At 35.8% G+C, this 57,671-nt stretch carries 55 protein-coding genes, 1 tRNA gene and 4 pseudogenes (2 of these 60 only partly in view); 12 read left to right on the top strand and 48 right to left on the bottom strand.

Annotation, left to right across the window (positions count from 1 at the left end):
* The 3 genes from ftsZ to HCD_RS07055 all read left to right on the top strand — a co-directional run.
* A protein-coding gene (gene ftsZ, locus HCD_RS07045; protein WP_014659883.1) for a cell division protein FtsZ crosses the window boundary here: on the top strand, positions 1–520 show its 3' end. 638 nt of this gene lie to the left of the window's left edge; only the last 520 of its 1,158 coding nucleotides appear in the window; its start codon lies off the left edge, out of view; it ends in the stop codon at positions 518–520.
* A 538-nt stretch (positions 521–1,058) separates the two neighbouring features.
* Positions 1,059–1,277 (top strand): hypothetical protein, encoded by a 219-nt coding sequence (locus HCD_RS09175; RefSeq protein WP_144005863.1) that lies wholly within the window; start codon positions 1,059–1,061, stop codon positions 1,275–1,277.
* Positions 1,278–1,464: 187 nt separating this feature from the next.
* A complete protein-coding gene (locus HCD_RS07055; protein ID WP_014659884.1) occupies positions 1,465–1,695 on the top strand; it encodes a hypothetical protein in 231 nt (76 codons plus the stop codon).
* Here the strand turns inward: HCD_RS07055 and HCD_RS07065 are convergent.
* The 8 genes and pseudogenes from HCD_RS07065 to HCD_RS07100 all read right to left on the bottom strand — a co-directional run bounded on the left by HCD_RS07065 (position 1,673) and on the right by HCD_RS07100 (position 8,375).
* Positions 1,673–2,213: pseudogene (locus HCD_RS07065) on the bottom strand (Fic family protein). The gene HCD_RS07055 and the pseudogene HCD_RS07065 overlap by 23 nt on opposite strands.
* A 42-nt stretch (positions 2,214–2,255) precedes the next feature.
* Complete coding sequence (locus HCD_RS07070; RefSeq protein WP_014659886.1) at positions 2,256–2,723, bottom strand: hypothetical protein; 468 nt, start codon at positions 2,721–2,723, stop codon at positions 2,256–2,258.
* 54 nt (positions 2,724–2,777) lie between these two features.
* A pseudogene (locus tag HCD_RS07075) lies at positions 2,778–3,888 on the bottom strand (DNA topoisomerase).
* A 30-nt stretch (positions 3,889–3,918) separates the two neighbouring features.
* Positions 3,919–5,604 (bottom strand): bifunctional chorismate-binding protein/class IV aminotransferase, encoded by a 1,686-nt coding sequence (locus tag HCD_RS07080; RefSeq protein ID WP_014659887.1) that lies wholly within the window; start codon positions 5,602–5,604, stop codon positions 3,919–3,921.
* A complete protein-coding gene (locus tag HCD_RS07085; protein WP_014659888.1) occupies positions 5,605–6,477 on the bottom strand; it encodes a DUF2156 domain-containing protein in 873 nt (290 codons plus the stop codon). It abuts the gene before it with no gap.
* Between the two features lie 13 nt (positions 6,478–6,490).
* Positions 6,491–6,778, bottom strand: coding sequence for a chorismate mutase (locus HCD_RS07090; RefSeq protein WP_014659889.1), 288 nt, complete (start codon positions 6,776–6,778; stop codon positions 6,491–6,493).
* Positions 6,775–7,992 carry a diaminopimelate decarboxylase gene (gene lysA / locus HCD_RS07095; RefSeq protein ID WP_014659890.1) on the bottom strand — a complete coding sequence of 406 codons (1,218 nt, stop codon included), beginning with the start codon at positions 7,990–7,992 and terminating at the stop codon, positions 6,775–6,777. Before lysA ends, HCD_RS07090 begins: the two co-directional genes overlap by 4 nt.
* 167 nt (positions 7,993–8,159) lie before the next feature.
* The gene (locus HCD_RS07100; protein ID WP_014659891.1) at positions 8,160–8,375 is read right to left on the bottom strand and encodes a hypothetical protein; all 216 of its coding nucleotides are present in this window, start codon (positions 8,373–8,375) and stop codon (positions 8,160–8,162) included.
* 297 nt (positions 8,376–8,672) lie between these two features.
* On the opposite strand from HCD_RS07100, the pseudogene HCD_RS09795 reads away from it, so the two are divergent.
* Together HCD_RS09795 and HCD_RS09360 are read left to right on the top strand one after the other, a co-directional pair.
* Positions 8,673–8,795: pseudogene (locus HCD_RS09795) on the top strand (helicase); the annotation flags it as partial.
* Between the two features lie 185 nt (positions 8,796–8,980).
* On the top strand, positions 8,981–9,151 hold the full coding sequence (locus HCD_RS09360; protein WP_158308561.1) for a hypothetical protein: 171 nt from the start codon (positions 8,981–8,983) through the stop codon (positions 9,149–9,151).
* A 207-nt stretch (positions 9,152–9,358) separates the two neighbouring features.
* Here HCD_RS09360 and HCD_RS07110 read toward each other — a convergent pair whose 3' ends face one another.
* Genes HCD_RS07110 through dsbK form a run of 4 tightly spaced genes read right to left on the bottom strand, consistent with a single transcriptional unit; the run spans position 9,359 to position 12,492 of the window.
* Positions 9,359–9,880, bottom strand: a complete 522-nt coding sequence (locus HCD_RS07110; protein WP_014659893.1) for a PepSY-associated TM helix domain-containing protein — start codon at positions 9,878–9,880, stop codon at positions 9,359–9,361.
* Positions 9,877–11,049 (bottom strand): glutathionylspermidine synthase family protein, encoded by a 1,173-nt coding sequence (locus HCD_RS07115; RefSeq protein ID WP_014659894.1) that lies wholly within the window; start codon positions 11,047–11,049, stop codon positions 9,877–9,879. The genes HCD_RS07110 and HCD_RS07115 overlap by 4 nt, the downstream gene beginning before the upstream one ends.
* Positions 11,050–11,062: 13 nt before the next feature.
* The gene (locus HCD_RS07120) at positions 11,063–11,701 is read right to left on the bottom strand and encodes a UPF0323 family lipoprotein (protein WP_014659895.1); all 639 of its coding nucleotides are present in this window, start codon (positions 11,699–11,701) and stop codon (positions 11,063–11,065) included.
* Positions 11,698–12,492 (bottom strand): protein disulfide-isomerase DsbK, encoded by a 795-nt coding sequence (gene dsbK / locus HCD_RS07125; RefSeq protein ID WP_014659896.1) that lies wholly within the window; start codon positions 12,490–12,492, stop codon positions 11,698–11,700. The genes HCD_RS07120 and dsbK overlap by 4 nt, the downstream gene beginning before the upstream one ends.
* Before the next feature lie 104 nt (positions 12,493–12,596).
* Here dsbK and kdsB point away from each other — a divergent pair, with 104 nt between their 5' ends.
* Together kdsB and HCD_RS07135 are read left to right on the top strand one after the other, a co-directional pair.
* Positions 12,597–13,316, top strand: coding sequence for a 3-deoxy-manno-octulosonate cytidylyltransferase (gene kdsB, locus HCD_RS07130; RefSeq protein WP_014659897.1), 720 nt, complete (start codon positions 12,597–12,599; stop codon positions 13,314–13,316).
* Between the two features lie 107 nt (positions 13,317–13,423).
* Positions 13,424–13,498 (top strand) — tRNA-Asn (locus HCD_RS07135).
* A 201-nt stretch (positions 13,499–13,699) separates the two neighbouring features.
* Here the strand turns inward: HCD_RS07135 and HCD_RS07140 are convergent.
* The gene (locus HCD_RS07140) at positions 13,700–14,839 is read right to left on the bottom strand and encodes a SulP family inorganic anion transporter (RefSeq protein WP_014659898.1); all 1,140 of its coding nucleotides are present in this window, start codon (positions 14,837–14,839) and stop codon (positions 13,700–13,702) included.
* A 297-nt stretch (positions 14,840–15,136) separates the two neighbouring features.
* Here HCD_RS07140 and sabA point away from each other — a divergent pair, with 297 nt between their 5' ends.
* Entirely contained in the window at positions 15,137–17,176 is a 2,040-nt protein-coding gene (gene sabA / locus HCD_RS09750; protein WP_158308571.1) for a Hop family adhesin SabA/HopD, read from the top strand.
* A gap of 232 nt (positions 17,177–17,408) precedes the next feature.
* Complete coding sequence (locus HCD_RS09365; protein WP_050854968.1) at positions 17,409–17,576, top strand: hypothetical protein; 168 nt, start codon at positions 17,409–17,411, stop codon at positions 17,574–17,576.
* A 472-nt stretch (positions 17,577–18,048) separates the two neighbouring features.
* On the opposite strand, the gene HCD_RS07155 is transcribed toward HCD_RS09365, so the two are convergent.
* The 14 genes from HCD_RS07155 to rplU form a co-directional block, all read right to left on the bottom strand.
* A complete protein-coding gene (locus tag HCD_RS07155) occupies positions 18,049–18,261 on the bottom strand; it encodes a 2-hydroxymuconate tautomerase family protein (protein WP_014659900.1) in 213 nt (70 codons plus the stop codon).
* Between the two features lie 176 nt (positions 18,262–18,437).
* Positions 18,438–20,189, bottom strand: a complete 1,752-nt coding sequence (gene selB / locus HCD_RS07160; RefSeq protein WP_014659901.1) for a selenocysteine-specific translation elongation factor — start codon at positions 20,187–20,189, stop codon at positions 18,438–18,440.
* A gap of 5 nt (positions 20,190–20,194) precedes the next feature.
* Positions 20,195–20,596: a hypothetical protein gene (locus HCD_RS07165; protein ID WP_014659902.1), complete on the bottom strand. Its 402-nt coding sequence runs from the start codon at positions 20,594–20,596 to the stop codon at positions 20,195–20,197.
* 17 nt (positions 20,597–20,613) lie between these two features.
* Positions 20,614–20,877, bottom strand: coding sequence for an AtpZ/AtpI family protein (locus HCD_RS07170; protein ID WP_014659903.1), 264 nt, complete (start codon positions 20,875–20,877; stop codon positions 20,614–20,616).
* Positions 20,878–20,883: 6 nt separating this feature from the next.
* Positions 20,884–22,176, bottom strand: coding sequence for a glutamate-1-semialdehyde 2,1-aminomutase (gene hemL / locus HCD_RS07175; protein ID WP_014659904.1), 1,293 nt, complete (start codon positions 22,174–22,176; stop codon positions 20,884–20,886).
* Positions 22,177–22,185: 9 nt separating this feature from the next.
* Entirely contained in the window at positions 22,186–22,740 is a 555-nt protein-coding gene (locus HCD_RS07180; protein ID WP_014659905.1) for a hypothetical protein, read from the bottom strand.
* 131 nt (positions 22,741–22,871) lie between these two features.
* Entirely contained in the window at positions 22,872–23,954 is a 1,083-nt protein-coding gene (gene obgE, locus HCD_RS07185; protein ID WP_014659906.1) for a GTPase ObgE, read from the bottom strand.
* A 19-nt stretch (positions 23,955–23,973) separates the two neighbouring features.
* Entirely contained in the window at positions 23,974–24,780 is an 807-nt protein-coding gene (locus HCD_RS07190; protein ID WP_014659907.1) for an ABC transporter ATP-binding protein, read from the bottom strand.
* The gene (locus HCD_RS07195; protein WP_014659908.1) at positions 24,777–25,640 is read right to left on the bottom strand and encodes an ABC transporter ATP-binding protein; all 864 of its coding nucleotides are present in this window, start codon (positions 25,638–25,640) and stop codon (positions 24,777–24,779) included. The genes HCD_RS07190 and HCD_RS07195 overlap by 4 nt, the downstream gene beginning before the upstream one ends.
* Before the next feature lie 9 nt (positions 25,641–25,649).
* Positions 25,650–26,504 carry an ABC transporter permease gene (locus tag HCD_RS07200; protein ID WP_014659909.1) on the bottom strand — a complete coding sequence of 285 codons (855 nt, stop codon included), beginning with the start codon at positions 26,502–26,504 and terminating at the stop codon, positions 25,650–25,652.
* A complete protein-coding gene (locus HCD_RS07205) occupies positions 26,504–27,508 on the bottom strand; it encodes an ABC transporter permease (protein ID WP_014659910.1) in 1,005 nt (334 codons plus the stop codon). Before HCD_RS07205 ends, HCD_RS07200 begins: the two co-directional genes overlap by 1 nt.
* A gap of 9 nt (positions 27,509–27,517) precedes the next feature.
* Positions 27,518–29,164 (bottom strand): ABC transporter substrate-binding protein, encoded by a 1,647-nt coding sequence (locus tag HCD_RS07210; protein WP_014659911.1) that lies wholly within the window; start codon positions 29,162–29,164, stop codon positions 27,518–27,520.
* A 117-nt stretch (positions 29,165–29,281) separates the two neighbouring features.
* A complete protein-coding gene (gene rpmA / locus HCD_RS07215; protein WP_014659912.1) occupies positions 29,282–29,545 on the bottom strand; it encodes a 50S ribosomal protein L27 in 264 nt (87 codons plus the stop codon).
* A gap of 14 nt (positions 29,546–29,559) precedes the next feature.
* Positions 29,560–29,874 (bottom strand): 50S ribosomal protein L21, encoded by a 315-nt coding sequence (gene rplU / locus HCD_RS07220; RefSeq protein WP_014659913.1) that lies wholly within the window; start codon positions 29,872–29,874, stop codon positions 29,560–29,562.
* Positions 29,875–30,060: 186 nt separating this feature from the next.
* On the opposite strand from rplU, the gene flgL reads away from it, so the two are divergent.
* Together flgL and HCD_RS07230 are read left to right on the top strand one after the other, a co-directional pair.
* On the top strand, positions 30,061–32,529 hold the full coding sequence (flgL, locus tag HCD_RS07225) for a flagellar hook-associated protein FlgL (protein ID WP_014659914.1): 2,469 nt from the start codon (positions 30,061–30,063) through the stop codon (positions 32,527–32,529).
* A gap of 278 nt (positions 32,530–32,807) precedes the next feature.
* Positions 32,808–34,262, top strand: coding sequence for a hypothetical protein (locus tag HCD_RS07230; RefSeq protein ID WP_014659915.1), 1,455 nt, complete (start codon positions 32,808–32,810; stop codon positions 34,260–34,262).
* Between the two features lie 731 nt (positions 34,263–34,993).
* On the opposite strand, the gene HCD_RS09370 is transcribed toward HCD_RS07230, so the two are convergent.
* The 8 genes and pseudogenes from HCD_RS09370 to metG all read right to left on the bottom strand — a co-directional run bounded on the left by HCD_RS09370 (position 34,994) and on the right by metG (position 43,872).
* On the bottom strand, positions 34,994–35,149 hold the full coding sequence (locus tag HCD_RS09370; RefSeq protein WP_158308562.1) for a hypothetical protein: 156 nt from the start codon (positions 35,147–35,149) through the stop codon (positions 34,994–34,996).
* 52 nt (positions 35,150–35,201) lie between these two features.
* Complete coding sequence (locus tag HCD_RS07235) at positions 35,202–35,825, bottom strand: hypothetical protein (protein WP_014659916.1); 624 nt, start codon at positions 35,823–35,825, stop codon at positions 35,202–35,204.
* 835 nt (positions 35,826–36,660) lie between these two features.
* The gene (gene speA, locus HCD_RS07245) at positions 36,661–38,508 is read right to left on the bottom strand and encodes an arginine decarboxylase (RefSeq protein ID WP_014659918.1); all 1,848 of its coding nucleotides are present in this window, start codon (positions 38,506–38,508) and stop codon (positions 36,661–36,663) included.
* 11 nt (positions 38,509–38,519) lie between these two features.
* Positions 38,520–39,692 carry a glycosyltransferase gene (locus HCD_RS07250; protein ID WP_014659919.1) on the bottom strand — a complete coding sequence of 391 codons (1,173 nt, stop codon included), beginning with the start codon at positions 39,690–39,692 and terminating at the stop codon, positions 38,520–38,522.
* A 3-nt stretch (positions 39,693–39,695) separates the two neighbouring features.
* On the bottom strand, positions 39,696–40,124 hold the full coding sequence (locus tag HCD_RS07255; RefSeq protein ID WP_014659920.1) for a hotdog domain-containing protein: 429 nt from the start codon (positions 40,122–40,124) through the stop codon (positions 39,696–39,698).
* Positions 40,125–40,144: 20 nt separating this feature from the next.
* Positions 40,145–40,938, bottom strand: a pseudogene (cmoB, locus tag HCD_RS07260) (tRNA 5-methoxyuridine(34)/uridine 5-oxyacetic acid(34) synthase CmoB).
* A gap of 3 nt (positions 40,939–40,941) precedes the next feature.
* Complete coding sequence (locus HCD_RS07265; RefSeq protein WP_014659921.1) at positions 40,942–41,949, bottom strand: hypothetical protein; 1,008 nt, start codon at positions 41,947–41,949, stop codon at positions 40,942–40,944.
* A complete protein-coding gene (gene metG / locus HCD_RS07270; protein ID WP_014659922.1) occupies positions 41,950–43,872 on the bottom strand; it encodes a methionine--tRNA ligase in 1,923 nt (640 codons plus the stop codon). It abuts the gene before it with no gap.
* A gap of 201 nt (positions 43,873–44,073) precedes the next feature.
* Here metG and cfaS point away from each other — a divergent pair, with 201 nt between their 5' ends.
* Positions 44,074–45,243, top strand: coding sequence for a cyclopropane fatty acid synthase (gene cfaS, locus HCD_RS07275; protein WP_014659923.1), 1,170 nt, complete (start codon positions 44,074–44,076; stop codon positions 45,241–45,243).
* A gap of 3 nt (positions 45,244–45,246) precedes the next feature.
* Here cfaS and HCD_RS07280 read toward each other — a convergent pair whose 3' ends face one another.
* The 13 genes from HCD_RS07280 to tolB form a co-directional block, all read right to left on the bottom strand.
* Positions 45,247–47,124 carry a mechanosensitive ion channel family protein gene (locus tag HCD_RS07280; RefSeq protein ID WP_014659924.1) on the bottom strand — a complete coding sequence of 626 codons (1,878 nt, stop codon included), beginning with the start codon at positions 47,122–47,124 and terminating at the stop codon, positions 45,247–45,249.
* 344 nt (positions 47,125–47,468) lie between these two features.
* Entirely contained in the window at positions 47,469–48,245 is a 777-nt protein-coding gene (locus HCD_RS07285; RefSeq protein ID WP_014659925.1) for a tetratricopeptide repeat protein, read from the bottom strand.
* Between the two features lie 249 nt (positions 48,246–48,494).
* Positions 48,495–50,198: a gamma-glutamyltransferase gene (gene ggt / locus HCD_RS07290; RefSeq protein ID WP_014659926.1), complete on the bottom strand. Its 1,704-nt coding sequence runs from the start codon at positions 50,196–50,198 to the stop codon at positions 48,495–48,497.
* Between the two features lie 343 nt (positions 50,199–50,541).
* Positions 50,542–52,362 carry a flagellar hook-associated protein FlgK gene (gene flgK / locus HCD_RS07295; protein WP_014659927.1) on the bottom strand — a complete coding sequence of 607 codons (1,821 nt, stop codon included), beginning with the start codon at positions 52,360–52,362 and terminating at the stop codon, positions 50,542–50,544.
* A gap of 1 nt (position 52,363) precedes the next feature.
* The gene (locus HCD_RS07300) at positions 52,364–52,834 is read right to left on the bottom strand and encodes a hypothetical protein (protein WP_081482795.1); all 471 of its coding nucleotides are present in this window, start codon (positions 52,832–52,834) and stop codon (positions 52,364–52,366) included.
* Between the two features lie 42 nt (positions 52,835–52,876).
* Positions 52,877–53,629, bottom strand: a complete 753-nt coding sequence (locus tag HCD_RS07305; RefSeq protein WP_014659929.1) for a PDDEXK family nuclease — start codon at positions 53,627–53,629, stop codon at positions 52,877–52,879.
* The gene (gene dcm / locus HCD_RS07310; RefSeq protein ID WP_014659930.1) at positions 53,622–54,581 is read right to left on the bottom strand and encodes a DNA cytosine methyltransferase; all 960 of its coding nucleotides are present in this window, start codon (positions 54,579–54,581) and stop codon (positions 53,622–53,624) included. The genes HCD_RS07305 and dcm overlap by 8 nt, the downstream gene beginning before the upstream one ends.
* An 85-nt stretch (positions 54,582–54,666) precedes the next feature.
* On the bottom strand, positions 54,667–54,867 hold the full coding sequence (locus HCD_RS07315; protein ID WP_014659931.1) for a flagellar biosynthesis anti-sigma factor FlgM: 201 nt from the start codon (positions 54,865–54,867) through the stop codon (positions 54,667–54,669).
* A 69-nt stretch (positions 54,868–54,936) separates the two neighbouring features.
* Positions 54,937–55,143, bottom strand: coding sequence for a hypothetical protein (locus HCD_RS07320; RefSeq protein WP_014659932.1), 207 nt, complete (start codon positions 55,141–55,143; stop codon positions 54,937–54,939).
* Positions 55,144–55,171: 28 nt separating this feature from the next.
* Positions 55,172–55,720, bottom strand: coding sequence for an FKBP-type peptidyl-prolyl cis-trans isomerase (locus HCD_RS07325; protein WP_014659933.1), 549 nt, complete (start codon positions 55,718–55,720; stop codon positions 55,172–55,174).
* The gene (locus HCD_RS07330; protein ID WP_014659934.1) at positions 55,707–56,747 is read right to left on the bottom strand and encodes a coiled-coil domain-containing protein; all 1,041 of its coding nucleotides are present in this window, start codon (positions 56,745–56,747) and stop codon (positions 55,707–55,709) included. Before HCD_RS07330 ends, HCD_RS07325 begins: the two co-directional genes overlap by 14 nt.
* A 7-nt stretch (positions 56,748–56,754) precedes the next feature.
* Positions 56,755–57,318 carry an outer membrane protein Omp18 gene (locus tag HCD_RS07335; protein WP_014659935.1) on the bottom strand — a complete coding sequence of 188 codons (564 nt, stop codon included), beginning with the start codon at positions 57,316–57,318 and terminating at the stop codon, positions 56,755–56,757.
* Between the two features lie 69 nt (positions 57,319–57,387).
* Positions 57,388–57,671: the final stretch of a Tol-Pal system protein TolB gene (tolB, locus tag HCD_RS07340; RefSeq protein WP_014659936.1), read on the bottom strand. 973 nt of this gene lie beyond the right edge of the window; 284 of the gene's 1,257 nt are visible here — the last part of the coding sequence; the start codon falls outside the window, past its right edge — the gene reads right to left on this strand; the stop codon is at positions 57,388–57,390.

Raw genomic sequence — 57,671 nt, forward strand, 5'->3', positions numbered from 1 at the left:
TATCTCTACAATTATCACTCAACAGGGCGATATTAATGTTGACTTTGCCGATTTGAGAACGATTCTTGGCTTTAAAGGTTTTGCTTTAATGGGTATTGGCGAGGCTACTGGTGAAGACTCTGCTGTCTTGGCCGTTCAAAATGCTATTCAATCACCTCTACTTGATGATGTTTCTATTGATGGGGCTAAGGGTATTATTGCTAATTTTGAACACCATCCTGATTATCCTATGGAATCTTATTCTAAAGCTTGCGAGTTTATTTATGAGCGTGCACACGAAGATGTTGATGTCAAGTTTGGTCAATGTACAAATGTGAATATCCCCATTGACCATGTGCGTGTTACTATCATCGCAACCGGTTCTGAAAAAATCAGTAATGAACCAACCTTAGGCGATATTGCTACACTCTCTCAGCCTGTTATTAAGCAAACAAGAAAAGTGGGTAATGGTGAGTATCTAAGAATTCCCACTGAAGAGGAATTATCCATACCTACGACCATAAGGATTCAGCAGGACTAACAAGAAATTTTTATGTGATGGAATTAGACAATAATGGAATACTCATTAATTAAAAAATCTTTTGGAAATTTTTTGTTTAGGGCAGAAAGTTTCGCCTAGTTTTTATGAGAGTGAGTATAATCAATATTTTGAATAGAGTATGTTCAGTAGTCGGTCTTTATTAGATTTCAAGCCCAATATTATTTATTTACATCTTTCCAGTGTAAATTTGAATTTTCTTGACTTGAAAAATACTAGCAAATAGGTAGAGCAACTTCTAGCACAAGAGTTTTCTAGGTCTCAAACTATTGTTGAAAAATTAAGTGCCACTTGTAACAGTGCTGTCATTATCAATACTTATGAATATTCCGGTATAAGGAATTTGGGCGAATTAGAAATAGTTCCGTAGTTTGAGCAAAGAGAATTTAGAACACTCTTTAATGTATGTACAAAACGCTAAACGAGTGGTACTAGAAAATTCATTTGAAAGTTATGAATACTTTTTGAAAAGTTTAGAAATGCAGGCATATATTTCACATTTCAAACCCAAAAGCTATGAGTGTCCGAATCAATTTATCAATCAATCAATTCAATCTCACAACCAAGTGTTGAAGTAGAAACTTACGCTACCGATTCAAACACTATTGCTATTTATACCAAACTGAAAGACCGCTTTGGAGATAATGGTATTATGGCAATTAGTGTTGGAGCATGTAAAGAAATTATCTGTTATTTAGATATATGGCTTATGAGTTTTAGGGTGTTAAGAGAGACCTAGAGCATGTGATGATGGACGAAATGGTGCGTTTGTGCCAGCTGAAAGGGATTAAGAGTATCCAAGGAATTTATATCAAAACACCCAAAAACATTACGATAGAGAAAAAGAGCTAGAAAAAGTCTATACTATAGAAAGCAAAAATTACAAAAGCAAAAATCCCCCTATAGAGATTATACAAGGCTAGAGAATGCATTTTTATGGAATGTTAGGCATTTTTAGAGATATTTTTGACCATGAGGGTTTAATTATCAATAATAACACAATAGTAGAATACATTGAAAAGTGGGGTAGCTTGAATCATACTAACTTAGTCAGAATGATTGAAAAATATTTTAAGGTGAAATTTAGCTTGAGCGAATCGCAAGGGCTTAAAAATGTAAGTGAAATGATAACTCTTATTCAAACAAAGCTAAACTAATTTTGGAAACCATTCCAAATTCTGTGTCAAGTAATTTGATGTAAGTTTCTTTCTGCTCTTAATTACAAAAGGCACTAAATTTTGCTCTAAAGTGCTATAAAAAACTAGCATTCTACCTACTCTGCCATTACCATCGCTAAATCTGTAGAGTTTGCATTTTATAATTGAGATTATCACACCACTCTTTCATAGCCATAGGCACTTTAAATGATGGGGTTGTTTCAAAACTAGCCCCTAAAATCATGTTGTCAGTAGTTTTTAAAACCCCAATATTAGGGAGTAAAAAATTCATCAAAATCCCATGTAATTCTCTCACAAAAAACTATCAACGCTCTGTTTTTTATTTAGGTTTTCTAATAAAAAGGGGAGCATATTTTGATAATTTTTCACTTCAAAGAATGCTCTGGGCATAACTCTAGGAATATATTCAGTGGTTAAAATGCTTATAGTTTCAGCAAGGCTTAAAGGGTTGTTTTCAATAGCACTGCTTGATGTGCCATACGAATAGTTAAATCCATAGCGTAATCGTTAAATTCTATCAATTTCTTGTTCGCTTAAAATCACTCGGTAATGGGGTTTCTTGCTATCCATTTATCCAAATTCTCTCTTTCTTGCTTGTTTAATTTGGGTTTCATTACTTCTATAAGAGCATAGACACTCTCTTTGTCTTCAATACTAGGAAACCATTCATCTAGCGTAACCCTACCTAGTGAACCTGTCTTTAATACTGCCATATAGAGATAATCCACACAAGCTCTTGGATGCTCTGCAATATAAGTGGGGGAGTTTTTAGGGTAATAACCCATTTTATTGAGCCTTGCTGTGCCATCTATAATACCTAAATCACCTAGTAGATGATTGGTGTTTCTTTCTTGATTCTTACCATAAATGTAGTAGCACAAATCAATAGCATTGTCCATTAAAGCCCTTGAGCTATGCCAATCCCCTGTGCCTTGTGGGGAGTGGATATTTAAAGCCACAATAGAGCTAACATAGACAACTTTAGAAGTAGGTGGAATGTATAACATGCTAAACTCCCTCATTAGTTTTAATTAGGTTCTAGTTTAGCAAAATTTCACTTACTACTTCTTACTATGCTTAGCGATAAACTCCGCACACACTTTCATATTGTTTTTATAATCTTTAGGGAGCTTGACATTGTGCTTTTTAGCTAAACTCTCAGCAAAGCTAATTTGTTTAGGGGTCGCAGGTCTAATCTCATCATTATTAAAGCTACTAGCCTTTTTATTGTTTTTCTTAAAGAACCCATGCTCTTTAATGTATTTATCTAAAAACGCCTTAGCCACTCTATTATCTTCTTTGTAGCTTTTAAACTCTTCGCTTAGTTCTAATTGCAAATCCTGCAGAATGCTTTCTATGTATTTGATTTGCCCCTCACTACTAGGTTTGATTGTCTCATCATCTTTTCTTTCTAGCTTTTCAATTTTTTTTATAAATAGGCGCATAAAAGCTCTCTGCCTCATTTAAAAACTCTACGCTCAAACTTTCAGCATCTGTTCTAATGTAAGTGATTAGTCCAGCCTCAAAGAGATTTTGAGCTAAAGATTGCACTTCGCTAATACTTAAACCAAGCTCAGAACTAGCTTTTTCTAAAAGTGTAGAAGTGATAAAGGGTTTTTTAGGTTTAGTTTCTACAACAGAGTTTTTTAAATCCTTTAAAAGACAAGCTTTATTATCTTTTAAACTCTCAAAGAGTTTTAAAGCCTCTTCTTTATCATTGAATTTAATCTCTTCGCCCTTTTCATCACAATGCTTGATGGTTACTTCTCTATTAGCATTATCGTTAATCTTGGCTTGGATTTGATAGCTTACTTTCTCATTTTCAGGTAAGGACTTAAAGTTTTCAATTTCTCTGTCTCTATCTACAATGAGTTTTAAACAAGGGGTTTGCACTCTTCCAGCACTACTACCTTTCATTTGTCCTAAAGCCTTACCTAAATAAGGGGAAAGCGTAAAACCTAAGAGCATATCAGCCACACGCCTTGCTAAAGCACTTTGATACATTTGCTTATTGGTATTTTCAAATAAAAGAGCATTTTGTAAGCCCTTGTTAATCCCACTTGGCGTAATTTCAAAAAACTCCGCCCTATAAACAGAACTAGCTATATTTTTGATTTTTTGATAGAACATATAGCCTATAGCATAACCTTCTCTATCAGGGTCAGTGGCGATATAAACCTTTCATAAAAGGTTTTAGTCGTTTTAAATTATAATCCATCGCACTTCTACTAAGCCATGCAATGCATTCACACAATAAATTCTTGTCGCTCTTTGTAAATCTTGTAAATTCAAAGGGGCATGTTTAACAAGACCTTTTTTTAACAGCTCCACAACACTTGTTCCCCTTAATGCGCCCGCACTAAAATAAGGGGTTAGTAACTCATTATTGATTTCTAAAACAAGATTACTTCTAGCCCCTTCAGTAAGTTCAAAATCTTGGTTATAAAAGATTTCATCAAAAATAACGCCTTTTTTAATGAGTTCTCTAGTCTTTTGATAAAAAGGGGCGTAAGTCGTCTTATGGTATAAAAAATCATTGTGTTTATTTATAGGGGTTTGATTCAAACGCACTTCTAGGCTTTTTAAGGGTTCTAAGGTTTTATATTCTTTAATGAGTGTGCCATTTTTTTGCAATAAAACCCTTAAAACCCCTTCTTCTTCTAGCTCAAAGTCTAAAAGGTTTTCATCGTATTTGAAATTAAAATATTTAGCACTACTCATAAGGCGTTCTTTATGGGCGTTTTTATTTCTAATCTCTAATTTTTGAGCTACCTTTATAATTCGCATGGTTTCTACAAGCTCAAATTCAATTTTAGGCATGACAAAAAAGGATTTTAAAAAACTCTCTTCATACTCATCTTCGTTCTTACTTTCATAAGTAACCCCACTCCCTACCCCTAAATGCAAAAAGTTTTCACACGCTCTTTTTTCTAAAGTGCGGATTGGCACGCTAAAAACGGCTCTTTTTTCTTCAATAAGTCCTATGGCTCCGCAATAAACCCCCCTAGAACGCCTTTCTAAGTTTTCAATGATTTGCATGGTTTTTATCTTAGGACACCCTGTAACAGAGCCACAAGGAAACAACGCCTTAAAAATCTCAAATAAGCTTGTTTTTAGGGGCATTTGGGCTTGAATTTCACTCACCATTTGATACACACTAGGTAAGGCTATGATTTCAAACAATTGATTGACTTTTACGCTATTTTTTAGAGCAATTTGACTCAAATCATTACGCAACAAATCCACAATCATCACATTTTCGCTTCTATTCTTGCTATCATTTTGTAAAAATAATTTATTTTTCTCATCTATTAAGGGATTGTTTGAACGAGCTATTGTGCCTTTCATGGGTTTTGTGATGATTTTAATCGCATTATCTAAAAATTCTAATTCAAAAAACAATTCTGGCGAAAAGCTTAAAATACTACTAAACTCATTTTCTATAAAAGCCTTAAAAGGCGTGTTTTGGTTGTGTGTAACTTCTTCAAAAATTTTTTCTAACTTGGCTTGAGTGTTTAAAATTAAATCCATAGTGAGATTCACTTGATAGGTATCGCCGTTTTTTAAATGCTCTTTAATGCTTTTAAATTGTTTAAAATAGCTTTCTTTATCCAAAGAGCTATGAATATTAGGATAAAAAGTGTGTTCTTTTAGAGGCTTTAAAGCGTATTTTTTTCTTTCTAAAAATTGTTCAAAATATAAAAAAGGGGTTTGGCTTTTAAAAGTTTCATCTAAAAAAGCAAGGCGTGCTTCATAAGTAAGATACCCTACAAAATACCCCTTTCCCCTATTCTGAGAGATAAAATCTAAGGCGTTTTTAAGCTCGTTAGAATTAGTGGCAACAAGTTTTTTAACACATCTTTGATATTTAAAATCCCCAAAAATCATTTAGTTTTTAATAATGGCCTCGTATTTGTCTGTAAAAAACACCGGATTATAGCTCATTTTAGCCCTTCTCAAACCTTCTAATCCTAAGTCTTCTTCCCTATTAGCGTAAGTTAAATGGCTAAATTCGTTTAATAGTAGTTGTTGATTGATAATTTGATACGCTCCCACAATATCCAAACGAGCCTTTTCAATATGAATGAGTGCGGTAGTTTCATTCAAAATTTCTCCAAAGCTAAATGCCACCATTTCTTTATTAACCCTAACAAGCCCCCCCTTTAAATCCAAGCTTTCATAATTTTCTAAGACACTTTTAATCCCCTTATTTTCGTTGATTAGCCCTAAGTCATTAGTCGCACTTTTTAAAAACCACTCTTTGGAGATTTCTAAAACTTCTTTTTTATTTTTAGAAGAAATTTTTTCATAAATAAAATCAGGGTAATTTTTTAAAAACTGGTTTAAGTGGTTTTTTTTCTTATGATATTTTTTCCCTTTAAGTGCGATTAATTCTTCAATAGAGTAAACATAATCGCTCCTATCTCTATTATAAACAAATTCAAACACCCCCACAAAGTTTTCTTTTAAACTTTCCATTTGCTCTAAACTAAGAGAGTGAAATTCCAAATTTTTTTCTAATTTTAAAAGCTCTTTAATACATTCATTAACATTCTTACCGATAGGATAGAAATAAAAGGGCTTTTGATTTTCATAAGTGGTTTGAATCACTAAACAATCCTTAATCACAGCTACTTTAATGAGTCGTGCATGTTGCCATAAAAAGCAATTAACAAAACTCACATCAGATACAACAATCCTTTGAGCGTTTAAAAACCTTGAAAACAAATCTTTATGCTCTAAAGTGATTTCAAAAAACATGTTTTTCTCTCTTTTATTTTTTTAATGCCTTCAAAACGCTTTCTTGAAAACTTTTAGAAACCTTAAAAATCTCTGTATAAATACTTGTAAGAGCTTCTTCATTCAAATATTTAAAATCTCTTTGAAGCAATCGCTTTAAAATCTCTTGCTCTCTTTTAGGGCGATAAATAGGGCTTTCTTGTTTGATTAAGGCGATTTTTGAAGCGATTTCTAAGCGTTTGTCTAAGAGTGTGCTAAGCTCATCATCTAGGGCGTCAATTTCAGCTCTCAAATTTTCTAATGCATTTTGCTTCAAACTCATATTCCTTTTAAACATTCCTTTTCTAGCCGCCATAAATCCTCTAAACTCTCTTTTTTTCTAATCACTCTGATTTCTTTGTTTTCTAGGGCTAATTCCAAAAGTTTGGGGCGTGAATTATAATTACTAGCCATGCTAGAGCCATACGCCCCCACCTTTTCTATGACTAATTTATCGCCTTGCTTTAATGGTGGCAAATTTATGCCTTTTAAAAAAGTGTCGCTACTTTCACACACAGGCCCCACCACATCACAGAGTGAAGTTTCACACTCTTTAGAAGGCGTTACTACTCTTATAGAATGTTTAGCATGATACAAACTGGGGCGTAAAAAATCATTCATCCCAGCATCAACAACCACAAAACGCTTGCTTTGAGCCATTTTCTCATATAAAACTTGCGTGACTAATTCCCCACTCTCAGCCACGATAGAACGGCCTGGCTCACAGATTATGGTTAAATCTAAACCTTTAAGCGAATCTAAAATTCCTTGTGCGTAATCATAGAGTTTAATCGTTTCTTCATTTTCATAACTCACACCAACACCACCCCCCACATCAAAAAAGCGTAAATTGATACCTAAAGCGATTAAGGACTTAGCAATTTTAGCCACCTTTTGGCTGGCTTCTAAAATGGGGGCTAAATCTAGGAGCTGTGAACCGATATGAAAATGCACACTAATAGGCTCTAAAAATGCGCTTTTTTTAGCAAAAACAAACATCTCTAAGGCTTCTTTTTCTTCTACACCAAACTTATTTTCTTTCAAACCGGTAGAGATATAGGGGTGCGTTTTAGCGTCAATATTAGGATTAATCCTAATAGAAATTCTAGCCTTAATCCCTAGAGTTTGAGCGATTTTTTCAATCGTTTTTAATTCCATAAAACTCTCTACATTCAAAAATAAAATATTGAGTTTTAGGGCTTGTTCTATTTCAAACTCGCTTTTGCCTACCCCACTAAACACGATTCTATAAGGCTTAATACCAGCTTCTAAAGCCCTTTTTATCTCGCCTATTGAAACACAATCTGCCCCACTCTCCAAGCTCGCTAACAACGAAAGAATGCTTAAATTAGAATTAGCCTTTAAAGCGTAGCAAATTAAAGATTTACGCCCCCTAAACGCTTCTTTGTATCTTAAAAATGCTTCTTTAATTTGGTCAAAATTATAGAGATAAAAAGGGGTTTTATAAGCAAGAGATAGTTCTTCATAATTTAACATGTAAAAACCTAGACATGAAAGTTAGATGAAGCATTATAGCACTAATCTTGCTAATTCTTTGGTATGCCTATGGATTAAAGGCAGTATCTTAAATTAAAAGATGAAAACAAGAGATTAAAAAAGCGAAGTTTTAAAGAAAGATTTACAACAACATTCAAACGAGTTTTTTATCGTAAGAAAATTTTGAAAAACCAGACATTAAAGACAAGATAAGCTATCAAATCCAAGCTAAAGTCTTGCTCAATAATAACTTGGATTTCTTGCTCTCTAATCTGTAAGGTTAATTGTTGGTTCTTATTTTGTTTGCAAATCTCTAAGGCATACGCTCTCCCACTTAAAGTCCCCATCATGCTATCAGTTTGGCTAGTTAGATTATAAGACAAACTATCCGCAAAATTTCTCGTGCTTTTAAAGACTGCGTACCTGTTTTAACTTGGTTTAGCACGCTATTGACATGATTTAATTCATTGATAGTAGCTTGAATTTTTTCATAACCTTAATCCTTTCACTAGATTTACTTTATAAAGCTTAACCTAATTAACTTTTTTAAACAAGACCCATAAATCAAACGCTACAGCCCCCTAATTTACGAGCTTACAGAAGATAGATTATGGGGCTTGTTTAAATTTCAAAAAATCCTACAATTTTTAAAGACTATTTTAAATATTAAGGATATGGTAATGGCTTACATTCCTAGCAAAAAGAAGTTAAAAGGATTAAGAGAGCAACCTAATTTATTCAGTATTTTAGATGATGGCGATGCCATCAACACTAACCCCTACAAACAAGACAATACTAACACTACCAACACTCAAATAACCTTACAAGACTTTATGTATAAACGCTATGATAAATTAAACGCACAAGAACAAGCAGTATAAAAAGAAAGCTAGAAATCCAAGAAACAAATAAGCATTACACACCCCCTAATGCCCCTTATGCAATAGATGCAAGGCAAAAAGCTACTACAGAACTTCAAACTGCTTTTTTGCTTTATCAAACTAATGAGGAGTATAGAAATCAAATTGATAACTTTAAAGAACGCTATACAACCAATAAAGAGCCTATTAGTGATGGGCGTTTTAATATAGATGATTTAAGAAGCGCTTTAACAAATCAAGTTATTCGCAATAAAAAGGCAAAATCTTTGATGAACTAGGAAGCGATAAGCTTAATCAATACAATGAATTGTATCAGTATAGCAATACACAATTCATATTGACAATGCCTACAAAAAGAAAAAGTTCTTGTTTTAACTAAAACTAAAGATTTAAAAATTGAGTATTTAGAAGCAAGAGACTTTGAAAACAAGCTAAATTGCCTATAACAAGCCCTATAATCAATGTAAAAACGCCTTTTAATTTTATTACAACGACAGATAAATTGCTACTAGAAACACCACGCTTCCAATTAAAACGCTCAAAAACATTCTCTTAGCATTTTTAAGAGCCACCATTAAAAAAGCGCTCAAATAAAACAACAGCAAAAACACACAAAAAATCCCTAAAAGCACCTTAAACACGATTCCCACTTTAGCCTTGTGCAACATGACTAACGCCCCTAAAAAACCCCTTTTAATGGTTTTGATTTTAGCTTGATTATTCTTAGTTTCAAGGCTGACTTCATATAAAGGAGTGCCAATGACTAACGCCCCCCTATAGTCTCTAGGCTCTATTCTTCTGGGCAAAGCTAGTTGGTTTTCTTTCAAAAAATCAAGCAAAAACTCCAAGCGTTCTTTACTTTTAAGCTCTTTGTCTAAAATCCATTCTTGAATATGAGCGTGAGTATTTTGCCGCACTCCAAAGAGCATTAAAAGCCCTGTGAGAGCAAACAGCAACACTAAGGGGAAGAAAAACGAAGTCGCATAGGTGTGGAATGAACGCATCATTTTAGCATGTGGCTCACAAATTTAGAAAAATTATCTAACACCAAGCCCCCTTTTCTAAACCCTAACGCACAAGATTCATAGGCAAAAAACACATTAGGCTGGTAATACAAACCATTATGCGAATTTAACTCATAAAACTCTTGATAGATAGGCTTATGGTTTGCATAAACGCCGTCTGTTTTGAAGAGTGATTGCATAGAAGAATCAAAGATTTCACTATTTGCACCTTCTCTACCAAAAGCCACCTTTTTAATTTGCTTTTTATTTTTTAAAGGTTCATAGCTTGTTTCTAATAATAAGGGGTGGTTTGGGTATCTGTCCCATAAAAGCTTTAAAAAACGCTTAGATTGAAAAAGGATTGTGTAGGCTGGGTTTAAAAAAATCGTGTTTTTATTTTCCATCATGCCTTGCATTAAAAGGGCTAATTCTGGCTCATCAATAGCGATATTTTCCCAAGGCAAGAGCTTGAATAAAAATTCATAATTCATGCCATTTTTAAACACGCCTTCTTCTATATTAAACTCCACTTCATCAATGTAAGAAAAATCGGTTTCAAACCCCACGCTTTGAGCGATGTCTTGTAAAAACCGCATGGTGCGCTCTTCTTCAATATTGCCCTTGACACTTGAAAAAAGGATTTTCCACCCTTCATACATCTCATCAAAACGGCTCACATCATCGCCCAAAGTAACCATGCGTTTAAAATTCTCGCCAATGGCTTCATAGAGATTGTTAAATTGCGCGTTTTCATCATAACCATTTGCTTTGAGTAACGCCCATTGAATCACGGCTGTCTCATAGAGCATGGTCGGAGTGTCGGCGTTAAACTCCAATAATTTAATTTGCTTCCCGTCCAACCCCCCTGCTAAATCAAAACGCCCATAAATATGCCAATGCACTTCTTCTTCAAAACTTTGTTTAATCATAGGAATGAGTGCGTTAGGAATATCTAGCTCAAAAAACCGCTCGTTTTCTATGACATCTTCAGCGGTTTCTACAAACATGTCATAAAGCTCATTGCAAGCTTCATAATAGGCATCGGCTTCTTTTTGAGAAACAACCACCATTTCATCAGCGATATAAGCTGAGCTATCACTATCAGTATGCCACTCTAGACCGATTTCTTCTAAGGTTTCATTATCTAAAGGGTTTAAAGCAATCACTTGCATAACTTGTCCTTAATTATGAGTTAAAGCCCCTTGAGCCAGAGCTTACAGAAGGCGATGTAGTCGGTCTGCTAGAGCCAAAAAAACCGCTTTTTCCCTTGCTCGCACCACTAACGCCTGAACTACTAGGCGTGCTTTTAGAAAAAGAATTTTGAGAGCGTTGGTAAGCTTGTGGGGATTTGTAGTTGCGCTGAGCGTTTTGCTGGTAATTAGGGTTATTAAAAAGCTTGTTACCGATATAACTTCCTAAAATCGCCCCTGCAGCACTTCCTAAAATCGCACTTCCCAAGCCAAAGCCTGAACTCTCACCCCCACTTGCTGGTTGGGTGAGTTTGCTAGTACCATTATCAATCTTAGCCTCTTCTTCTTTGATGAGCTTTTGGATTTCTTCATCGCTTAACACCCGCTCATTACCCTGTAAATCACGCACCACAATATGGGTTTTGGAGCTTGGATATTCTTCAACGACCTTGTAAGACTTATCGCTTTGCTCTTCTAAAATAACAAACGCCCCTTTTTGAACGCTTTGAGCTAAACGGCTTTGTTCTTGCTTCTCATCTGCATTACCCTTACACCCCACAATACTTACCATAACTAGCGCGCTCAAGCCCCCTATAATCGCATAGTCAGAAATCTTTCTGTAGGGCTTTTTCATTTAGCGGCCTTATACTTGTATAAGAAAGGCACATATTTAATCACACCGCTTTCAAAAATCTTTTTAGTGGTGTTTTCTACTTTGGTGCGTAACCCTTCTGGTTCTTTTTGAGCGTTAATATCATATTGTGTGGAATAAATCTTTTCAATGATAGCAATTTTATCTTCTACGCTCGCTCCCTTAGCTCTAGCTTGGGCGATTTCTTCTTGAATGATAGCCGCCTTTTTAGCTGAATTAACTCCAAGCCACCCTACAATAACCATTCTCACGCTACTTTCTTTCAAATGCTCTTTAATCTTAGTAAGCTCTTTTTGACAATGCGGACACATAGGGTCTGAAACGATATAAAGGATTTTATCCCTATTTTTAGCGTTGCTAGAAGGCAATTCTATAACATAATCGCTAGGAATCGCTTCAAACAAGGCGTTTAGCTTAGAGCTATTTTGCTGAGTGGTGTTAAGGGTTTGGATTTCTTGATTGATTTCTGTAACCAATTGCACATCTTCGCTCTTATTGCTAAAAAAGATATTGCTAAGCCCTATGATTAAATTACCATCCTTACTCACTACAAGCGGAATGTGATACTTAGTGTCTGGGTCTTCTACCACAACAATTTTTAAATCTTGGCTGGATTTCAAAGGCTTAATTTCTAAAACGCTCACTTTCTTGCTCGTTTGCTTTTCAATCACTTTCACCAAATTATCTTGCATTGACTTATAGGCTGGATTTTTAGGAGCAGCTCCTAAACCTACAAGAAGTAACGCGCTCAATACACTCGCTCTTAATATCATTCTAAAACTCCTAAATCATGCTTAAATCCTTAAATTTTAAAAGAAATAAGCCTTAAAAATGCGAGTATAATACCATAAAAAGCCCATATTTTAAAGGTTCAAAGATGATTATCATTCCTGCCAGATTAAAGTCTAGTCGTTTTGAAAATAAGGTGTTAGCAGATATTTTTGGATTACCCATGATAGTTAGGTGCGCTAAAAATGCGAGCTTAGTAGATGATTGTATAGTCGCTTGCGATGATGAGAGCATTGTAGAAGTGTGTAACCAATTTCACATTAAAGCGGTGCTTACTTCTAAGCACCATAATAGCGGCACTGAACGCTGTTTTGAAGCAGCTCAAATCTTAAAGCTTAAAAAAGACACTCCGATTTTAAACCTACAGGGCGATGAACCCTTTTTAGAAAAAGAAGTTATTTTAGCTTTGCTAAAAACCACTCAAAACGCTCCTTTTATGGCAACTTGTGCAAAAGTGATTGATGAAACAGAAGCGAGTAACCCTAATTTAGTAAAAGTCATCTTGGATAACCAACATAACGCCCTGTATTTTTCACGCTCTATAATCCCCTATATGCGCGACAACACTAAACGCCAAACACCCCTTTTAGGGCATATCGGTATTTATGGGTTTTCTAGTAAAGAAGTCTTAGAAGAATTATGCTCTCTCAAGCCCTGTGCGTTAGAAGAAATAGAAAAATTAGAGCAATTAAGGGCTTTATATTATCAAAAAAGCATTCAAGTTGAAGTAATCAAAAGCGATAGTATCGGCATTGACACCAAAGAAGATTTAAAAAAAGCCCTTGAGAAGTTTCATGCATTAAAATAAAGATGCGTGAGACTTTTTAAAATTTAGCATCTAAAAATGCAGTTTTTCTTGACTTTGTGAGAAAAACGCACTATAATTTGATTTCTTTTTTGTTTGAGCGATTTTATTCCAGATTAGCTCAGCGGTAGAGTAGGCGGCTGTTAACCGCTTGGTCGTAGGTTCGAATCCTACATCTGGAGCCATACTTCTATAAATATAAAGCACACCCCGTAAAAATTCAAAGCCATTCCAAGAGTTATCAAATCCTACAAAATCAAATTAACACCCATTGAACGACACCCATCGCCAGCTTGAGCTTGCATAAAGAACGATTTGATTTATGCTTAATGCAAAAAAGCCTATAGCCTTTTGCTTAAATACGCCTTTCAAACACCACCGCCAATTCAGACAATCCCTTTTGACTTAATCCATAGCATATTAGCCAACACCCCCACAACAACCCCTATAGCCAAATTATTAGTTAATAAAACAACCGCCACAACCAAGCACATGTTTAGCGTGTCATAAGGCTTAATTTTTTTAATGTTGATGACAGATTGAAAATTAAAAGTTGTAAAAGAAATCATAATCATCACCGCAACCACCGCAACAATAGGAATTTGACTCACATAATCATTAAACACCAAAACTAGCACTATCAAAGAAAAGCCCGCAAAAAAGGTAGATAGCCTAGTGCTTGCCCCAGACTTTGCATTGATGATAGACTGGCCTACTAAAGCGCACCCAGTCATTCCCCCCAAAAGTCCTGAAGTGATATTCCCTAAGCCCTGCGCTTTAGCTTCTTGATTTTTATCGCTCACATAATCTTGTAAAATATCATCTAAAGTCTTAGCGCTCAATAAGCTTTCTATCGTGCCTACTAACGCTAAAGAAAGTGCATAAGGCAACAATCCTATAATGATTTTAAAATCCATGTTTTGGGGCAGAATGATAAAATTAAAGCCGCTTGCCCCTTTTTCAATGCTTCCTAAATCAGGCACATGCACATCAAAAATCAAGGCGATAGCCGTAACAGAGATGATGCAAATTAAATTAGATGGAATTTTTTTAGTGATTAGAGGAAACAGATAAATAATCAATATTCCCATAGCGAGCAAAAAATACATTGCATAAGGAGCGTTTTCAAAAAACTTCAATTGTTCTTTTAAAAGCAAAATTCCTAACGCATTCACAAACCCATACATCACCGATTGCGGAATGTATCTCAAAAGATTCCCTATCTTAAAATAGCCTAAAAAGATTTGCACAACACCTGCCATTATGGTAACCACGCCCACATACTCAAGCCCGTATTTTTTGCACACACCCACTAAAATCAGCGCCACTGAACCAGCCGCAGCACTTATCATCGCCCTTCTTGCGCCAAAGAGCGCTAAAACACACGCCATATAGAAGGTTGTATAAAAGGCTACGCTTACATCTAGCCCTACCATAAGTGCAAAGCCTGCCGTCTCTGGTATCATAGAAAGCCCCACCACAAAACCAGACAATAAATCCCTCTGAATTTTTTGAAATGTTTTCATGCTTTTTACCTTAATTATAAATCTTTCGCATTCTACTATAACACTCTAAATCATTACAATTTTTACCAAAATACCTTAAGCGCCCCAATCATTTTTCAAACTTCTCTCTACAAAAAAAAAAAACGATATTTATGTTATAGTTATACACATTTTGAAAAATCCATATTCCTAACAATATTCCATGTCTCAAAAACTAGGTTTAAGATTAAGAGTATGTTTGCTTTCACAAAGAATTTTTACAAAAAAGGAAGAAAATTGAAAAAACACAAAATCATTGCCTCTTTAGGCTTGTCCTCAATGCTCGCATTAAGCAGTCTTTATGCAGAAGATGATGGGTATTTTGTAAGCGTAGGGTATCAATTAGGCGGCTCAACTCAGATTGCTAAAAACACTGGGGCGATTAAAAATTTGAACGACAGATACCAGCAATTAAACCAGGATTTAGCCAGCGTGCTTAAATTAAAGCAATCCATTGCAAACGCTAATAATACCCAGCTCATCACTAGCGCAGTAACAAATGTCAAGTCCTTTGCAAACAATAACTACAATTTAAAAAATGATTCCCCCATATTCAACGCCACACAAGCCTTGCTTACATCCGTGCTAGCGTTCTGGAAGCTTATCGGTGATGATGGCACAAAATTTTGGGTGGATAAAAATTGTGCTACTGATGGTAGTAATCACCAAAGCACCTGCAACGAAGTGGGAGGAAGGGTGTCAGAAACCACTTTTAAAAAAATGACACAAGAAGCAGAAAAACTCCAATCTGCTATCCTTAAACTCTGCCCTTTGAGTGGGTGTAGTAATAATGGTGCTACCCATCAAGTGCAACAAGCTGCTTTAACTACTACAGAAACATCTAGTCAAGGCAAATCTGCAGAACAACAAAAAACCACAAACACCATAACTGAAGCCCTAAAAGCTGCACAAGATCTTATGAGTGAATTGCAAAAAAGCTCTCCGTGGATCAAATGGGATCAAGTGAAAATCAAGAATCAAACTGACCAAAGCCAACACCAAGTCAAACCGGAAGCAGACATGCTCACTAACTACGAGATGTTTAAAAATGTCAATGCGATGCTGCCCCTTCTACAACAAATGATAAGCCTCTCTCAAACTGACCACACAGAAACACAAAACTTACAATCTCAAGCTACTGGTTCTAATAGAAACCAAGATTTTGTGAATAAGTTTTATAATGTCGCTACCAATCAAGCCACCATCCTGGCTAACTCACAAAAAATCTTTCAACTCTTTAGCTCCATCCCCAAAAACCAGCTCTATTATATGGAGCATGCCTACCAACAAGAAGTGGCGAATCTTGGTGGCACACAAGGTGCAACAACTGGTTCGCAAAGTCAAAGTCAAGGTAATGATTCCGTCAAACAAAACATCATTGGTGGTAAAGATCAAAATAATAACTCCGTTACTCTAACCCCTTATATTGATGCTATCCAAAGAAACATCACTTATTATGGCGATCAAGTCCAAACGGCTCTGGGCGTGGCTAATGATGTGTATTTCTTAGAGCAAAATAAGACTAATATTGAAAAGACTTTCGCTGATGCATCCCAACTAAGCAAGGAGCTTTCTGCCACTTCGTATAACAAACTCAATTTAAGCGAGATTATCACAGCTAATGTGAATAAAAATGCCCCAGAATCTGAAAAATACAACTACAACATCAACCAAAGCCAGCATGCCGAATTAAGGGATGCGTTAGCGGCTATGGCAAACAACCCCTTCAGAAATGTAGGCATCCTCAAATCCCAATCTAATAATGGCGTGATGAATGGTATTGGCATCCAAGCGGGCTATAAGCAATTCTTTGGCCCTGAAAAAAGATGGGGCGCTAGGTATTATGGCTTCTTTGATTACAACCATACCTATATTTCATCTAATTTCTTTAGCTCTGCTTCTAATGTCTTAACCTATGGAGCGGCGAGCGATTTTCTGTATAACTTCATCAATGACAGGCAAATGACTATCTTTGGAAAAAGCGGCAAATTCTCTTTTGGCGGTTATGCAGGCATTGCTTTAGCAGGCACTTCTTGGATTAATAGCGATAAGGCTGTGTTTTTAAACACCCCTTTATTCAATGCCTCTGATGGCCCTTATAAAGCGAGCGTGAGTTCTTCAAACTTCCAGTTTCTCTTTAACTTCGGCTTGAGAGTGAATTTCGCTGAAGCGAGCAAGGGCAAGCATGCTATCCAGCATGGAATAGATTTTGGTATCAAAATCCCTACCGTTAACACCAGCTACTATTCCTTTATGGGCGCTAAACTCTCTTTTAGAAGAACCTTTAGTTTCTACCTAAACTATGTGTTTGCGTATTAAAACAATTAAGAGCTACGGCTCTTGTTGTTTTTGATAGCGTTTTAAATCATTAGCGTTTCAATTGATTTTTTAGATTGCTTCAGCGTTTTAAAGGGTTTTTTAAAAACCTAAAATTTTCTCAGTTTTTCATTGAAAGATTTTGTAAAAATTAAAAAGCGTTAAACGCCCCATAAGTTTTAAGCAAACCCACTTTTAAAGGAAACCCCTAAGCTTTAAAAAGCTTAAAGGAACTTTGGCTAGTCATTACTTTTCTATTGAAAAGATTACATTAAACCCCTTAAAAGAGAATTTAATGTATAATACTAACCAAGAGTTTTTATCATGTTTTATTTCCATGACAAACTCCATTTTAGTTGATTTGCCCCATAAATCCGCTATGGGGCGTAAAGCATCAAGTTAGGCATTGAGCCTGTTTATCCAAGCGACAAAGATTATGAAATCATAGAGAAGTATAGGAATGATGATTGTATAGATTAAGAAGAATATATGGCTACCAGAAAAGCATGAAAATCATCATAGAGAAAAAGCCCTTAAAAATCTCTCCGATATTTCTTTGAGCCTTTTAGAACACAGATTGAAAGAAATATTAAAAAACATCGTGTTTTATTTAGCCGCCAGAATTTTACACCAACAAGACGCTTACAATTAATTTTATGCCCCCCCCTAAAGTCGTATCCACAGACTTTTTCAGTCTTTGTTTTTCTTACAAGCAACAATAAAAGTCTATCTTATCGCCCCCCACCCCACAAAACAAAACCTTTTTCAGAGAAAACTTTCGCTAGAGCGGATTTTTTTGGCTTGAAGTTTTGAAATTTGTTACTTATAAACCGCCTTGATTAATTTGCTATAGCTTAATTTTTATCGCTAGGTTTTTAGCTCTTGGTTTGCTTTCTTATTTCAGTAATGCTCTTTGCGCCTAACCCATAGTTATCAGTGTCTATTTCATCAATAATAACAACCATAGAAGCTTTGTTTTTATTAAGCACTTTTGATAAAAGCTCTGTAATTCCTACAATAAGTTCTTTCTTCTGTTCAGTGGTAGGGCAACCCTGCTCTTTTGTGATACGGACATTAACAAATGGCATAAACACTCCTTAACTTTAATTCTATCTCGCTCGCATTATACACAACAAACATATTATATAGACTTTATACAACACAAAAACAAATTAAAAAATGGGTGTTTTCTAGTTTTTGATATTCTTAGTGTTTGTTTGGTTTTAAGCTTTGTAGTTCTTTTTCCTATCAAAATTCAAACAGATTATACTCCTAAATACCGCCTGTCCTTTTCACGCTTAATATCCTTAAAACTATCCAAGTATTCTAAGTAGTTGATTAAATATTTACGAGAGATTTCTAAATGCTTTTTAAAATTACTCACATCTATAAAACCATCTTTAAGAATGATAGAACGCATTTGAGCTAAAATTTTGCTAAGCGTTATGGCTCCCACAAACACATTCTTATTCAAGCGCACCACTTTTTTAGCCTTAGTCAAGCTTTTTAATAAATTATCACCCGTTACTTTATCCAAGTCTAAAGTCTCATAGAGATTATAGGGGGCTAGGGGCGTGGGATTTTCTAAAAATTCAAGCATGCTTTGGCTGAGCTTATTTTTAATGCTATCTATCTTTAAGCCCTTTTTGAGATACAAACCATCTTTTTTGTCTAATGCGCCTAGTTCTCTTAAAGTTTCTAAAGCTTGAAGGCTTAAAAAATCACTCGCTCCAAAAAGAGTGTTAGTGGAGAGTTTAGAGCGATAGAATTTAATGCGTCTTTCTAAGGCTTTCAAAGAATACAAGGTTATATTTTCTTCATCTAAAAGCAAATTCGTTTTTTTGGCAATTTCTAAAGCTTTATCTAATTTGAGATTAAAGCGTTGCTCCACACACCCTAGCCCAAAGCCTTTTAAATGCCCTAGGGCTAGCAATTCAAAGGCTTTCTTAAAATCATCAAGTTTAAGGGCTTTTAAAAGCTCTAATTTTAACGCCTTGTTTAAGGGGTCAGTAATCGGGTTTAAGACTTCTAAGCCCCCCACTACCCTATTAGCCACACTAACTACCCCCAAATCCTTAAAACACACAAAAAAGGGCTCTTCTAATTCTAAAGTATAAAAATTCTCGCCTAAATCTAGCACTCTGGCAAGAGATTTTTTAGCGCTAATTTGAATATTCACGCATTGCAAGTGTTTTAAAGGGGTGCGAGTAAAAATATCTATTTTATCAAACCCACGCATTTTAGCCTTAGGGCTTAAACACATGCCATTTTTAAGCTCTTTAGTCTCAATATTTTTAAGATTGAGCGCCACTCTACTATGGGCTTTTGCGTTTGTTGCTTCAACTTTATGCACCTGTAAGGCTCTCACTACACTTTCTTTTTTCAAATCATTAATGAAAATCTTATCGCCCTTATAAATTGCGCCTTGATAAATAGTGCCTAAAATAATCGTGCCATAGCCATGCTTATGCAACACATTATCTACATACATTCTAAAAAAGCCGTCTTTATTTCCATTTTTACTTTTGGGCGTTATTTTATAATTCAAAAGGGCTTGTTTCAAATTCTCTATGCTTTGACTATTATAAATGCTTGTTTCTACAACCCCCACACTTTGAGGAAGATTTTTTAGAATTTGAGCTTTTTTACTCTCTAAATCTTTACACAAATCGCATTTATTTAACACTAATAAAAAAGGAATGTTTAAAGCGTTTAAAATCAACAAATGCTCGTTAGTTTGAGGCATAATCCCTTCATTAATATCCACAACTAACAAACTCAAATCCAAACTCAAGCTCGCATTAATCGTTTTAGAAATCAAGCTCTCATGCCCTGGCGTATCCACAAAAGCAATCATTCTGTTTTCTAACTCTAAGTGCGAAAAGCTAGGCTCAATCGTAATAGAGCGTCTCATTTCTTCTTTAGAACTATCCCCCCAAAAACCATTCATCGCTCTTATTAGCGAGCTTTTTCCATGGTCAATATGCCCTAAAACCCCTACAAGTAAGTATTCCAAAAAGCCTACCTATTTTTCAAAAATCTTAGTAACGCACTAGAAAATAAACCCACAAACACGCCCACAAGAAACATCAGCCCATTAAACAGATGAAAATATAAAAATAAGCCTAAAATACCTAATAAAACGATATACCCCCCTAAACGCCACAAATTAAAAGACATTTCCAAACCTAGGGCGAATTTTTGAAACTTTGTAGGGTTATTTTCTTTTGCTTGTGGATTTTCTAAATTTTTTTCTCTTAGTTGCCTTTTAACGCCATAATACGAAGACAACGCCACGATAAAAAACCCTAAAAAACCCCCTTCAAAATTCAAAACCCCTTGAAATAATGCGAAGCAATAGACCACTAAAGCACCGATAATATTGATAACCAACAAAACCAACAAGCATTTGATTTGACACATAGGCTTTTTTGTATCTGTCATATGTTTGTTTTATGCGTGTATTTAGGGTCTTTAGCTAATTCTTCATAGTCTTTTTGCATGTTCTTATAAGCCTTATAGACATTCAAAAAACTTGCTAACACACCCCAAACAACCCCAAGCCAAAAAAGCCATGAAATACCCGTAAGTTTTTTAAGCCCATAACCAATCGCCACGCCTATAAGAATTGCCACAACCATAGACAATCCAAGGCTTAAATAATTCGCCCCTTCTATAAGCTTGTAATATTTTGGCTTTTTCACAAAAATTCACACGCCCTTGATAATCTCATCAAAACTCTCACTAGCTTTTAAAATCACTTCATCAATCATGCTTTCAGTCATAGGCTCACAAATAAAGCCGGTTTCAAAGCTTGAGCATGCTAAATACACGCCTTTTCTAAGCATTTTTTGATGAAATTTTGCAAACATCTGCGTATCACTTTTTAAAGCATCATCAAAATTGCATACTTCGCTTTCGTTAAAGAAAAAGCCAAACATGCTCCCCCTATTAAGCGTTTGTAAAGCGATATTGTAATTTTGAGCGCTCTCTTTTAAGCCTTGAGTCAAACGAATCGCTAGAGCGTTTAAGCGAGCATAAAGAGTTTTATCTCTTTTAAGTTTATAGAGCGCACTTAGTCCCGCACTCACCGCTAGTGGGTTACCACTTAAAGTGCCAGCTTGATACACGCCCCCAACAGGCGAGAGCAAGTCCATAATCTCAGCACGCCCCCCAAAACATGCTAAAGGAAGCCCTGCACCTATTACCTTACCAAAGGTTACTAAATCAGGCACAATATTATAAAATTCTTGCGAACTACTCAAGCTAGCCCTAAACCCACTCATCACTTCATCAAAAATCAACACCGCTTGATATTTTTCACACAAGGCTTTTAAGCCAAGCAAAAACTCTTTTTTAGCAGGCACTAATCCCATATTCCCAGCAATAGGCTCAATAATGACACAACCTACGCTACCTTTTTTAAAGCATTCTTCTACAGAGTTCAAATCATTATAACGAGCCACTAAAGTGTGTTTGCTAAAATCACTTGGCACGCCCAAAGATGATGGCGTGCTAAAAGTCGCACACCCACTGCCTGCTTTAACTAATAATGAATCGCTATGCCCATGATAGCACCCTTCAAACTTAATCAAATCATCTTTTTGGTTAAAGGCTCTAGCAAGGCGTATCGCACTCATAGTCGCCTCTGTGCCACTATTGACTAAACGCACCTTATCTAAGCCATCATAACTGGTAATGATTTCCTTAGCTAAAGTGGTTTCTAACTCTGTAGGAGCTCCAAAAGAAGTGCCTTTTTTTAAAGCGTTGATGATACTTTCTTCAATCTCTTCGTTTGCATGCCCAAAAATCAAGGGCCCCCAACTTTGCACAAAATCTATATAATGATTATTATCCACATCATAAAGATACGCCCCCTTACCTTTTAAGATAAAGGGCGGAGTGCCATTAACACTCTTAAACGCCCTTACCGGTGAATTTACCCCTCCAGCAATTACTTGCTTAGCCTCATTAAAATCATTAATACTATGCAACAACTCCATAATTCTCATTTATTCCTTAATTAAACTTTCAAATTGAATCTCAACTTGCGACCAAGTCAAACCTTCATGAAAACTTTCGCATTTTTTAGCCAAACTCGCTAATTCATTTTTCAAACTAAAACTCAATAAATCCAAGACCCCTTTAATCACAAGCTTATTATCTGCGATAGTGTATTGCATAGGAACTTTCACTAGTTTGTCATTCATTTTCACATAGGCAGTGAGCGAGCCTAACTTTTCGCCCTCTATAACATTTCTAAAAGTTACTTTAATATTAGCGTTTTTAAAAAGAGCAAAAAAGGCTTCTTTGACATTCTTGTTTTTAGTGTCATCGCCTAGATTAACTTTCAAGCCATCCATGCTCGCATTTGCCCCTTCTAAAAGGGTTTTTAAACTATTTTGAGATTTGCCTAATTTATAAGTAATATTATCAAAGCTCCCACTCACTGGCGTTTTAGCCTTAGTTTTAAAGGCTGTCCATGTCGTCTTAGCTGAAGATAAGTCTAAATTCACAGCTTGTAAAAACCCTGCCAACAAAACCGATACAAAAACCATTTTTTTCATTCATTATCCTTTTAATGTAGTCTTGTCAATAACGCTTATTATTTTAGTGTAAACAAGCATGCTTACAACTGAAACCATTCATTCCAATAATAATTTGCATTCTAAACACACCTTAAAGACACATCTTGTATTTATTGTAATGTTTTTAAAAGCACAAATTTAAGTGCATGCGAATTTAAAGCACTGACTGCTGAAAGGGGTAATACAAATAATGCTGATTCTCCATTTGACTCCTTCTCAAAATCACTTATCAAATTAGGGTGCAAAAACCCTAAATAAGACTCTAAATCAAACGCTTTTAATTTTTCAGCTTTTAGGTTTAAAAATTTACAAAAATCTTTCATAGTGGCATCAATATCTTCTAAAATATCGCATTTATTCAATAGTACACCAAAGGGCTTATTGCTTAGAGTGGGTGAAAATTTTTCTAGCTCTAACCTTAAGCGTTTGTATTGCTCTTTAATATCCAAATCCAGCCTAGAAGTATCCAATACAAAAGCTAAAACTTTGGTGCGTTCAATATGCTTTAAAAAACTAATGCCTAAACCTTTTCCCTCACTAGCCCCTTCAATAATGCCAGGAATATCAGCCATTAAAAATTCGCTTTTTTCATCTACGCTCACTACCCCTAAATTAGGCACTAAAGTTGTAAATTCATAATTAGCGATTTTAGGTTTTGCGTTAGAGAGCGTGGATATAAGCGTAGATTTACCCGCATTAGGAAAGCCTACTAAGCCTATATCAGCAATGAGTTTTAATTCTAGGCGCACGCATTTTTCAATCCCCGGTAAGCCTTTTTGTGCATAAGTGGGGTGTTGCTTAGTAGCACTTTTAAAATGCGCATTTCCTAACCCCCCCTTACCCCCTTTTAAAGCTAATACCCTAAGCTTGGGCGTTACTAAATCAAGCCATAATTCATCATCTACAAAAACTTGCGTTCCCGGTGGCACGACAATGACTTTATCTTCGCCCTTTTTACCCGCACAATTTCGTGTGCCTCCCATAGCTCCATTTTTAGCCTTGTGGTGCTTGGTGCCTCTAAAACTTGCTAGAGTATCGGTGTTATTATCCACTTCAAAATACACATCGCCCCCATCGCCCCCATCGCCCCCATCAGGCCCGCCTTTAATGACAAATTTTTCCCTTCTAAAGCTTACCATTCCAGCTCCCCCTTTGCCAGAAGCTATAATAATTTCTACGCTATCTACAAACACAGGCTAAAAAGTTCTCCTTTTATTCAGCAAATCTCTGCATAGATTTTTCCAAATGCGGCACAGCATTGAGCAATTTCTTTGTGTAGGGGTGCTTTGGAGAGCCTATCACATCATCTACGCCGCCAGATTCTACAATTTGACCCTGATTCATCACAATAATTCTATCACTGATATGTTCTACTACCCCTAAATCATGGCTAATGAATATATAAGTTAGCCCCATTTCTTTTTGTAAATCTAACAGCAAATTCAAAACTTGCGCTTGAATAGACACATCAAGCGCAGATACTGGCTCATCACAAATAACCACGCTAGGATGCATAATCAACGCCCTAGCAATGCCAATCCTTTGCCTTTGACCGCCTGAAAATTGATGCGCATAGCGGTTAATCCATTCTAGCTTCAAGCCCACTTTTTGCATAATCTCTAGCACTTTTTCTCTAATTTCAGCTTTTGAGAGCTTAGAATTTAAGAGCAAGGGTTCAGCAATAATCTCGCCGACTTTCCATCGTGGGTTTAAGCTAGAATAAGGGTCTTGAAAAATCATTTGCACCTTTTTGCGATAATCAAACCAATCTTGCTTGCTAAAATGCAAATGGCGCTTACCATTGAAATAAATCGCCCCACTATTTTGCCTCTCAATCCCCGCTAAAATTTTAGCCGTAGTGCTTTTCCCACAGCCACTCTCACCCACAATGCTTAGAACTTCATTTTGCTCCACCTCAAAACTAATCCCATTAAGCGCGTTAATCACCCTTTTTGGTTTGAATAGTCCCCTATCTATCGCATAGGACTTCTTTAATTCTTTGATTTCTAAGAGTTTCATCGCAACTCCTTTTTAAAGCTTAAATAATCTATGGTTTCATCTACGGTTTCTAAGCGTTGCTTGCGGTATTCTTTTCCCGGTTTAGGAATCGCACTTAAAAGAGCCTTTGTGTAGGGGTGTCTTGGCTCAGCAAAAAGCTCTTTTGCACTCGCTTGCTCCACCACATGCCCCCTATACATGACCACCACTTCATCAGCGATTTGAGCCACTACGCCCAAATCATGGGTAATGAATAAAATAGAAGTCCCCTTTTTCTCTTGCAATTCTTTCATAAGCTCCAAAATTTGTGCTTGTATAGTTACATCTAATGCGGTAGTAGGCTCATCAGCAATGAGAATTTCAGGCTCACACACCATAGCCATAGCAATCATCGCCCTTTGGCGTTGCCCTCCACTGAGATTGAAAGGGTATTCATGGTATTTGTCCCTTGCATGGGGCATTCCCACCCGCTCTAATTCATAAATTACCCTTTCTAGGCGTTCTTTTTTATTAAGTTTAGGGTGATGGATTCTTAAAACTTCATCAATTTGAAACCCCACCGTATACGCAGGGTTGAGACTTGTCATAGGCTCTTGAAAAATCATGCCAATTTTTTTGCCCCTGATTTCTTTTTGCATCTGTTTTTCTTTGAGTTGCAATAAATCCTGTCCCAAAAAATTAATGCTCCCCCCTACAACCTTGCCTGGCTTTTCAATCAATCCTAAAATAGAAAGCGAAGTAATGCTCTTCCCGCTCCCACTCTCTCCTACAATACAGAGCGTTTGAGATTTCTTCAAGCTAAAACTCACGCCATCAACCGCCTTATTCACACCCTTATCAGTAAAAAAATAAGTTTTTAAATCTTTCACTTCTAATAACATCATAACCCCCTAAGCTGTGCGTTTAGGGTCTAGAGCATCCATAATGCCATCGCCCACCAAATTAAAACTCATCACCGTTAAAAAAATCATCACACCAGGAAAAACAAGCATCCAAGGGTCTGTAGCAATATATTGCATGGAGTTCATAAGCATGGCTCCCCATTCAGGTTTAGGGGGCTGTGCCCCAAGCCCTAAGAAGCTAAGAGCTGCCGCTTCTAAAACCGTGGATGCAAAACCCATAGTCGTTTGCACAATCAAAGGCACGGTGCAATTAGGAAAAATCACCTTACACATCAAACGAAAATGCGATGAGCCATTAATCTTAGAAGCAACCACATATTCTTTCTCTTTTTCACTTAACACTGAGCTACGCACTAATCTTGCAAATCCAGGAATCCCTACAAATCCAATAGCTAGCATAGCATTAGTGAGTGATGGCCCTAAAACAGCCACCACAATCACAATCAGCAAAATGGAAGGCAAAGCAAACATAATATCCATAATCCGCATAATAATCGCATCCGTTTTCCCCCCAAAATACCCTGCCAAAAGCCCTAGTATAACCCCAAAAAACACCGCAATACCCATAGAAACAATTCCTATGGTCAAGGAAATTCTAGCTCCATAAACCAAGCGGCTCAAAACATCACGCCCCAAATCATCAGTGCCTAAAAGATACTTAACGCTCCCCCCATCCCAAATGGGTTTTAAAAGACGCTCTTGAGCGTTTTGCACATAAGGGTCATGAGGGCTTAAAAGGGGGGCAAAAACTGCACAAATAATCAAAAAAAGCACAATCCATGCCCCAACCACCGCTGCTTTGTTTTTCTTGAATTGTTGAATAAATTCTTTAAAAGCTTCCATTATGACAACCTTATTCTAGGATTGATAAAGGCGTATAAAATATCCACCAATAAATTAGCTCCGATATACATCATCGCAATGATTAAAGACATAGACTGAATGATAGGAAAATCACGCTGATTAAGAGCATTAACTATCCATTTACCAATTCCAGGCCATGAAAAGACTGTTTCTGTTATCATGCTCCCGCCTAATAGTCCTGCTAACATAAGGCCTGCTATGGTGGTTACAGGCATTAATGCATTACGCAAAGTGTGGATAAAAATCACCCTAAAGGGGCTACAACCCTTAGCCTTAGCGGTTCGCACATAATCTTCTCTGGAAGTTTCTATCATGCTCGCACGAGTCATTCTCGCAATCACAGCTGTAGAAACCGTTGCTAAGACAATGCTAGGAAGAATTAAATGCTTAATCGCATCCACAAATGCTGCATAATCTCTTGCAATCAAGCTATCTATGAGATAAAGCCCTGTAGGACCATCTAAGAAATACACATCGCTCAAACGACCAAATACAGGCAACCAACCTAGTTGCACGCTAAAGAAATAAATCAGCATAAGTCCCAACCAAAACACCGGCATAGAAATACCCGCTAAAGCAAAAGTCATGCTTGCATAATCAAAAGCACTATAGCGTTTAACCGCTGCTAAAACCCCTGTGCTTACCCCCAAAATAAGAGCCATAAATAGGGCAATAAGGGCTAATTCAACCGTAGCGGGAAAACGCTGTAAAAATTCCTGTATCACAGGCTCGCCTGTCATAATAGAAGTGCCAAAATTACCATGCAACACATTCTTAACAAACAAAAAATACTGCTCAATCAATGGCTTATTCAAACCAAATTGTTCTCTCAATGCATCAATGGCCGCTTGATTAGCCTTCTCACCTAGAATCACTAATGCAGGGTCTCCTGGCACTAAATGCACCATCATAAATACAATAATGCTTACCCCAAATAGCGTGGGAATCGCCCACAAAATGCGTTTAATTATAAAACTTAGCATACCACCCCTTTACTTTTCTAAATACACCTTAAAAAACCGATTCACATTCACGCCCATAGTCTTATAGCCTTTTACCTTAGATAAATGTGGCACCACGGAATAAGGATAGGCTAAAGGAACATAAGGAATATCTTTATGGATAATCTCTTGAGCCTTTTTATAGAGAGCTTCTCGTTCTTGCTGGTTAGAAATGCGTTTTGCCTTTAAAAGAAGATTAGAATACGCATCGCTCTTATAAAAAGAATGGTTTTGAGTGGGCGTAGCCAAGGCCGCCTGCTTGCTCCATAAAACATACAAAAAATTATCAGGGTCAGCAATATCTGCCATCCAGCCTGAAAACGCCATTTCATGCTCACCCATGCCTGTTCTTTTTAAATAAGCTCCCCATTCATACACTTCAATTTTCACATCAATACCGATTTTAGCTAGGCTTGCTTGGATAAACACCGCACCCTTTGGATTGCGAGTAGAAGTGGTAAAAATAGTGGTTTTAAAGCCATTAGGATACCCAGCTTCTTTAAGCAATTCCTTAGCCTTTTTCAAATCATATTCATAAGGCTTAATGCTCTCATTATAACCCCATATGGTAGGCGGAAAAGGGTTGAGCATCTTTTGGGCATACCCTTCATAAATCACCTTATTGTAATCATCTACATTAATTGCATGATTTATAGCCAAACGCACCAAACGATTATTAAAATACTTTTTTTGTGTGTTTAATGAAAGCCAATTTGCAAGCAACCCAGGACTTTTATCCACCACAATATTTGGAACTTTTTCTAATTGCGCCACTTCATTGAGATTAGGCCCAGTCATCAGCATAATCTCGCCTGTTCGTAGCGCCAAAGCACGAGTAGAAGCATTTGGAATGGTGCGAATAACCACCTTATCCAAATAGGCCTTAGGACCCCAATAATCCTGATTTTTCACTAAGATAATTTTTTCATCTTTGTTCCATAAAAAAAACTTAAAAGGCCCTGTCCCAATAGGCTTTTTAGCCAAATCATCTTTTTTATTGATTTGAGCTAAGTAATCTGCATAATCCTTGCTAAGAATGCTCAAAAAATCCATACCCAAATTAGCCAAGAAAGGGGCTTCTGGTTCATTGAGCGTGATGCGGATAGTATAGTCATCTAAAGCCTCCACACTCTTAATGATATGAGACATTCCCATGCCTTCCCAATACTTGTAGCTTTTAGAACCTGGGCTGTAATAGCGCTTTGTGCGCTCCATTTGACGCTCAAAAGAAAATAAAACATCTTTAGCACTAAATTCTACCTTTTTATCCCAATACTTAGTTTGGTGGAAATACACTCCCTTGCGTAAATGAAAGGTATACACAAGACCATCTTTAGAAATATCCCAACTGGTGGCTAAACCTGGCTCAATTTCTGCTGTGCCGTATTTGAATTGCACAAGCGTGTCATAAATATTGCCAGTTGCGACATAACTCTCGCCATCAGTAACCAAAGCAGGGTCCATGCTAGAACCATCTGAACCTCTTGCAAAAACCAAGACGCCCCCATAACGACCCTCATTCTCAACTACAGATGGTTTGGATAAATTAGGGTGAGTGCTTGGAGTTTCTGTAGCACTCAAAAAGACTCCCCATAATAAAAGAAAGAAAAACAAACCCCTCATAACCATACAATTCATAAACTAGCCTCCACAACAAATTCTACAAAGAGTAGAGACCCAAATTATAAATATTTTATCGCATTTATAGGTGCTTAATGAACACCCAAAAGCTCAATTCAACCCAAAAAGGTTACCCTACTCCCCAAAATTTTCAATAACAGAAACTTTCCTACGAGTCCTGTCTTTATGCTCAAATTTTACAATGCCATCCACAAGTGCATACAAAGTGTGGTCTTTACCCATACCGACATTGCTACCCGGATGGACTTTAGTGCCTCTTTGACGCACAATAATATTTCCTGCCCGAACAAACTCTGAGCCAAATCTCTTCACGCCTAAGCGTCTTCCTGCAGAATCCCTATTATTCTGCGTACTACCCTGACCTTTTTTGTGTGCCATTGTTTATTGCTCCTTTATGCCACAATTTTTGTGATTTTAACACGAGTGAAGTCTCTTCTAAAACCACGCTTTGTTTTGCTATCTTTTCTACGACGCTTTTTGAAAATCACTACTTTTCTACCACGCCCCTCATTAACCACTTCTGCCTCAATCTTAGCTCCACTAACAAAGGGCTTTCCGCAAACAAGTTTCCCCTCTTTAGATACAGCTAGCACCTCCGCTAACTCTACTAAAGCCTTAGGCTCTTGATTCATCTTATCTAGTAAAACAATATCGCCTTCAGCAACCTTGTATTGTTTACCGCCATGTTTAAATATTGCGTATAACATTTCTATTCCTTAAAAAATTGAACGCTCTTTTTTGTCAAACGCTTATTATAGTGAGTGTTTTCTGAAATTTAACTTTAAAATAGATTAAATTTAGTTTTTATTGGAGAAAATAAGTTTCTCTCATATACAATCACTTTTGGAATACTTTTAGCTTGTCTGTTGCAAAAACCAAAAAGGATTTAATTCATGCGTGTTACCTTCGGCTCTAAATACAACCAAATGAATAATTATCAAAATGCTTTACAAAACAAAATCAACGACGCTAACACTCAAATTGCTTCAGGGTTAAAAATCCGTCATGGTTATCAAAATAGCGATATTAATAATCAGAATTTAAAATTCCAATACGAAGAAAACACCCTAAATCAAGGTATTGATGTAGCTCAAAATGCCCATACTTCAACACTCAACACCGATAAAGCCTTACAAGAATTTTCTAAAACACTAGAGACTTTTAAAACCAAATTAGTCCAATCCGCTAACGATGTACATTCAGAAACTTCTCGCACCGCCATTGCTAACGATTTAGAACGCCTAAAAGACCACATGATAAATATCGCTAACACTTCTATAGGGGGGGAATTTTTATTTGGGGGAAGTAAGGTGGATAGACCCCCCATTGATAGCAATGGAAAATACCATGGCAATGGCGAAGATTTAAACGCTTTGGTAAGCTCAGATAACCTTGTGCCTTACAACATCAATGGACAAGACCTATTTTTAGGTGCAGATAGAGACAAACACAAACGCATTACCACTAATATTAAACTCCTTAACCAAAACAAGCTCCACCCTGATACTATGGACGCTTTAGAGCATTCCGCATTACCACAAGAAGTCTTTATCAAACCTAGTGATACTTTAAGAGAATTAATCGGAGATAATGACAGAGACACCACAAATGACTCTAAGGAATTTTTTTACTTGCAGGGCATTAGACCTGATGGCTCTAGCTTTAAAGAAAAATTTGCCCTAGATAAAGCCTATCAAAACAAAGAGAGTGCGACTAAAGTGAGTGATTTACTCAATAAGATAGGTCATGCTTATGGGAACACTTCGCAAAATAAAGTCGTAGATGTGAGTTTGAATGCTTGGGGACAAATTGAGATTAAAAACCTAACGCCAGGAAATGAGAACTTGGACTTTCACTTGATTTCTAGCGATGGGGATTTTGATGATTTGGATAAATTACGCTCTAGCAAACATAGAATTACTGAGTATGTCAAAAGTGCGTTTGTAACCGATAGAAGTTTGAGCCAAGTTCATGCTGTGCGGAGTATGTATAATCCAAAGGTGCTTGAAATTCCTAGCGTGTTCGTTACCAAGGACAATGTTTTAGCGAATAAAAATACCAAACTAAGCGAGATTTTTGGCGACAGGGTAAGGACACTTAAAATCAGCAGTAGTCGTGCTATTATTCAAGATAATATAGAAATTCCTACTCTTCCCACACTTTTAGATGTGTCTAGTGCTACAATGAAAGATTTAAAAGACGCCATACAAGCACGCTTCAACAATAAAGTAGATGTAGAAATTGAAACAAATGGGCGTTTAAGAATTATTGACAATACTTCTAGGGAGTTGCCTATCAATCTGACTTTAAGCACCTTAGATGAAGCCGGTTTAGAAGTCGCTGGCATTCCTACTAATAATGCTAGTGAATACCAAAAGACCTATTTTAGTGTTCAAGGGGCAACATTAGAAGGCAATATCGCTCAAATTGCTAAGGATAGTGTCGCTAATGGCTCTACCAAGCTTAGTGAAGTGGCTCATGGAAGTTTAGAAAATAGCGCTTTCAACTTAAAATTAAACGACCATAACGGCTTATTTTTAGAAGCACAAATTATTTTGGATAGTAACGGAGCTTATTTGAGCCTACCTAATGAAGTTAAAATTCCGCTTTATGACCCTACAACAACTGATATTCAAGCTTCTAAACCTAACGAAGTAACTTACCGACAACTCATGGACGCAATGAGTATCGCACTCAATTACAGCAATATTGACCCTACAATCTATGCACAAATCAGCCATAACGCCCCATCAAAAGAAAGCAAAGAGCAATTTATTGAGCTATTAAAGCAAGCTAAAGATAATCTCTCTATTGATTTGAATGAAGATGGAAAAATGCTTATCCAAGACAACATGCACTCACTCACCAAGATGCAATTGATGCTCTTTGACAAAGATGCGAATGATTTTTCTAAAAATGCTTTGCACAGCGATAAACCAAGCATTAGATTAAACGCTAATAACGCCCTTATCATTGACAAACCAAGCGTGAATTTGTTTGAGCAACTAGAAACTATCATCACTTCTGTAAGAAAAGGGGTTTATCGCCCTGATGCTTTGGGGGATATTTATTCAAGCGATGTGCGTGATTTAGGCATTCAAAATGGCATTACTTTAATAGACCACTTGAGCGACCATGTAGAAAAAATGATTGCAAAAAATGGCACCCATAGTAAAGCGTTTGAAAATATTATTAGGCGTAATGAAGTCTTAAAAACACAAGTTCAAAGCATTCGTGGAGAAACCACCGGCACTGATATTGCAGAAACCTATAATAAGTTCTCTAATCTCACTAATAACTATAATGCCGTTCTAGCTTCTACAAATAAAATCAATAATTTGTCTTTAACGAATTATTTGTAAATTTTTTACTTTTGTATCACTTTTTAAAGGGCTTTTGCTCTTTAAATAAAGCCTAAAGACTTTCTTAGCCAATGTTTATTTTGACTCCAAAAGAGACTTTATATTTCCAAAAGAAACTACAAAAAACCATGATTTTAAAATATTCATTAGATATTAACACTTTAATTCATTATCGCATTAAAATATGCTATAGTCCACAATCTCAAAAATCATAGACATTGACTATGATGAGATAATTTCAACCAATTGTTTTCAATTGGATTTTTAAAGGAGCTTATATGAATGCTTACAAAACATTCTTAAGTCTAGCCTTAATAGGCAGTTTTGCTTTCGCAAGTAATATCAATAATGCTGTGGCTACAAAAGATATTCAAGCCATGTCTCAATACACAAATACCAACCACATTCAAAGCCTTTATAATCAAGCTAAGAATGGGCAGAATGTAGAACAATTTGAGCAAAGCTTGAAAAATCTCAACAGCACCCTACCCCTTTATCAAGGCGCTTACAATGCTACAGACACTTATAATAGTGATGTGAAAAAATATGGCAACTTGAATAATACTACCATTCAAAACGACCTAAAAAAGCTTAATGTGCTTTCTAAGGAACTTACCAGCGGTAATGCTTCAGCGGTGAGTCAAATGTCTTGGTTCATTGGCGATGGCTATGGCAATCAAAATAAGGTTGATTCTGTAAAAAATTATGTTAAGAATTTAGAAAATGAGTTCAATCAAGTTCAAGCGAACTTGAATAACGCTTACAAACAAGTTGAAATCCAACAGGATATTCAAACCATTTCTAAATACGCTAACACAAGCTGGCTTAACACTCTTTATAATGCAAGTAAACATAATGCTGGATACGAAAAACAATTTGAGCAATTGCTAGGCAATTTAAACAATGCCCTACCTTTATTCAAGAATGCGTATGCAGATACTGATACGGCTAAAAGTCTTATGAAAGAATATGGCAATATTGGCGGAGCGATTCAAAAAGATTTGAACGAGTTACAAAGCATTACTAACAAGCTTACCGGCTATTCTAGGACTTCTGGTATGAGTCAATTGAATTGGTATTTAGCAAGTGGCTGGGGTAATCAGCAACAAGTCTCTCAGTCAGAAAGCTATGTTAAAAACTTAGAAAATGAGTTTAACCAAGTTCAAACACATTTAAACAGCACTCTTAAGGACTACCACGCTATCAATAACTTTGCAAACGCTCTCAGTCAGCTTAACAACCCCTTTTACTACAATGCGATTAACCAAATCATTCAGTCTGATGACAACACTTGCGTTCCAAGAATTCCATGTTTCAACGACAAAGCCTATTTTACCAATATCCATGTTTTAGAATCAGAGTTTTTGGGTAATCACATGCAGAAGCTAGTTCAAGAAGACCAGCAAGCTTTAAGACAGCTCGCCCAAGACCCTAGCAATGGACAACTCGCTTTAAAGATTAAAGTTATCAACAATACTTTGTATAATGATGCCCTAAGAGCAGATTTCAATGCTACAAAGGGTCTCATTTTTTCTAATAAAGAATATAATGACTTAGCCCTACCCAATGATAAAATCTTGGAAAAAGAAGTCCAAGAAATCAACACTTATCTTGAGCATAACCCTACTATAGCAAACGCTATGCATCACCATATAGACGAAGTGAATCACACTGATGAAGATAGAGATTACTCTGATAGCGATATGGATATGCTAAACAGGTTTGAGAAATAATGGTAGTTTAGAAAGGCTTAAAGACCTTTCTAACGCCCAAACCTAAACCCAATCACTCTCTTTATAGCTTGTTTGATGATAGCAAGATAGCAATTACTGGTGAAATTCCTAAACCCATTTTAAAAGGGTAAGAATGGCAAGCACTCCAGCAACACCACTCTAATTTCTACAAAATTTACTTAGAAAACAACATCTTTTTTATTTTTCCTTACTGGTTTTTAGTTGTTTTGCCCTTTTATTTTCACCTAATGCAAAATAGTTGTCCTCAAAAACCTAGTTTTGATAAGCCCTTATTTTAATTAAGTGGGGCTTATAGAATTAAATTTCAAGGAGATTGTGCAAAAACAATTGGAGCAAAAGTATTAAAGTTAACAAAGATATTGTGTGAGTATTTTTGTGGTTCTGTTGCCTTAACTAGAAATGAAAAGGATAAAGACTTTTATGATGTCATTGATAGACAACAACACTTAACAACCTTGTATTGAAACGCAAAAAGCGATTCAAATTTTTCATGCAATGAATACAACAAGCTTAGAACTTAATATTGCAGATATTTTAAAAGCATCTTTTTTAAGTCTTGCTAAAAACGGACAAGAAAGAGAAGACTTTTTTAGTTTTTTATATAAGCGAAATTGAATAAGTGTTTAAAATTATGGTAACAAAGTTAATTTGAAGCATTTTTTAGAGTGCTTTTAACTTATTTAGAGGCCTAGATAAAGCTATTTTGCACATTATACTAATGAAATTCTAAGCACCATCACAACAGAAACGATAACTTTTAAAAAGGCTTGTTTAGAAGTGCCAAAAATAATCCCTTTCTCTATTCTATCATCGCTTTTATTTTTTCTTTGCTCATTGTTTAATCTTTTCTCATTAATTAATGTCATTAAAAAGCGTTACAAAAATGTAACGCCCAAAAATTTTTAAAATTTTTTAAACTCACACGCCTTTAGACTTTCTGTATTCATCAATTAAAGGTTTGATTTTAGGTTTAAGGCTTTCAATGAAACTATGAGAAGCATCTGTTGATGCAGTATGTGGAAGTGCAATAACCTGACAATTTTCAAACTTTTGAAACACAGCCTTACCTACTTTTTCTGGTTCTCCCAAAGCCTTACCTAGCACTTCTTCTGCTTGGGGTTTAATCATACTTAAAGCATCAAACATATTAGCTCCAAAGAAAAATAACATTTTAGGTTCTAAGCCTTTTAATAATCCCAAAATACGCTCTGAATTTTCAGCAAAATCCTTAGCTGAGTGTGGAGTGATTTTAGCATGCCCATCTAACCACTCTATCCCTATAATACTCTTTTCAAAGTCTGTGATTTTTGATTCTTCTGTCTCTAAGGGGTGTTCCCATAAGCCAAACCATTTTACAATTTCTTTGACATACCCTCTTCCGCTTTTACCTACTCTATGTTTTAGAGTAGAAAAATATCTTTGACTATCTATTTCATCTTGTCTCTTATCATCATCAGCTGTTTCATTAGCTCCCCCTTGCTTCCCACAAATCACTAACCCATGCTTTTTATTCAACTCGCCTAATTTAGAGCTGTAATCCATAATCTTGTCCTTTGTTTTTAAAATTAAAATTATCTTTTGATTGTGTCAAAAAACACAAAACCTCTTAGCTAAAACCCCTTATTTAATTATCGCTACATCTTAGATTGCCCCCCTTTTTGCTAGTTTGAAAAAAATCAAAATGCCACATCTTTTGGTGTCTAATGGAGTTTTATTTACAAGGCTTTTACAACGGATTTTGAGAAAAAAATAAAAAGTTGTAAGGAATAAAAAGATAAGCTTTTTAAGAGAGAGAGAGAGAGAGAGAAGACAAATTTTTAAGAATGGCTTTCATTTTTATTCCCTTATACTATAAATTTGTGTAAATTCCTGCTATTCTACACCCCAAAAGTTAATTACGGCATGAGAGCATTTTGGTTTCAAAAATTTTTTGATTTTTGATTTTGAAAATTTTTTGAAAACTTGATTTGATTTTTTTTAAAAAATCCGTTTCAAAAATTTTTTGATTTTTTAGTTTGAGAAATTTTTGAGCGCACGATTTGAAAATGCCGTAATTTACTTTTATGGGGTATAATCTCAACTTTTTGTTTTTTAAAGATTTTTTAAAAACTATAGTTTAAAAAATTTTTTACATTTTTTAATTTTAGTGATTTTTCAAAAAATTAGTTTGAGAAAATTTGAAAACTATTTTTTAAGGATTTTTTACATTTTTTAATTTCAAGGACTTTTAAAAAACTTGAGAAATTTTTAAAGCCCATTTTTCAAAATCCCCCCTTGTTGGTGCGATAATTCAACAATCTAGCCTACTAGCTTGGCACAAAAAGCTTAAAAATAAAAGTGCCTTTCTATCACAATGAATTTTAAAATATCAAAAACATTAAGAAATCGTGCGCAAATACCCATTTTCACTCAGCATGACATACAAGCGACCCATAATTTCTTTCTTCTCTTCCATATCTAGCCCATTATTGTCTTCAATTTTTTGCTTTAAAATGCGTTCAATCTCTTTGGTATCATAATCCAAATCATCTAACACATCTAAAATTGTTTGGGCTTCACAAATATCTTCTACTTCATAATCGCCCTTTTCATCAAAAATCACACTAAACTCCGTGGGGTGCGTAAAGAGATTATGTTTCATGCCCAAAACTTCTTGATACGCTCCTACTAAAAAGAACGCTAAAAAGTATTCTTCCTCATCTACATCTATATCATGCAAAAACAAGGGCTTAGTGGAATCAAAGGCAATTTCACCATCGCTATCACATGTAATATCCCACAAGCTCGCACTTCTAGTGGGCTTTTCATCTAATTTATTCAATGGCATGACAGGAAAATTCTGTTTCAAGCCCCAATAATCTGGCAAGCTTTGAAAAAACGAGCAATTCAATAAATAACGCTCTTGGACTTGCTCTTGAATGCGTAAAATATCGTTATGGTCTTTAAAACAAAGTAATTGCACCGCTTTTTTCACAATCAAATGAGCTAGAACTTCAGTATTACTTCTATCAATCAAATCAATATAGCCTAAATCAAAAAGCGTGAATAACGACTCGGTATGGTCAAAACTATCATGCAAGTATTCAATAGCATTTTTCTCATTGATATTAGCGAGCAAGTCTAGCATTTCATCAATTAAGGGGGGGTTATTATTCTCTTTGATTTTCAAGGATTTTTCGTTGTATTCATGCGAAAACAATTCTAAAACCGGAGCCACTAGCACCGCATGATTAGCTGAGATATAACGCCCTGATTCTATGAAAATATCAGGCTCTATTTCTTGTTTGTTCTTAACAATTTCTTTGAGTAAGAACACCACATCAGCACTAAACTCTTCTAAAGTATAGTTCTTATCTTGATGGTGCTTGTGCTGGGTGTATTCTACGGCTAAGCCCCCTCCGATATTCACGCTTTTTAAGTTCTTAGCCCCCATTTTACGCAACTCTGCATACAAGTTACCCGCCTCTCTTAAAGCCTTTTTTAAAGGCGAAATATCGCTGATTTGAGAGCCTATATGAAAATGTATCATATGAAAATGCTCCAATAAATCATTTTCTTCTAAAAGGCGCATCGCTTCTAAAACTTCTGTACTACTCAAACCAAATTTAGCATTGACCCCCCCACTTTTAGCCCAAATGCCCGTGCCTGTGCTATGCAAACGAATACGAATGCCAATTTTAGGGCAAGCTAAAAAATCATTTTGCTTCGCCACAGCGATAATGGTTTTTAATTCGTTCAAGCCCTCAATCGTTAGAGTAATCTCATGCTTCATGCTTTTAGCGATAAATCCAAGTTCAATCATTTCTTTATCTTTAAAGCCATTCACGGTAATGGGCGTTGTAGGATTTGTATAGCTCATAGCAATGATTAATTCTGATTTACTTCCAGCCTCTAAACCATAATCCAAACCTTTAGCCCCCTCAACTAAAGGCAAGACAAAAGAAGGCATTTGATTAACCTTGAGTGGAAAAACCGCCTTAAAAGCCCCAGTATATTGATACTCTTTAATCGCTAAAGAAAACGCATCAAACAAGCTTTTGATTTGCTTTTGCACCAAATGAGGAAATCGCACAAGTAATGGCCCCCTATAGCCTTTCTCACGCACGCTCTGAACTATTTCTAAAAGCGCAGGGTTCTTGCCATGACAAACTTTAACCAACCCTTTTTCTATCTTAAATTCATTATTGCTCCAAAATTTAATCCCATAATCATGGACTTCATGCATAACTCATCCTTTTATAATGCCAGTGTCTCAAATAAATTAGGGTTGTTTTTAAAATCCCTTATAGCTTCTTCATAAACTTTTTCAATTCTAAAAACAGAACTTTCCAAAGTGTAGTTTAAAGCGCTTTTAGCATATTCTCTTTGCATACGCTCTCTTTCAGCTTTGTTTTCTAACCACCAGTCAATTTTAGTGCTCAAATCTTTAGCATTATTAGGCTCAAACAACGAGCGTTCATCTAAAGCAAATTGCTTGGTCGCACTTAATGAGCTATTAGCAATAAGTGGCACAATACCTACACCAATGGCCTCTAAACATGCAATCGCTTCACCTTCTACATTCGCTGCATGCACATAGAGAGTGCAAGTTTTTAGAATCTCTAATAATTCATTAGAATTAGCAAACCCAAACTCAGTCCTTACCCCTAGCTTTTGAGCTAAATGTTGTAATTTTTTTTCATTAGGCCCTTTGCCTTTCAATAACAATACAATGTCTTGTTTGTATTGACTCAAAGAAATCGCTTCTATGAGAACGCTCTGATTTTTTTCATTAGAATAACGCCCCACCATGATAATTTTAAAGGGCATCGTTTCAAAAAGGCAATTTTCTCGGAACTCAAATTTAAACATGGGGTCAAAGCCATTAGAAATGGCGTATTTTTTACCCCCATAATGATGTCTTTGCAATTCTTCTACAATGAGTTTTGATGGGCAATGGATATGATGGATATAGCGGTAATGCGAACGCTTGAACCACGAAAAAAGCATTCTATTCAACCAAGACAATCGCTCTAGCTTTAGGTTATAAGAAATATGCTCTGGCTGTAAATGAAACGAGCCGATATAAGGCACTTTCATTTTTCGTGCGATTTTTACAGCGACTTTTTCTAGCAAAAAGGGTAAGTAAGTATGGATAATATCCGCCCCCCTAAAGGCTCTTGTTAGCACTTCTTCATTAGGCTTAGCAAAAAGAATGTTTTGATGGTGCGATATTTCTGTGGCAATAGGAATATAGCGTTCTTTCACGCTATAATACCCTTCTTTCTCGCTCCCCAAACTCTCAATATTAGGAGCAACCACTCTTAGGGTATGCCCTTTTTTTCGCAAAGCTTCACAAAAACGAAACGCTGTCATAGAAGTGCCATTACTCGTGTTCTTAAAACTATCCACTACTAGAACAATAACCATTTGCTACTCTTCTTTAAAATTAAATTTAAAAGGCTTTTTATCAAACACGACAACTTCTATCATGCCTTCTAAAACCTGAATGTCTAACACAAACGCTTCTATCCTTACCTCAGCTTTTTTCACACCATCTTGAAGGACTTGGGCTTTAATCAACGCTTCTTGGTTCAATTCTAGGGGGGCATAAAAATTAATGCTATTAGAAACCACTACGCTGTATTTTTTATTTAACGCACACAATGCCGCATAATTACACGCCAGAAGCACAAATCCAGCATGCACAAAATTTTCTTCATACACCATGCTCTCATTGCCCTTGAAACGCACATGGGCAATATCTTTTTCTAACACCACAAGCTCGCCACTAACGCTAGGGTTTAAATTTTTACAAGTTTGTAAAGAGTCATAATCTACATGAATGGTTGCTTCTGCCATGGTCTCTCCTTATGAGTAGGTTAATTTTGAGCCTTGCTTGATTTTTTACGCATTTTAAAATACCCTCTTATTGGGGCTTGGTAGCCTTCAATAGTTTTAGAATTATCTTTTTTATCTAAAAAATCTTCTAAACTTTGCCCCAGAATAAAGCCTGTTTTATGCTGTTCTTTAGGTGTGGTCTTTAAAACGCTAATAGTTTCAAAATCCTTAAACCCTACCCTTTCGCACCACCCTTTTAACGCACTTATACTGGGAATAAAATAAGTGTTTTTCATCTTCGCATAAGTTTCTTTGGGACAAAGTGCTATGTCTAGGGGCGAATCAATAATAAGAGTGTCAAGCACTAATTCCCCCCCTATTTTTAAAGAATGATAAAGGGCTTTTAAAGTCTCTAGCGGGCTTTTTCTATGGTATAGCACCCCTAGGCAAAAGACAACATCAAAAGCATTAAGATATTTTTCATTCAAACTCTCTACCCCTAAAGGCTCATAGATAATTTTTTTTCTCTATCAAAAAAGGGGGCTAAAAATTCAAACTGCTTTTTGACTAAAACGCCCGGGTCAAACCCCACCAAACTTTTAGGCTTGTAATCTAACATCTTAAACAAATAATAGCCATTATTACAGCCCACATCAGCCACAACCCTGTCTTTCAAATTAGTAGCATTTTTGATTAAATCCCACTTAATAGAGCTGTCCCATTCGCTGTCAATTTTAATCCTAGAAATTTCAAAAGGACCTTTACGCCATGGTCTTAATGCCATAATTTCTTCTAAAAGGGCTTCTTGATTAAGACTATCGTTACAAATAAGCATGGTTTAGAATAGCATAGGGGTTTTTTTGAGAAGTGGGGGGTTTAAAAGAGACTCTAAATTATGGTGGTTGATTCCATAGATAAAAGCGAAATTAAACGCTAAATTTTTTAATTGCTCTTTGAGATTATTTTGGGTAGTGTAGAAGTAATTGTTTGCTCTTTCAAAGAAGACCAAGCTATTTTTACGATAAAACACAACAATTTTTCCCCATCTTAAAGTCTCAAGGGCTTCTTTAAGCATTATCTCAAACAACTCTTTTGAAGTCTCAGCCACAATCACCCTAGCCGTAGTGCCATAAGGGGCTAACTCCAAATCCGCTCCCACATAAAAAGGCTTACCACACTCTAAAACAGGCTCTTTTTTACACAAATGATTCAAATCAAACTCAATTTTTAAACGCTCGCACAACTTGATAACCCTTTTTAAAGGCTCTAAAAATATGCATGGTATTTTTAACTCATAGTCCTGTTCTTTATAAACTAAAGAACTACAGAAAAAAGATTGGTTAAGGATTATCAAATTTGTTTCTTCTAAGCACTCTTCTAAACGCTCTTGTTTATAAAACAAGTGAAGCCATTCTTGTTTCTCAAAAAATGCTATCTTACACCCCTCTAGAATAAATAAATCTTCCATGCTCTCTTTCAAGCACCACACAAATTGACTCACAATGATTTTAGAAGCGATTTCTAACTCTACAGGGCTTAATAGCACCCCTACCAAACGCTCATTTAACAAACAAAATTTAAACAAATGATTCAAGGAATGCTCTATATCCTTAAGCTTAATCCATGCTACATCTCTATCGCTTAGGTCATACTCACCTGTGTATAAAATCCCATAAGCCCCTAATTCTAAAGCTTTAGGAATGAGTGAGTTGTCTTTTGCAACAAATAAAGAGCCTTTTTGCACCTTGTTTAGAGACAAGACAATGGAGTTAAAATAACTAATAGATGGCGTGTTTAATAATTCACCAAAAGTGAGCTCTACTGCCTCATTCACCCCTAATCGCATTTAACTAATCAAACTTCCTACTGATTTTTCACTCATTGGACTAATTAAAGCTAATCCGTTATTATCTCGCACAGCTAGTATCATGCCCTCACTGATTTCGCCCATAAGCTTGGCTGGTTTGAGATTGGCTACCACACATACCATTTGACCTATTAAACTTGTTGGCTCATAATCTAGGGCGATTCCTGAAATAATCTGTCTCAAACGCCCCTCGCCCAAATCCACTTTTAAGCGTAATAATTTATTAGATTTTTCAATTTTTTGAGCCTCTTTAACTAGCCCTACTTTAATCTCTACTCTTTTAAAATCATCAATACCAATATAACTCTCTGTTACTTGTTTTTCTTGATTTTTTTCTGGCTCTTTTTCTTCGACTCTCTCTATTTTAGAAAATAAAGGCTCGGTGTCTTTGAGAATAATATCTTGCAACTCTTTAGACTTGAAAAAGCGTTCGTAGTTTTTTGGCGTGATTTTTACATTAAAGGCACTAGCTAACTTAGTCGCACTCTTTGGCATGAACGCATAGAGCAAAAAGCTAGATTCTAAAAGCACATTAGCAATCAAACTTAATAAAGATTCTAATTTTTCTAATTCCTTATTTGTATACAAAACCCATGGCTCTTCTCTAGCAATAAGTTTATTTAAAAAATCATAAACTTTAAATAATTCTTCTAAGGCTTTATGCAATTGCATTTTAGGCACATAAGAATTAGCAGTATCTAAAATTTGATGCACTTCTTCTAGCTCTTTAGAATAATAAGTGGTGATTTTTTCGGCTTTCAAGGAATGATTAAAGTATTTTTTAGCCATGCCTAGCAAACGATTTAATAAATTACCCAAATCGTTATTTAAATTCGCATTGATTCTTTCTATTAACGCTTTTATAGAAAAATCCCCATCTTGACCAAAAGGCACTTCACGAAGTAGAAAATAGCGTAATTCTTCTATTCCATATTCTGTAGCAAGTTTTTGAGCGTCTAAGACATTTCCTAAGCTCTTACTCATTTTCACGCCCTCTATCGTCCACCACCCATGCACACAGAGCTGTTTAAAAAGTGGCAACCCTAAGCTCATTAAAAAGGCTGGCCAATAAATCGCATGAAAACGCAAAATATCCTTACCTACAATATGTCTTGCATATTCAAAATGCGCCATTTTGTCTTCTAGGCTATTCAAATACCCTAACGCACTCACATAGTTTAATAAAGCGTCTAACCAAACATACACCACATGCTTTTTATCATTATTGTTTTTTGCATTTAAATTTTTAGGTATAGGAATACCCCACTCAAAGCTTGTGCGTGTGATAGATAAGTCTAATAAGCCTTGTTCAATAAAAGTCGTAACTTCATTTTTACGATAGGTAGGCAAAATCACTTCAGGGTTTTTAGCATAAAAATCTAATAAAGGTTTTTGATACGCACTCAATCTAAAAAAATAGCTCTCTTCTTCTAAAAGCGTGGTCTCTCTTAAACAATCTGGGCATAAAACTTTATTGTCTTTGTTATCTGTTTTGGACGCTGTGCAATAGCTCTCACAGCTCACGCAATAATGCCCTGTGTAAGTGCCTTTATAAATATCTCCTTTTTTAAGCATGATTTCAAAGGCATTTTGCACACAAATTTGATGCTCGCTATCTGTGGTGCGAATAAAATAATCATAATCTAAATTAAAAAAATCCCATTGATTTTTAAAAATCGCACTAATGCTATCGGCATAAGCTTTAGGGCTTTGATTTCTTAATTTTGCACTTTGCTCAATTTTTTGCCCATGCTCATCAGTGCCAGTTAAAAAAAAAGCGTTCTCGCCTTTTAGGGTATAGTATTTTTTTAGAGTATCCGCAATCAAAGTCGTGTAAGCATGACCGATATGGGGAACATCATTCACGTAATAAATGGGGGTCGTAATTAACGATTTTTGCATCTTTGTATAGCTTGCCTTATTTTTTAAAATCAAACTTCTTATAATTTGCTTAATTTTAACATGCTTTTGAAAATAAGTTACATGCAATTAATTATCATAGGTTAAATTTATGCTTGTTAGTAGAGTGTTTTTCGCATGAAATTCATTATAATTAAAAACACCGATTAATACGAACAAGAATTAAAATTAAGGAATACACAAATGATTTCAAAGTTTTTGCTCAAAAGCATGTTTAAACAATGGAAAAATGGCGATTACCAAGTGATATTTTGGGACAATAGCGTTTATAGAAATGGCGAGCATTCTCCTAAATTCACTCTCAAAATCAATCGCCCCTTAAAATTTAGTGATATTAAAAAGGATATGTCTTTAACCATTGCTGAAGCTTATATGGATGGCGTGATTGATATTGAAGGTTCAATGGATGAAGTGATGTATTCTTTGTATTTACAGACCAATTATGAATATTTACACAAACATGACAGAGCAAAGCCTATTCAAAAACCCCTTAAAGAAAGCTCCAATATTTCTAAACATTATGATTTGGGTAATGATTTTTATTCTATCTGGCTAGATGAGACCTTGAGTTATTCATGCGCTTATTTTAAAAAAGATGATGACACACTCCATGCAGCCCAACTTCAAAAGCTAGACCACACTCTAAAAAAGCTCCATTTAAAACCCGGCGAAAAATTACTGGATATTGGCTGTGGCTGGGGCTATCTCTCTATCAAAGCCGCTCAAGAATATGGGGCTGAAGTTTTAGGAATCACTATTTCTAATGAGCAATACAAACAAGCTAATAAGCGGGTTCAAGAGCTAGGTTTAGAAGATAAAGTAACGATAAAGTTGATGAATTACCAAGATTTAGATGGCAGAATATATCGCTTTGATAAAGTGGTGAGTGTGGGTATGTTTGAGCATGTAGGCAAGGATAACCTACCCTTTTATTTCAAAAAGGTTAAGGAAGTTTTAAAAACCGGTGGCATGTTTTTGCTCCACTCCATTTTATGCTGTTTTGAAGGCAAGACTAACGCATGGGTGGATAAATACATCTTTCCGGGCGGCTATTTACCTTCTTTAAGAGAAGTGATGAGTGTGATGAGTGAATGCGATTTTCATTTGCTTATGGCTGAAAGTTTGCGGATTCATTATGCTAAGACCTTAGATATTTGGCAAGAAAATTTTATCCACCATTTAGACAAGGTCAAAAAACTCGGCTATGATGAACGCTTTATCCGCATGTGGGATTTGTATTTAAGAACTTGTGCATCAGCGTTTAGGGTAGGAAGCGTGGATTTATTCCAACTGCTATTAACTAACAGCGTGGATAACACCTTGCCTTTAACCAAAGAATACATCTATCAATAAGCCTTAGACCCCTTTTTTTAGGGTCATCTCTGGCAAACTCTCCACATACAAACTCTGCGAAGGAAAAGCAAAGCTTAAGTGGTGCTTTTCTACAATCTCCATAATTTTTAACATCACATCTTCTTTGACTTCTAGCCACTCCCCCCAAACAACCGTTTTAGAAAAGCAATACACTAAAATATTGATAGAGCTATCAGCAAACTGGTCTAAAAAGACAAACAAAGTGCTTTTATACCCCAAAAAGTCATTGATAGACACAATATCTTTTTTAAACATGTAGCGATAATCGCTCACATTCTGTAAATTGCTATCTTTAGCGTTAGCGATTTTTGGGTGGTTTTCTAGCATTTCTCTAATATCTTTCACGCAAAGCTGCAAGGCACTTTGGCTAGAATTATAGGCTAAGCCTATTTGCATTTTAATACGCCTTCCTACTTTACGCCGACTCCAATTTCTAATAGATTTTCCGGCTAATTCAGAATTTGGCACAAACAAAAGAGCGTTATCAAAAGCTCTAATCGTAGTGCGTCTTAGCCCCATTTCTACCACCGTGCCTTCCACTTCGCCACACACAATCCAATCCCCTTGAGAAAACGAATTGTCTAAGAGTAAAATGACAGAAGCAAAAAAATTCGCTAAAACATCTTTAACCGCTAAAGCCACCGCTAAGCCACCAATTCCTAAAGACGCAATAATGGCTGAAATATTAAAGCCAAGCTGTTTTAAAATCGCTAAAAGTGCGGCAATAAAAATCAAAAAATACACAATTTTTAAAATCAAGTTGATGACTTCTTTTCTAAAATTATGCGTGCTTTTTGTAGCAATATTTGTAACTAACGCTGTCCCATACCCCTTAAAAAGCGCTATCACTAGCCATGCAAGCAGACTGATATACACCACACCCACCCACATAGAAATCTTATGTGGCGATGGGTTAGGGTAATAAAAAATATCTAACGAAACATCACAACTAAATATCAATAAAAAAATAGAAACCGGCGAAATGATATTATTTTGCACATCTAAGTGCATTTCTTTATTTTGACGCATAAGCTCAAAAATAAAATCTAGCATTTTAGCTAATAAAATCGTAATCAAACGCCTTAATGCTAATAGCAATACCAAAATCATTAATGAAAGCACAATTTTACTGATTTGTAAGCTATGACTTGTAAAAGGCAAGAGACTACTGATTTTATTCAGCACAAAATCCATATTCACTTCCATAATCAAGTTTTTAGGCAACACTTCTTTAGGATGGTTTTTGATATAGCGTAAGACTTCTGTATAAGTGGCTAGTCTTAGTTGATACTTGCTAAACAGCTCTTCTAATTCATGTGTTTTAACACCATCTAGATTCTTAGGCAAGGCATAGAGCTTGAATTGTCCTAAACGCAAAATAAAAGCATTGCTAATACTCTCAACATCTTTTTCTTCACTAAAAACATCAATACTGCTTCTAATTTTTTCTATAAATTGATATAAAATTTCATCAACCAATAACGAATCTAAAGCTAATCTATCCTTAATGAAAGTGTAAAAATCATCGCCCTTAATGCTTTGGGCTAAACGCTTTTTGATTTTCTCTTGCTCTTTTAAATTACGCTTTATGTCAATGCCAATCTTATCCTTTTCATTCAATACTTTAGAAGTCAAGCTCTTAATCAAATCATTTTTCTGGTCATTGTATAGAGAGATTTCAGCACCCTTTTCGGGGTCTTTCTTATAAGTTTCAATCACTTGATTAAGCTGGTTGATTTGATTAAAAATCAAAAACAAATCAATCGTATCCACTTCATGGTCTTTTTCTTGTTTTTGAATCGCCCCCAAAGGATTAAGAAAGAGCAATAATACCAATACCCACCATAATAATGAACGCATGCAAAACCCCATTTAATATCAAACAAAATTTCTTTGTAATACATAGTGATTATACCAAGAATTAGGGGTGTTGCAATAGATACAATCTCACATCAAAAACAAAGGAAAAAAGCTTTAGGAAAAATAAAATAGGACAAAGAAGGAAGAGAAATAGGGCTATACTACAACAAACTCAAACCCTTAGCAACAAGAATCTCAAAACAAAACATCAGAACCTAAAAACTTAAAAGAACAATCAAAAAGAAAAAGCTCCAAAAAACTCAAAGAAACCGAGCAAAACCCACTTTCCCAAAGCAATATAGACAAAAGAAACTAAATCAATTTTCAAGAGACCAAAGAGAGATTTAGCGTCTTGAAGAAGCCTCTCCATTTTTCTTACAATTTTTATCAAGACCAAAATCGCACGCACGCTGGAGATACTCACTAGCCTTTTGTTTATCCTTTTCTACACCTAACCCATACTGATAAGACCTTGCCAAACCTTCGTAAGCTTGAGAAGAACCTACATCAGCCGCCATTTTATAGTAGATAATTGCCTTATCCTTGTCTTGTTCAATGCCAAGTTGCTCATTCCCACTATAATAAATATCTCCTAAGAGAATATAGGCTTCTGCACTACCCTTAGCCATCGCTCGTCTAAAATACTCTGTAGCTTTCATATAGTTACTTGGGACACCCCTACCTTCCATATACATGATGCCCAAATTCATATAGGCGTTAGTATAGCCCTTATCTGCAGCCAATTGAAAATATTCAACTGCTTTCTTTTCATCCTTAGCAACACCCCTACCCTCTTTATACATCACGCCCAAATTATTATACCCTCTAGGGACATCTCTATCCACAGCTTTCTGAAAATACTCCACAGCTTTCTTGTCGTTCTTAGCAACACCCCTACCATTTTTATACATAATTCCTAAAAGAACATAAGCAAGCGACTCGCCATTTTTAATAGCATCTTTATAAAAAGAGACCGCTCTCTCATATTCTTTGTTGTTGTAGGCTTCCTCCCCCTTATAAATGTAAGTCCCTTGCTCTCCAAGATGCTTTGCACCAAGAGTGCCAAACAAACACAAACCTACTAAACCAATCTTCAAAGCTAGTTTGCTCGTATATCCCATCACTACTCCTCTATAATTAAATCTCAATATCAATAACCATCTCTAATTTCAAAAAAAAAGAAAGTTGCATGCCCTCTAGGACTAACAAACATTTCAAGCCTACAATAGACTCTGCATGCAACTAATATCGTCTCTTTTAAGGAATTTTACACTATTTTTACTGATTTAAAAACTAAATTCAAAACTTTCTCACTAAAAGCCCCCCCCCCCGAAAAGTGGGTTAAAAAAGCCCATATATTTTACAAAAAATTAAAATTCCTTCCTTGGATCAGTAGCTCCGTAAAAAATGCGTCCTTTAGTTTTAGGAACAATATGAATTGCATTCACATCGCCCATAACGGGTTTGGTAACGATTTGATACCCCATTTTAGTAAGACTCTCTTTCACATCAGCTGGCATGCCAAATTTTTCAATCCTTAATTCATCAGGAAGCCATTGCATGTGAAATCTCGGTGCAGAAACCGCTTCAGAAATATTCATATCATAATCCACTACATTAGAAATCACTTGTAGCACAGTAGTGATAATCCTAGCACCCCCAGGACTTCCCACAACCATAAAAACCTTATTATTTTTTAACACAATAGTAGGCGACATAGAACTTAAAGGGCGTTTGTTAGCTTCAATCGCATTCGCATCGCCCCCCACCAAACCATAGAGATTAGGATTTCCAGGCTTTATGGAAAAATCATCCATCTCATTATTCAGCAAAAATCCCGCTCCATCAATACTAGCGGCACTCCCATAAGAAGCATTAATGGTGTAAGTAATACTAACCGCATTGCCCCACTTGTCAGCTACAGAATAATGTGTCGTATTATTCCCCTCATGCAATTGACCCATTCCTGGCTTAATTTGAGAGCTTGGAGTAACGGTATCTGGCTGAATGCTATCAAAAATCTTCTTTGCATAAGCCTTATTAGTCAATTTCTCTACAGGCACAGACACAAAATCAGGGTCGCCCATATAAACCGACCTATCTGCATAAGCCTGACGCATAGCTTCTGCGGCAATATGAATATTTTTAGACGCCCCATACCCAAGAGCACCTAAATCTGCATTTTCCATGACATTCAAAATCTCAATTAAATGTGTACCCCCTGAACTTGGCGGCGACATAGAAATAATCTTATACCCACGATAATTTCCCACCACAGGTTTACGCCATTTCACATTATAATGAGCCAAATCTTCTTTAGTGATAATCCCCCCATTTTTTTTCATATCTTTTTCAATAAGTTCAGCCACATGCCCATGATAAAACCCTTTTGCACCTTGCAACTTGATTTGAGTCAAAGTTTTTGCCAAATCTTTTTGGACAAATAAATCCCCTTCTTGATAATCAAGATGCCCTTTTTTCAAAAAATACTTTTTGCTAGAATTGTATTTTAAAAACCGCTCTCTTGCTTCTTTTAGGGTTTCTGCTTGTCTTTGTGAAATAATGTAACCACGCTCGGCCAATTTAATAGCTGGCTCAATCAATTGTGATAACTTTTTTGTGCCGTATTTTTTAAGCATGGCTTCCATTCCTGCAACAGTTCCAGGCACCCCAGCGGCCAAATAACCATCTTCACTGAGTTTAGGAACCACATTGCCCTGCTTATCTAAAAACATGTCCTTAGTGGCTTTCAAAGGGGCTTTTTCTCTAAAATCTAAGGTAACATTCTCACCATTTGCCAAATGAATGACCGCAAAACCTCCGCCACCAATATTACCTGCTGCGGGATGAACTACTGCTAGAGCAAAACCCACCGCCACCGCCGCATCAATGGCATTGCCCCCATCTTCTAAAACCTTTTGACCAATCTCAGTCGCTAAAGAGTGGCTAGAAAGGGCTAACCCCACTTTCGTGTTTTTTATAGGCGGATAACTCGCTGCACCCAAAGGACTTAATAAACTAAGAGAAAGTGCCACCACACTTAAACCAATTGTTTTTAAAAAACTCCGTCTCATTTGATTCTCCTTCAATAAATAACGATGTTTAACTTCTGCTTATTATATCATAAGCTAAAATGAAGCGTTTTAACACCTTAAAATATCGTAACCGCTCAATTTAACTTTTTTTGCTTTATTTTTACAATTTTTCTTTGGAAAACCAATTTTTGAATCAAACAATTTGGTTAATATTTTTCTAAAAATGACCAAGCGTATCTGTGAAACCTATCTAAAGTCTAAAAAATCATAAAGCAGATTACTAACATATCAGAGAAAAGTAGTGAGTTTTAAGGCAAAATAGCCCAATATTTTCATGTGAAAATACCTACGCTACAAAAAGCCTGTTTGAAGCTCAAAAAAATTATTGCTTGATTCCTAGCAAAGTATCTATCATTCTATCAATGGCAGTAATGACTTTGGCATTAGCCGCATAGCCACTTTGAAACTTGATTAAATTCACCATTTCTTCATCCACACTCACTTGTGAAATAGAAAGTTGCTCTTTTTTAATGGTCTCTAACACGCTTTTTTTAGTATCTAAAATACGCCCTGATTTTTCAGCATCAGTGTTGATTTTACCAGTTAAAAATTGATAGAACTCGCTGATTTTCATTTGTTTAGTATCAAACTTATCGTTATAGAAATCCACACTATCATATTGTAATTGTTGCATCATGTTTGCCACATCAAAATTCCCATTAATAGGGGCAAGCCATGGGCGAATCGTGGTAGGCTCTTTCTTGTATTGCTTATTCAAACTAATATTAGAAGCATCATCGCCTTGAAAAAAAGGATTGAGTTTTAATGCCCCTGTAAAATTCGTGCCATTATCTTTCAAAGAAACAAACAACCCTTGCGAAGCATTTTTCGGCTGGATAATAAACTTTTTAGTCTCATTGTTAAAGCTCGCTATGAAGTAATCATCAAAATCATTTTCAGTGTTATTATCATGGTTATCATCAGTATTAGCATTAATGGCTTGGATAATATCTTTCATCGTTGTAATGGGCGTGATGGTAATGGTTTTTCTGGCGATTTCTTTACCATCGGTGTTGTAAGCGACCAAATCAAACGAGCCATTTTTAATGTTGTAGTTAGTGTCCTTAAAGGCTTCATCATCGCTAAACTCCACAGGCTCACCTTCAATATTATGGCTCGCACTTTGAGCATAAATCGCATTAGTGGATTCTATCAAGCCCCTAGCAAAAGAGTCTAACAAATCAATATAATCTTGCAACTTACCCTTTAAAGTCCCATTAGAGCCATCATTATACACACCTAGTAACGCACCAGCTCTACCCTGATTGATTTTATCAGTAATGTTGATGACTTTAAAATCACTCCCTTGAAAATAAACTTGATTTAACCCCCCTTCATTTTCTGATTCTTTAACCACTAAAGGGTGGAAAATCGCTCCATCAATAATATTAAAGCCATATCCGATATTAAGCGTGTAATTTTCATCAAAGTCCGCTGAATTTTTGTCTACGAGCGAATTGGTTCTAATGCTGCTTTTAAAAACATTTCCGCCCAAGAGTTCTCGCAAGTGAAATTCTAATTCATCTCGCTTGTCTCTCAACTCATTCGCATGCTTTAAGCTTCTGTTGTTTTCTAACTCTTTGATACGCCTATTAATATCAGCGATTTGAGAACCCAAACTATTAACTTCTTTGATAACGCTTTTTAATTCTTCGCTTGCCTTATGCTGTAAGGTAGTCAAACGCTCTCTAGTGTCTTTAATATTATGCGTTAAAGCTTCTGTCTTTTGCGCAAGAGCCTGTTTTTGAGCGGAGTCTTTGGCATTCTTAGACAATTCTTTCCATGAATTAAAGTAATCTTGCAAATCCGTAAAAATGCTCGCTTCATCAATATCAGGAAAATACGCACTCGCTTCTTTTAGATGTGAAAATTCTGTATCATAGTAGGTGTTTTCATAATTAGCCTTAGTGTAACGAGAAAAGACAAACTCATCATGCACTCTCTCAATGGCTTTTACATCAACGCCCATGTTAGCGTTTTTAGTGCCATACATATAGGCGTCTTGGGGCTTTGTAACCACCCGCTGACGGCTATAAAACTCATCGCTCGCATTAGAAATATTATTTCCAGTTACATCTACCATAGTTTGATGAGCTTGTAACCCTGTATAAGAAGTGTTTAATGATGATAATATTCCGCCCATTTTACGCCTGCACCCTTAAAAAATGGCTTCCCACATGCCTAGCCCCTTTATAATCGCAAGTGTCATGGGGAATAATTTGTTGAATCAACGAAGAATAGAACTCAGAGACCGCAAACGCCATGCGTGAATAAGCCATATTTTTTTCCTTCAAAGAAAGTAGTAAGGCTCTCATTTGGCTTAATAGCTCGCTTGCTCTTTCATCTAGCAACTCACCCATTTCTTTATGGGGAAAACGCCCTTTTAATGCAATCATTTGAGAATCTACACAAGCTTTTTCCTTTTCAAAAGCTTGGATAACCAGCTGTTTTTGAGCATTTCTTTCAAAAATTTCGGTGTGTCTAGCAAGCTTAATGCCTTCAATGTCGCATTCAGTCAACTCAATTAATTCTTGTAATTGACTGATTGCGTTCTCTAAATGAGAATGTAAAGCGACCATAACAAATCCTTTTGCTCTTGTTTCAGTCGTATTCAAGCAAATACTATGCCATTTTAGAGTTTTATTACTAATAAATATTTAGCCCAAAAGCTCTGTAGGGTCAATTTTAAATTGTAGCATGTTTGCACTCTCTCTGCCATTATCACCCCCTTTTCTTTGAATAGTAATTTTTCCTATTCTAAGCGAACCTTTTTTGCTTATTTCTACACTTCCATCATCAAAATAATGTTGCATGACCTCATTAATATTTTTTAACGCCCATTTCATATTAAAGTCAATTTTTTGTATGACTAGCACCCACTCAGCACAAAACTCGCCCCTACCTTTTAAAATATCAGAAACAATTAACATTTTATTATCATTTAGCCATGTTAATAATTCTTGTTGCTCTGTATGAGAAAATTCATTGATAAGCATTCTTTTATTAGGGTATTTTATATCTTTTCTTGTCGGTTTTAATTCTCCTATAAAATAAGCAAGTAATTGATAAATATTAGGGGGGATATTCCACATTTCTTGATAAGATTTAAGCTTTCTTTTATCAATTTGATTAAACCCTTTTTGATTGCTCACTAATTTAACTTGTAAATTCTCGCTATCTAGGGCTTGTTTTAATTTAATTTGAATGATGACATTTATATCGGCTTTATACCCACTTAACACACTTGCTTTAACATGCTCAATTTTATTTAGGTTATAACCCATAATAATGAGCCAAGCCTGTGCGTCTTTATCATTAAGATAATTATTGAATTTTTGTGCGACTTCTTTTTCATTTAAAAAACCATTTTTAGCGATGAACGAGCCAAAAGAACTTGTATGACTACTCACTTTCAATTGCCTTTAACATTTGCTGCGTAATAGCAGAAATCACATTCACACTCATAGCATTTCCTGCTTGAGATAACAAATGGCTTTCCTTAAAATTAGGGTTATTTTTGATTTTTAAAGCTAAGTCTCCAGGAAATCCTTGTAAAAGCAAGCTTTCAGTTGCGTTTAATTTTTTAATTTTACCTTTTTGAATATAAAACAAGCCATGCCTTCCTGTCCTTAAAGTAGGAAAAACATTAAAATATAATCTTAAATCAGATTGTCTAGTATCTAAAACAGCGTTTTCTAGAGCTAAAATATCATCTAAAAAAACTTTATTGTGGTTATATTTATTATGCAAATATTTTTGAAAAGTAGCGTTATGAATATCCAAAAAGCATTCATTAGTTGTATCTAAAAAATCCTCAAAACAATAATCATTTGGTCTTCCTAAAGGAAAGACAAAATGATGCTTCAAATCCTTTCTAAACCCTACAATATAAATGCGTTCTCTATTTTGGGCTAGTTTGAAATCAGCACTATTTAAAATTTCATAATAAGTTGTATAACCCACTTCTTGCAAGGCTTTTATCATGGTATTAAAAGTTGCCTTTTTATTGTGATTGATTAATCCCTTAACATTTTCAAGCAAAAAACACTTAGGCTGTTTAATTTTTAAAATATCAATAAGTCCATAAATGATTGTCCCTCTTGTATCATCAAAGCCCTTTCTTTTACCATTGATTGAAAAGGCTTGGCAAGGAAACCCACTAATTAGCACATCAAAATGAGGCAAATCATTAGGATTGACTTGCATCAAATCCCCAAAGTTATTTGTATCCTTAAAAAATAACTCATAAGTCCTAAGAGCCTCACGATTGATTTCTGCATGCCCTACGCATTTTAAATTGCATTGCTCTAAACCTAAACGACCTCCACCAATACCAGAACAAAAATCTATAAAAGTCAGCATATCGGACAACCACACAAAAACTTGGTTTGAGAAACTACAAAAACCTTTAAACCCCTCTCTGCAGTTTTTAAATTAGCTATCAGTATTAGCCTAACAAATCCTGAGCTATTTTTTGAGAAGTTTCATGCAGATTAACTTTATATTGGTTGTTTTCAATAGCCTGTTTAATTTCAGCCACTCTATCAACGACTGGGGTTTCACTGCCCTGAATTTTTTCATTCTTTTCTACACGCTTATAATTCCCTAAAGACTGCACTGAAGCAAGAGAAGAAATAGCATTGATCATCACAAAATCCTTAATCTAATACTCATTTTTAATAGTGTTACAACATATATCGGTTGAAAGGGCAAAAAGTTAATGGATTTTTGAAATTTGCTTTTGCAATTCTTTACCAAACTTCTTGGGTGTGGTTACCTGCTTTTTCCCCGTTTCTGCTATGGAACCAAAAGATTGTGATTGCAAGTTCTTAAACATAAAAAATATTAAAAAAAGCAATATATAGCAAAATAAAAAAAAGCAAATCGTAGGAAACAACCAATTTTTCAGATTAGAACTATCCATTTTGCCCATACCTTTTAGAATATTTTAACTATCCATGCGAACATGAACAGCCACAACCTCCGCCCTTGCCCCCATGTCCACCACAACAACCCCCTCCACTATGATGGTGGTGAGATGCTAAAATCTCTTCATCACTAACTTCTCTAAACCCCAAAACCTTAAAACGAAAAGCCAAAGTCTTTCCTGCTAAAGGGTGATTATAATCCACCATTACATGCGTAGAGCTAAAATCCTTAATTATCGCTTGCACCGTTTGATTATCCTCAGTTTGCCCAAAAACGGTCATGCCTTTTTCTAACTCAATGCCTTCAAATTGTTCTCTAGGCACTTCTTGTAAATAGTTGCTTTCATAAATCCCATACGCTTCTTCTGGATTGATGACAACTTCTTCCCATTCTCCAATTTTGGCTTTTAGAACCGCTTTCTCTAGTCCCATAATCACCTGATTAGCCCCTATAATAAACTCCAAAGGTTCTTTATTGACATTGCTATCTAACACCTCTATAGAATCCTTTTCTTTCACTTCATATTCAATCAAAGCAGCTTGCTTGATATTTTCTAAATCATGGTTTTGCATTACGATTTTTCTCCTTATTTTCTATGATTTTTTTTGCCACTTTAGCTTGCTCGCTCAAAGGATACAAGCGTAATAAAGTGTTTAAGAATTTATAATAATTTTGCTCATCTTTAATTTTTTTAAAGGACCATGCCGTATGCCATAAAAGAACAGGCATGTAGGCTGACTTTTTATCTAAAAGGACACTTTCTTTGTAATATTTAATAGCCTCTCTGTATTTCTTCTCTCCATAAGCCACTTCACCCAGTCCATAACGCACATAAGCAAGCCTATAACTATTAGCCTCTAGCCACAACAAGCGTTCTTTGGCCTGTGCGTAAGATTTATTCTTTAAAAGCGTCAGTGCTTCTTCAAAAATTTCCTTTTGTTTGGACAAATCTTTGTAAAAAACAGATTTTGTTTCTAAGGCCTTCTCTTTTTCTTGAAAATCTTTACGCTTAGTTTCTTGCTCTTGATGACTAGGAAGTGGCTCTTTGTTTTCTTGATTTTGTGCTTCTTTCTCTTTGGCTGTTTGAACAAGCTGTTTTTGCTGTAATTCATCAGCCTTTTCTTGCTCTTTTAAAGCTTTTTGGATTAAAGCAATTTTTGAAACCAAATCTTGACTTAACTTTGTAAGCAACTCATTCATTTGCTTATTTTGTTCCTCTAGTTTCTGAATGGCTTGTTGATTGGTGCGGACTTCATTTCTAAGAGATTCTAAAATCTCTGATTGTTGCTTGAGTGTGTTAGCCTGCACTTCCTGCAAAGTCTTCAAGGCACGCAAGGATTCATCTTGTGAAAGTATTGTGTCATTAAGGTTTTTAATTTTATTGGCCTGCCCTTCGTAGATACTCTTTAGTCCTTCTTGAGACTGGGTATTAGAAATGACTTGCGAATGGATTTTAGTCAGGACATTAGAAAAGTTCTTACTGCTAGTCTGTAACTGCTGAAGCTCTTCTTTTGTAGCCCCACTCTGTCTGTCAAACGCCGAAGGCTCCCCACTAAGAAAAAAGAGAGCGATAAGGGAGATAAAAAAAAACCTCTTCATTTTAGAGTTACTTTACTAGTTTAATATCCACTCTCCTATTTTCTTGGTAACATTCTTTAGACTTCTGAGTACATTTTGGTTTCGTCTCGCCAAAACTGATTGTTTTAACCATCTCTTTTTCCAAGCCTTTTACAACCATGGCATTCTTCACGCTTAAAGCTCTCTTTACGCCAAGGGCTTGATTGTATTCGCTAGAACCAAATTCATCAGTATTGCCCTCTAAAAGCACTTGCATATGGTTTTCTTTAGCTTTTTGAATACTCTCATCTAAAACATCTTGCTCATCTTCTTTCACTTCATACTTATCAAAATCAAAGTAAATAGAACCTATAACCGTTCCGCTTGCGATAGATGGCTTTTCTTCAACAATCGGCTTTGGTTCTTCATGTTTTTCTTCAACAGGTGCTGGAATCTCTTTTTCCTTGACCATTTCTGTAGAAACAGGTGCATTCTGGACTGCTCTAGCACCAGCACCCACATCACCAGCTACAGTCTTATCATCTAGCTTATGAGAACAACCAACAACCAACAAAAGAGCTAACAAAGAGCTGACTACAGAAACCTTTTTCATTGCAAATTCTCCAATAAAATAAAATTTAAAGCGAACTCAAATTTTAACTCATATTTGCTTAATTTAGCCTTACCAATCAAATGCTTGTATTTTTACATTTTTTAAAGGAAATAAAAGACTCTGATTATAGTCCAATAAAATAAGTCCCATAGCGTATTCTTGAGCGGTTTTCTTCACATACATGATATTTTTTCCATCAACAGAAAAACGCGGCATTTGATTAGAACCATTCACAGTTAATCTGCGAATATACCTACTGTTTGAAGAAATTAAATTTAAATTAAATACCGTTTTTCCAAATTCATTAAGAGTTTCTCTACTCACATAAACAATACTATCCTTATATGCATCAA

The organism is Helicobacter cetorum MIT 99-5656 (assembly GCF_000259275.1).
GTDB classification, from domain to species: domain Bacteria; phylum Campylobacterota; class Campylobacteria; order Campylobacterales; family Helicobacteraceae; genus Helicobacter; species Helicobacter cetorum.

Bases quoted from the DNA above. Each gene is read 5' to 3' on its own strand.
- HCD_RS07285 (WP_014659925.1), bottom strand. From the start codon at position 48,245: ATGGGATATACGAGCAAACTAGCTTTGAAGATTGGTTTAGTAGGTTTG.
- HCD_RS07280 (WP_014659924.1), bottom strand. From the start codon at position 47,124: ATGCGTTCATTATTATGGTGGGTATTGGTATTATTGCTCTTTCTTAAT.
- HCD_RS07055 (WP_014659884.1), top strand. From the start codon at position 1,465: ATGCATTTTTATGGAATGTTAGGCATTTTTAGAGATATTTTTGACCAT.
- HCD_RS07265 (WP_014659921.1), bottom strand. From the start codon at position 41,949: ATGCGATTAGGGGTGAATGAGGCAGTAGAGCTCACTTTTGGTGAATTA.
- HCD_RS07080 (WP_014659887.1), bottom strand. From the start codon at position 5,604: ATGATTTTTGGGGATTTTAAATATCAAAGATGTGTTAAAAAACTTGTT.
- HCD_RS07230 (WP_014659915.1), top strand. From the start codon at position 32,808: ATGAATGCTTACAAAACATTCTTAAGTCTAGCCTTAATAGGCAGTTTT.
- HCD_RS07115 (WP_014659894.1), bottom strand. From the start codon at position 11,049: ATGCAAGTGATTGCTTTAAACCCTTTAGATAATGAAACCTTAGAAGAA.
- HCD_RS07090 (WP_014659889.1), bottom strand. From the start codon at position 6,778: ATGAGTTTGAAGCAAAATGCATTAGAAAATTTGAGAGCTGAAATTGAC.
- HCD_RS07320 (WP_014659932.1), bottom strand. From the start codon at position 55,143: ATGGATAGTTCTAATCTGAAAAATTGGTTGTTTCCTACGATTTGCTTT.
- HCD_RS09370 (WP_158308562.1), bottom strand. From the start codon at position 35,149: ATGACATTAATTAATGAGAAAAGATTAAACAATGAGCAAAGAAAAAAT.
- hemL (WP_014659904.1), bottom strand. From the start codon at position 22,176: ATGGAGTTGTTGCATAGTATTAATGATTTTAATGAGGCTAAGCAAGTA.
- HCD_RS07235 (WP_014659916.1), bottom strand. From the start codon at position 35,825: ATGGATTACAGCTCTAAATTAGGCGAGTTGAATAAAAAGCATGGGTTA.
- lysA (WP_014659890.1), bottom strand. From the start codon at position 7,992: ATGTTAAATTATGAAGAACTATCTCTTGCTTATAAAACCCCTTTTTAT.
- flgK (WP_014659927.1), bottom strand. From the start codon at position 52,362: ATGGGCGGAATATTATCATCATTAAACACTTCTTATACAGGGTTACAA.
- HCD_RS07315 (WP_014659931.1), bottom strand. From the start codon at position 54,867: ATGATCAATGCTATTTCTTCTCTTGCTTCAGTGCAGTCTTTAGGGAAT.
- HCD_RS07085 (WP_014659888.1), bottom strand. From the start codon at position 6,477: ATGTTTTTTGAAATCACTTTAGAGCATAAAGATTTGTTTTCAAGGTTT.
- ggt (WP_014659926.1), bottom strand. From the start codon at position 50,198: ATGAGACGGAGTTTTTTAAAAACAATTGGTTTAAGTGTGGTGGCACTT.
- metG (WP_014659922.1), bottom strand. From the start codon at position 43,872: ATGCAAAAATCGTTAATTACGACCCCCATTTATTACGTGAATGATGTT.
- HCD_RS07155 (WP_014659900.1), bottom strand. From the start codon at position 18,261: ATGCCATTTGTTAATGTCCGTATCACAAAAGAGCAGGGTTGCCCTACC.
- HCD_RS07110 (WP_014659893.1), bottom strand. From the start codon at position 9,880: ATGATGCGTTCATTCCACACCTATGCGACTTCGTTTTTCTTCCCCTTA.
- speA (WP_014659918.1), bottom strand. From the start codon at position 38,508: ATGCATGAAGTCCATGATTATGGGATTAAATTTTGGAGCAATAATGAA.
- kdsB (WP_014659897.1), top strand. From the start codon at position 12,597: ATGATTATCATTCCTGCCAGATTAAAGTCTAGTCGTTTTGAAAATAAG.
- dcm (WP_014659930.1), bottom strand. From the start codon at position 54,581: ATGCTGACTTTTATAGATTTTTGTTCTGGTATTGGTGGAGGTCGTTTA.
- HCD_RS07325 (WP_014659933.1), bottom strand. From the start codon at position 55,720: ATGCAAAACCATGATTTAGAAAATATCAAGCAAGCTGCTTTGATTGAA.
- rplU (WP_014659913.1), bottom strand. From the start codon at position 29,874: ATGTTATACGCAATATTTAAACATGGCGGTAAACAATACAAGGTTGCT.
- HCD_RS07195 (WP_014659908.1), bottom strand. From the start codon at position 25,640: ATGTTATTAGAAGTGAAAGATTTAAAAACTTATTTTTTTACTGATAAG.
- rpmA (WP_014659912.1), bottom strand. From the start codon at position 29,545: ATGGCACACAAAAAAGGTCAGGGTAGTACGCAGAATAATAGGGATTCT.
- HCD_RS07200 (WP_014659909.1), bottom strand. From the start codon at position 26,504: ATGGAAGCTTTTAAAGAATTTATTCAACAATTCAAGAAAAACAAAGCA.
- HCD_RS07335 (WP_014659935.1), bottom strand. From the start codon at position 57,318: ATGAAAAAGGTTTCTGTAGTCAGCTCTTTGTTAGCTCTTTTGTTGGTT.
- HCD_RS07120 (WP_014659895.1), bottom strand. From the start codon at position 11,701: ATGAAAAAGCCCTACAGAAAGATTTCTGACTATGCGATTATAGGGGGC.
- dsbK (WP_014659896.1), bottom strand. From the start codon at position 12,492: ATGATATTAAGAGCGAGTGTATTGAGCGCGTTACTTCTTGTAGGTTTA.
- HCD_RS07255 (WP_014659920.1), bottom strand. From the start codon at position 40,124: ATGGCAGAAGCAACCATTCATGTAGATTATGACTCTTTACAAACTTGT.
- HCD_RS07210 (WP_014659911.1), bottom strand. From the start codon at position 29,164: ATGAATTGTATGGTTATGAGGGGTTTGTTTTTCTTTCTTTTATTATGG.
- HCD_RS07140 (WP_014659898.1), bottom strand. From the start codon at position 14,839: ATGAAAACATTTCAAAAAATTCAGAGGGATTTATTGTCTGGTTTTGTG.
- HCD_RS07180 (WP_014659905.1), bottom strand. From the start codon at position 22,740: ATGAAAAAAATGGTTTTTGTATCGGTTTTGTTGGCAGGGTTTTTACAA.
- HCD_RS07330 (WP_014659934.1), bottom strand. From the start codon at position 56,747: ATGAAGAGGTTTTTTTTTATCTCCCTTATCGCTCTCTTTTTTCTTAGT.
- sabA (WP_158308571.1), top strand. From the start codon at position 15,137: ATGCTCGCATTAAGCAGTCTTTATGCAGAAGATGATGGGTATTTTGTA.
- HCD_RS07205 (WP_014659910.1), bottom strand. From the start codon at position 27,508: ATGCTAAGTTTTATAATTAAACGCATTTTGTGGGCGATTCCCACGCTA.
- HCD_RS07250 (WP_014659919.1), bottom strand. From the start codon at position 39,692: ATGGTTATTGTTCTAGTAGTGGATAGTTTTAAGAACACGAGTAATGGC.
- HCD_RS07165 (WP_014659902.1), bottom strand. From the start codon at position 20,596: ATGTGTCAAATCAAATGCTTGTTGGTTTTGTTGGTTATCAATATTATC.
- HCD_RS07190 (WP_014659907.1), bottom strand. From the start codon at position 24,780: ATGAAACTCTTAGAAATCAAAGAATTAAAGAAGTCCTATGCGATAGAT.
- cfaS (WP_014659923.1), top strand. From the start codon at position 44,074: ATGATTTCAAAGTTTTTGCTCAAAAGCATGTTTAAACAATGGAAAAAT.
- flgL (WP_014659914.1), top strand. From the start codon at position 30,061: ATGCGTGTTACCTTCGGCTCTAAATACAACCAAATGAATAATTATCAA.
- HCD_RS07070 (WP_014659886.1), bottom strand. From the start codon at position 2,723: ATGTTATACATTCCACCTACTTCTAAAGTTGTCTATGTTAGCTCTATT.